Source organism: Flavobacterium columnare NBRC 100251 = ATCC 23463 (assembly GCF_002530675.1).
GTDB classification, from domain to species: domain Bacteria; phylum Bacteroidota; class Bacteroidia; order Flavobacteriales; family Flavobacteriaceae; genus Flavobacterium; species Flavobacterium columnare.
Window position 1 is genome coordinate 1 of sequence record NZ_PCMX01000008.1, and the last position, 53,108, is coordinate 53,108.

General features: G+C 32.3%; 47 protein-coding genes, 7 tRNA genes and 2 pseudogenes. 22 read left to right on the forward strand and 34 right to left on the reverse strand.

Going from position 1 to position 53,108, the window contains the following annotated elements:
- The 7 genes from B0A78_RS01425 to B0A78_RS01455 form a co-directional block, all read right to left on the reverse strand.
- A partial coding sequence (locus B0A78_RS01425; protein ID WP_133065777.1) for a hypothetical protein occupies nt 1–248 on the reverse strand: 248 nt, incomplete at its 3' end.
- 64 nt (nt 249–312) lie between these two features.
- A complete protein-coding gene (locus B0A78_RS01430; RefSeq protein ID WP_231138906.1) occupies nt 313–648 on the reverse strand; it encodes a PAAR-like protein in 336 nt (111 codons plus the stop codon).
- A 577-nt stretch (nt 649–1,225) separates the two neighbouring features.
- Nucleotides 1,226–3,316 carry a peptidylprolyl isomerase gene (locus B0A78_RS01435; RefSeq protein WP_077225656.1) on the reverse strand — a complete coding sequence of 697 codons (2,091 nt, stop codon included), beginning with the start codon at nt 3,314–3,316 and terminating at the stop codon, nt 1,226–1,228.
- Between the two features lie 81 nt (nt 3,317–3,397).
- Nucleotides 3,398–3,607, reverse strand: a complete 210-nt coding sequence (locus tag B0A78_RS01440; protein ID WP_041253187.1) for a hypothetical protein — start codon at nt 3,605–3,607, stop codon at nt 3,398–3,400.
- A gap of 93 nt (nt 3,608–3,700) precedes the next feature.
- Complete coding sequence (gene lptC, locus B0A78_RS01445; protein ID WP_014164990.1) at nt 3,701–4,255, reverse strand: LPS export ABC transporter periplasmic protein LptC; 555 nt, start codon at nt 4,253–4,255, stop codon at nt 3,701–3,703.
- Nucleotides 4,248–5,471, reverse strand: a complete 1,224-nt coding sequence (locus tag B0A78_RS01450) for a hypothetical protein (RefSeq protein ID WP_065212975.1) — start codon at nt 5,469–5,471, stop codon at nt 4,248–4,250. Before B0A78_RS01450 ends, lptC begins: the two co-directional genes overlap by 8 nt.
- Nucleotides 5,456–6,196: a type III pantothenate kinase gene (locus B0A78_RS01455; protein WP_014164992.1), complete on the reverse strand. Its 741-nt coding sequence runs from the start codon at nt 6,194–6,196 to the stop codon at nt 5,456–5,458. Before B0A78_RS01455 ends, B0A78_RS01450 begins: the two co-directional genes overlap by 16 nt.
- A 119-nt stretch (nt 6,197–6,315) precedes the next feature.
- Between B0A78_RS01455 and B0A78_RS01460 the strand changes: the two genes are divergently transcribed.
- The 5 genes and pseudogenes from B0A78_RS01460 (at nt 6,316) to B0A78_RS15050 (ending at nt 7,958) form a co-directional block, all read left to right on the forward strand.
- Nucleotides 6,316–6,388, forward strand: a tRNA-Phe gene (locus tag B0A78_RS01460).
- Between the two features lie 35 nt (nt 6,389–6,423).
- Nucleotides 6,424–6,496 (forward strand) — tRNA-Phe (locus tag B0A78_RS01465).
- A 140-nt stretch (nt 6,497–6,636) separates the two neighbouring features.
- A pseudogene (locus B0A78_RS01470) lies at nt 6,637–6,984 on the forward strand (ISAon1 family transposase N-terminal region protein).
- 145 nt (nt 6,985–7,129) lie between these two features.
- Nucleotides 7,130–7,744: pseudogene (locus B0A78_RS01475) on the forward strand (ISAon1 family transposase).
- An 88-nt stretch (nt 7,745–7,832) separates the two neighbouring features.
- The gene (locus tag B0A78_RS15050; protein ID WP_394798095.1) at nt 7,833–7,958 is read left to right on the forward strand and encodes a transposase; all 126 of its coding nucleotides are present in this window, start codon (nt 7,833–7,835) and stop codon (nt 7,956–7,958) included.
- Between the two features lie 134 nt (nt 7,959–8,092).
- Here the strand turns inward: B0A78_RS15050 and B0A78_RS01480 are convergent.
- The 6 genes from B0A78_RS01480 to mutS all read right to left on the reverse strand — a co-directional run bounded on the left by B0A78_RS01480 (nt 8,093) and on the right by mutS (nt 11,402).
- A tRNA-Leu gene (locus B0A78_RS01480) sits at nt 8,093–8,176 on the reverse strand.
- Between the two features lie 19 nt (nt 8,177–8,195).
- A tRNA-Gly gene (locus tag B0A78_RS01485) sits at nt 8,196–8,268 on the reverse strand.
- Between the two features lie 58 nt (nt 8,269–8,326).
- A tRNA-Leu gene (locus B0A78_RS01490) sits at nt 8,327–8,410 on the reverse strand.
- Between the two features lie 88 nt (nt 8,411–8,498).
- A tRNA-Leu gene (locus B0A78_RS01495) sits at nt 8,499–8,582 on the reverse strand.
- A 19-nt stretch (nt 8,583–8,601) separates the two neighbouring features.
- Nucleotides 8,602–8,674, reverse strand: a tRNA-Gly gene (locus B0A78_RS01500).
- A gap of 142 nt (nt 8,675–8,816) precedes the next feature.
- Nucleotides 8,817–11,402: a DNA mismatch repair protein MutS gene (gene mutS, locus B0A78_RS01505; protein ID WP_097609315.1), complete on the reverse strand. Its 2,586-nt coding sequence runs from the start codon at nt 11,400–11,402 to the stop codon at nt 8,817–8,819.
- Between the two features lie 139 nt (nt 11,403–11,541).
- On the opposite strand from mutS, the gene B0A78_RS01510 reads away from it, so the two are divergent.
- Together B0A78_RS01510 and B0A78_RS01515 are read left to right on the forward strand one after the other, a co-directional pair.
- A complete protein-coding gene (locus tag B0A78_RS01510; RefSeq protein ID WP_014164996.1) occupies nt 11,542–12,060 on the forward strand; it encodes a DUF1573 domain-containing protein in 519 nt (172 codons plus the stop codon).
- A gap of 169 nt (nt 12,061–12,229) precedes the next feature.
- The gene (locus B0A78_RS01515; RefSeq protein WP_014164997.1) at nt 12,230–12,763 is read left to right on the forward strand and encodes an RNA methyltransferase; all 534 of its coding nucleotides are present in this window, start codon (nt 12,230–12,232) and stop codon (nt 12,761–12,763) included.
- Nucleotides 12,764–12,813: 50 nt separating this feature from the next.
- Here the strand turns inward: B0A78_RS01515 and folK are convergent, their stop codons facing one another.
- Complete coding sequence (folK, locus tag B0A78_RS01520; protein ID WP_014164998.1) at nt 12,814–13,950, reverse strand: 2-amino-4-hydroxy-6-hydroxymethyldihydropteridine diphosphokinase; 1,137 nt, start codon at nt 13,948–13,950, stop codon at nt 12,814–12,816.
- A 120-nt stretch (nt 13,951–14,070) separates the two neighbouring features.
- Here folK and sppA point away from each other — a divergent pair, with 120 nt between their 5' ends.
- Nucleotides 14,071–15,840, forward strand: coding sequence for a signal peptide peptidase SppA (sppA, locus tag B0A78_RS01525; protein ID WP_077225657.1), 1,770 nt, complete (start codon nt 14,071–14,073; stop codon nt 15,838–15,840).
- A gap of 106 nt (nt 15,841–15,946) precedes the next feature.
- On the forward strand, nt 15,947–18,574 hold the full coding sequence (locus B0A78_RS01530) for an AsmA-like C-terminal region-containing protein (RefSeq protein WP_065212972.1): 2,628 nt from the start codon (nt 15,947–15,949) through the stop codon (nt 18,572–18,574).
- A gap of 213 nt (nt 18,575–18,787) precedes the next feature.
- Here the strand turns inward: B0A78_RS01530 and B0A78_RS01535 are convergent, their stop codons facing one another.
- On the reverse strand, nt 18,788–19,582 hold the full coding sequence (locus B0A78_RS01535) for a DUF2797 domain-containing protein (protein WP_065212971.1): 795 nt from the start codon (nt 19,580–19,582) through the stop codon (nt 18,788–18,790).
- A gap of 97 nt (nt 19,583–19,679) precedes the next feature.
- Here B0A78_RS01535 and B0A78_RS01540 point away from each other — a divergent pair, with 97 nt between their 5' ends.
- Nucleotides 19,680–21,191, forward strand: coding sequence for a GH3 auxin-responsive promoter family protein (locus B0A78_RS01540; RefSeq protein WP_014165002.1), 1,512 nt, complete (start codon nt 19,680–19,682; stop codon nt 21,189–21,191).
- 243 nt (nt 21,192–21,434) lie between these two features.
- On the opposite strand, the gene clpX is transcribed toward B0A78_RS01540, so the two are convergent.
- The 6 genes from clpX to B0A78_RS01570 form a co-directional block, all read right to left on the reverse strand.
- A complete protein-coding gene (gene clpX, locus B0A78_RS01545) occupies nt 21,435–22,664 on the reverse strand; it encodes an ATP-dependent Clp protease ATP-binding subunit ClpX (protein ID WP_014165003.1) in 1,230 nt (409 codons plus the stop codon).
- Nucleotides 22,665–22,738: 74 nt separating this feature from the next.
- The gene (gene clpP, locus B0A78_RS01550) at nt 22,739–23,395 is read right to left on the reverse strand and encodes an ATP-dependent Clp endopeptidase proteolytic subunit ClpP (RefSeq protein WP_014165004.1); all 657 of its coding nucleotides are present in this window, start codon (nt 23,393–23,395) and stop codon (nt 22,739–22,741) included.
- 262 nt (nt 23,396–23,657) lie between these two features.
- Complete coding sequence (gene tig / locus B0A78_RS01555; protein ID WP_065212970.1) at nt 23,658–24,986, reverse strand: trigger factor; 1,329 nt, start codon at nt 24,984–24,986, stop codon at nt 23,658–23,660.
- Between the two features lie 95 nt (nt 24,987–25,081).
- The gene (locus tag B0A78_RS01560) at nt 25,082–25,420 is read right to left on the reverse strand and encodes a phage holin family protein (RefSeq protein ID WP_014165006.1); all 339 of its coding nucleotides are present in this window, start codon (nt 25,418–25,420) and stop codon (nt 25,082–25,084) included.
- A gap of 35 nt (nt 25,421–25,455) precedes the next feature.
- Entirely contained in the window at nt 25,456–26,241 is a 786-nt protein-coding gene (locus tag B0A78_RS01565) for an alpha/beta fold hydrolase (RefSeq protein WP_014165007.1), read from the reverse strand.
- 345 nt (nt 26,242–26,586) lie between these two features.
- Nucleotides 26,587–27,312 carry a pyridoxine 5'-phosphate synthase gene (locus tag B0A78_RS01570; RefSeq protein ID WP_077225659.1) on the reverse strand — a complete coding sequence of 242 codons (726 nt, stop codon included), beginning with the start codon at nt 27,310–27,312 and terminating at the stop codon, nt 26,587–26,589.
- Nucleotides 27,313–27,434: 122 nt separating this feature from the next.
- Between B0A78_RS01570 and B0A78_RS01575 the strand changes: the two genes are divergently transcribed.
- The 8 genes from B0A78_RS01575 (at nt 27,435) to murI (ending at nt 35,743) form a co-directional block, all read left to right on the forward strand.
- On the forward strand, nt 27,435–28,121 hold the full coding sequence (locus B0A78_RS01575) for a CBS domain-containing protein (RefSeq protein WP_097609313.1): 687 nt from the start codon (nt 27,435–27,437) through the stop codon (nt 28,119–28,121).
- A 50-nt stretch (nt 28,122–28,171) separates the two neighbouring features.
- Nucleotides 28,172–29,056 carry an NAD kinase gene (locus tag B0A78_RS01580; protein WP_014165010.1) on the forward strand — a complete coding sequence of 295 codons (885 nt, stop codon included), beginning with the start codon at nt 28,172–28,174 and terminating at the stop codon, nt 29,054–29,056.
- Nucleotides 29,057–29,183: 127 nt separating this feature from the next.
- Nucleotides 29,184–29,867, forward strand: a complete 684-nt coding sequence (gene porG / locus B0A78_RS01585) for a type IX secretion system protein PorG (protein ID WP_014165011.1) — start codon at nt 29,184–29,186, stop codon at nt 29,865–29,867.
- Nucleotides 29,867–30,607, forward strand: a complete 741-nt coding sequence (locus B0A78_RS01590; RefSeq protein WP_014165012.1) for an isoprenyl transferase — start codon at nt 29,867–29,869, stop codon at nt 30,605–30,607. The genes porG and B0A78_RS01590 overlap by 1 nt, the downstream gene beginning before the upstream one ends.
- Nucleotides 30,540–33,272, forward strand: a complete 2,733-nt coding sequence (bamA, locus tag B0A78_RS01595) for an outer membrane protein assembly factor BamA (protein WP_014165013.1) — start codon at nt 30,540–30,542, stop codon at nt 33,270–33,272. The genes B0A78_RS01590 and bamA overlap by 68 nt, the downstream gene beginning before the upstream one ends.
- Before the next feature lie 69 nt (nt 33,273–33,341).
- The gene (locus tag B0A78_RS01600; protein ID WP_065212969.1) at nt 33,342–34,367 is read left to right on the forward strand and encodes an OmpH family outer membrane protein; all 1,026 of its coding nucleotides are present in this window, start codon (nt 33,342–33,344) and stop codon (nt 34,365–34,367) included.
- A 27-nt stretch (nt 34,368–34,394) separates the two neighbouring features.
- On the forward strand, nt 34,395–34,892 hold the full coding sequence (locus tag B0A78_RS01605) for an OmpH family outer membrane protein (RefSeq protein ID WP_014165015.1): 498 nt from the start codon (nt 34,395–34,397) through the stop codon (nt 34,890–34,892).
- Between the two features lie 71 nt (nt 34,893–34,963).
- Nucleotides 34,964–35,743, forward strand: coding sequence for a glutamate racemase (gene murI / locus B0A78_RS01610; RefSeq protein WP_014165016.1), 780 nt, complete (start codon nt 34,964–34,966; stop codon nt 35,741–35,743).
- A 2-nt stretch (nt 35,744–35,745) separates the two neighbouring features.
- Here the strand turns inward: murI and B0A78_RS01615 are convergent, their stop codons facing one another.
- Both B0A78_RS01615 and B0A78_RS01620 read right to left on the reverse strand, forming a co-directional pair.
- Nucleotides 35,746–36,258 carry a gamma carbonic anhydrase family protein gene (locus B0A78_RS01615; protein WP_065212968.1) on the reverse strand — a complete coding sequence of 171 codons (513 nt, stop codon included), beginning with the start codon at nt 36,256–36,258 and terminating at the stop codon, nt 35,746–35,748.
- Between the two features lie 175 nt (nt 36,259–36,433).
- Nucleotides 36,434–37,420, reverse strand: a complete 987-nt coding sequence (locus tag B0A78_RS01620) for a PorP/SprF family type IX secretion system membrane protein (RefSeq protein ID WP_041253189.1) — start codon at nt 37,418–37,420, stop codon at nt 36,434–36,436.
- A 192-nt stretch (nt 37,421–37,612) separates the two neighbouring features.
- On the opposite strand from B0A78_RS01620, the gene B0A78_RS01625 reads away from it, so the two are divergent.
- Entirely contained in the window at nt 37,613–38,506 is an 894-nt protein-coding gene (locus B0A78_RS01625) for a NifU family protein (RefSeq protein ID WP_014165019.1), read from the forward strand.
- Nucleotides 38,507–38,937: 431 nt separating this feature from the next.
- Nucleotides 38,938–39,690, forward strand: a complete 753-nt coding sequence (locus B0A78_RS01630) for a mechanosensitive ion channel family protein (RefSeq protein ID WP_014165020.1) — start codon at nt 38,938–38,940, stop codon at nt 39,688–39,690.
- An 89-nt stretch (nt 39,691–39,779) separates the two neighbouring features.
- On the opposite strand, the gene tsaB is transcribed toward B0A78_RS01630, so the two are convergent.
- The 3 genes from tsaB to B0A78_RS01645 all read right to left on the reverse strand — a co-directional run bounded on the left by tsaB (nt 39,780) and on the right by B0A78_RS01645 (nt 43,386).
- Nucleotides 39,780–40,442: a tRNA (adenosine(37)-N6)-threonylcarbamoyltransferase complex dimerization subunit type 1 TsaB gene (gene tsaB / locus B0A78_RS01635; RefSeq protein ID WP_014165021.1), complete on the reverse strand. Its 663-nt coding sequence runs from the start codon at nt 40,440–40,442 to the stop codon at nt 39,780–39,782.
- A 125-nt stretch (nt 40,443–40,567) separates the two neighbouring features.
- Nucleotides 40,568–41,872, reverse strand: a complete 1,305-nt coding sequence (locus B0A78_RS01640) for an efflux RND transporter periplasmic adaptor subunit (RefSeq protein ID WP_041253190.1) — start codon at nt 41,870–41,872, stop codon at nt 40,568–40,570.
- 68 nt (nt 41,873–41,940) lie between these two features.
- Nucleotides 41,941–43,386 carry a TolC family protein gene (locus tag B0A78_RS01645; RefSeq protein WP_077225663.1) on the reverse strand — a complete coding sequence of 482 codons (1,446 nt, stop codon included), beginning with the start codon at nt 43,384–43,386 and terminating at the stop codon, nt 41,941–41,943.
- Nucleotides 43,387–43,476: 90 nt separating this feature from the next.
- Here B0A78_RS01645 and B0A78_RS01650 point away from each other — a divergent pair, with 90 nt between their 5' ends.
- Nucleotides 43,477–44,874 carry a DUF4403 family protein gene (locus tag B0A78_RS01650; protein ID WP_014165024.1) on the forward strand — a complete coding sequence of 466 codons (1,398 nt, stop codon included), beginning with the start codon at nt 43,477–43,479 and terminating at the stop codon, nt 44,872–44,874.
- A gap of 31 nt (nt 44,875–44,905) precedes the next feature.
- Here B0A78_RS01650 and B0A78_RS01655 read toward each other — a convergent pair whose 3' ends face one another.
- The 8 genes from B0A78_RS01655 to cyoE form a co-directional block, all read right to left on the reverse strand.
- The gene (locus B0A78_RS01655; RefSeq protein ID WP_162470278.1) at nt 44,906–45,121 is read right to left on the reverse strand and encodes a hypothetical protein; all 216 of its coding nucleotides are present in this window, start codon (nt 45,119–45,121) and stop codon (nt 44,906–44,908) included.
- Nucleotides 45,122–45,143: 22 nt separating this feature from the next.
- Nucleotides 45,144–45,683, reverse strand: coding sequence for a DUF420 domain-containing protein (locus B0A78_RS01660; protein WP_014165026.1), 540 nt, complete (start codon nt 45,681–45,683; stop codon nt 45,144–45,146).
- A 55-nt stretch (nt 45,684–45,738) separates the two neighbouring features.
- Nucleotides 45,739–46,422 carry an SCO family protein gene (locus B0A78_RS01665; protein ID WP_014165027.1) on the reverse strand — a complete coding sequence of 228 codons (684 nt, stop codon included), beginning with the start codon at nt 46,420–46,422 and terminating at the stop codon, nt 45,739–45,741.
- A 20-nt stretch (nt 46,423–46,442) separates the two neighbouring features.
- The gene (locus tag B0A78_RS01670; protein WP_014165028.1) at nt 46,443–47,120 is read right to left on the reverse strand and encodes a hypothetical protein; all 678 of its coding nucleotides are present in this window, start codon (nt 47,118–47,120) and stop codon (nt 46,443–46,445) included.
- 76 nt (nt 47,121–47,196) lie between these two features.
- A complete protein-coding gene (locus B0A78_RS01675) occupies nt 47,197–47,547 on the reverse strand; it encodes a cytochrome C oxidase subunit IV family protein (protein WP_014165029.1) in 351 nt (116 codons plus the stop codon).
- A gap of 16 nt (nt 47,548–47,563) precedes the next feature.
- A complete protein-coding gene (locus B0A78_RS01680) occupies nt 47,564–48,541 on the reverse strand; it encodes a cytochrome c oxidase subunit 3 (RefSeq protein ID WP_014165030.1) in 978 nt (325 codons plus the stop codon).
- 43 nt (nt 48,542–48,584) lie between these two features.
- Entirely contained in the window at nt 48,585–49,163 is a 579-nt protein-coding gene (locus tag B0A78_RS01685) for a cytochrome c oxidase subunit 3 (protein ID WP_014165031.1), read from the reverse strand.
- Complete coding sequence (cyoE, locus tag B0A78_RS01690; RefSeq protein WP_014165032.1) at nt 49,163–50,068, reverse strand: heme o synthase; 906 nt, start codon at nt 50,066–50,068, stop codon at nt 49,163–49,165. Before cyoE ends, B0A78_RS01685 begins: the two co-directional genes overlap by 1 nt.
- A 241-nt stretch (nt 50,069–50,309) precedes the next feature.
- Between cyoE and B0A78_RS01695 the strand changes: the two genes are divergently transcribed.
- Nucleotides 50,310–53,108 (forward strand): beta strand repeat-containing protein (locus B0A78_RS01695; RefSeq protein ID WP_133065778.1); only part of this gene is annotated, 2,799 nt, incomplete at its 3' end.

Here is a 53,108-nt window from a genome sequence, read left to right on the forward strand (position 1 = left end):
TATCCTTCCAATCGGTAGGTTTCTCCTACTGAGGATTCGCCAAAGGTAAAACTGCTGTCTCCTTTTTTCTTAATATGGGTGGTGGTAAATCTACCATCGCTTCTTTTTTTGAATAGTTCCCAGGTAACCTTTGCTTGTTCTCTTTCGGATATCGGGGTATTAGGGTACCATTCGGATATGTGATAGGTGTATTTTTCGCCTACTGTGGGCGAGGTTACTCCTGATATTGCGGATATGCCTTTTTTCATTATATATTTGTGTTTTTATTACCAAGCTTCGTTGTTTTTACTGCTGATTTCTTCTTGAAATTCTTCAAAATTCATAATGGGGTTGTATAAATGTTGTTCTCGTGGATTGGCTTTTACTGCTTTGACTTTGTTGTCCGTGTTTTAAAATCGTTATTTTACCTCCTGTACTGCACATTAATTCGGATATTTCGGTAACGCATTTTTTGTCTAAAATTTTTACTTTGTCGTAGGTTTTACTCCATTTTCCGGCTGCTACTTCTGCCTCTAATAAGTCTTCTAAAGCGCAATATAGGTTGTGAGATGCTCGAAGATGGGCTCCGTCTTTTGTAGCAAATTTTTCAGCTAAGGAGTTTAGGGTGTCTCCTTTTTGTACTACCTGTACAGACCAACTGATGTTCATAAGTTTAAAAACAGAATACAATGACATTTGTTTTTTTTCTATTAGCAAATTTAAAAATTTCGCATTAAATAATATATTTTAATTATTTAACTAAATGTAATTTGTTTTTTATTTTTTTATTTACACATGTGTGTTTTTTGTAAATTTATCCAGCAACACATAACAATTTATGATTTAAAAATTTATATGAAAATAAAAAGTAACCAATAAGCTTTTATGACAATGAAGTTTATTTTTTTTATCGTTTTAGATGTTTTGTATATCTTATAATAAATTTTCCAAAAATCACAACTTATACTATTTAAACTTTAAAAACACTTTGAAAAACATTTGTATAAAATTCATAAGCTATAATTACGGCACAGCTTAATTTTCTGGGTATTAAGCTGTATTAAAGTAATTTTCTATCCGATTTTCAAGCGTTTTATATTCATTTTTATCACAAAGTCTAATGGTTATTCAATTTCTAAAATCGAGGGCATAAAAATCAGTATAGTAGTATGATTTTATGATTTGTAATAATACAAAAGAGGTTACCTAAAGGTAACCTCTTTTATGTATAATAGTTTTAGGACTATTAGTTAAATTGTGCTCTATTATCTTCAATTTTAGCATCACGTTTTAACAAGTAAATTAATCTACTTGCTGAAGACCCTTTAGATTGACTTCCTAAACGTGCTATAACTTCTTTAAAATCTTTAGATGGCGCTGCCTTTTTAGCTGCTTTTACTTTTATTTTAAAAACACCTGAATTACCTGCAATCAAAGGCGATACTACCCCAGTTTTTAATGAAAATGCAGCCCCTACTACTTTCGGCTCAGGCCCTACTGATTCAATGAAAGATCCTGCTGCTGACACGTCTTTTGCTTCTTTTACTGGCGAACCTGTTGCTTTAGCGACAGCTTCTAAAGTAGCTCCTTTCATTTTTTCTTCAATTAATTTGGTTTTTTTCTCATTTCTTAATTTATATCCAAAAGCATTTTTTGCTTCTTCAATAGACATTAAGCCTGAGTCATTAATTGATTTTATTTTTGCAATAACATGTGCATTGGGTGTTTGAAAACGTTTAACATCATCTTTATCTGCTGTAAACGCCCAACGTACTATTTCTCTTTGTAAGCCAACTCCTGGAATATTTTCATCTAAAGCAAACACTCTTGCTGCTGGTGCTACGGTTAGTTTTTCTGTTTTTACTGCTGTGTCAAAACCTTTTTCATTTGCTAATATTTCAAATTTAGAAGCTTTTGCGAATGCAGCATCACTTGTAGCTTCTGAAGGCAGAATTTTTTGAGCAATAGTAGCCAAACGAACTCCATCTTGTTTATCTGTTACTTGAATGATATGGTATCCAAATTCTGTTTCCACTAAACCTATTTTTCCTACGGGGTTTCCAAACACAAAGTTTTCGAAGTTTTTAGTCATTTGTCCCTTAGAAAAATAACCTAAATCACCCCCTTGTTGTTTAGAATTATCATCTGAACTAGTCATTGCTAACATAGGGAAAGAACTTGGATTAGCTTGCGCTTGTGCTAACAAAGCAGTTGCTTTTGCTTTTGCTTCTTCTTTTGTTCTATTTGCTTGTGGACCAGCTGAACCTTTGAATGATAATAGTATATGACTCGCTTTAGCATTAATTCCTGCTTTCTTCCCCATAGATTTAGAAATACAATAGTATTGCCCAAAGATATAAGGACCGTAGGTTGTACCAGGAGCAGTGTTAAATAAAGCTTCTGCGTGATCTACTGGTAAATCTTTTTTAGCAATATAAGTAGAATCATATTTAATATCTGAATTAGCATTTACGAACTCAATTACGTTTGATGTATTACGAAAACCAGCCACAGTATCATTTTTACCTGTCTTAGCATTATAGATTACTGAAGCGTTCATTAAAGCATTTACTTTCTCCTTAACTGCTTTTTCATCAGCTGCTGATGGTTTATCTTCAATTACAACATACTCTAATTCACGAGAAGGTTCTGCCTTATACTTCTTCTCATTTTTCTTCATATATGAAATAATTTCTTCATCTGTTAATTCCACTTTCTTATCTTCTATTGTTGAATAAGGAACAGAAACTAAATCAAATGTAACTTTATTATTTTCTAATTCATAGTTAAACTTACCCTCTGCTTGTGTCGTATAATAAGCCCCTTTAACCATTGAATTATACATTTGCTCTTTTGCAAACTGAGCTACTGATTTTTCATAGTTCAACCACTGATTCCATGATTCAGGCTGCTTTTTCATAGAGTTTAAAAACTCATTGAATTTCGCTTTATCAAATTTGCCTGCTGCATTTAAAAACTGTGGGTTTTGAGAAAATTGTGGATCTTCTTTAATTACATTAATCAATTGATCATCCCCAATTCTTAAACCTGTTTTTTCAAACTGGTCTTCTAATAAAACTCTTCTAATTTCTTGTTCCCAAATACTATTACCCGCTTGTGTAAAAGAAACTCCTTGTTGACTTTTTTGTAAAGCATCTACTTTATTTCTAAAATCTTCAAAAGTAATATCTACACCGTTAATAGTACCTGCATTTCTTGAACTGAACATAGAAGTCCCATTTTCAATTAAGGCACCTATTACGAATGCAAATAATGACAAACCTACAATCCCGGCTACCAATAGAGAACGCTGTCTAATTTTTGATAAAACTGCCATTTTATATCTTAATTTTTTAATTCAGTTGGCGAAAATACAACTATCTATGAAATAATAAAATAAGTTCGCTTTTATTTTAGCTTAAAGTTTGTTTTTTTCTAAATTATTATCTTTTTTTTCAAATTTCTTAGCAAAATTTCTCCTAAAGAAAAACATAGCAACAGCACCCAATCCTAAAAAAAAAGTTAAATAGGGCATATCATTCCCTGAATTTATTTTGATATAGGTATCATAAAACAGAAAAACTGCTGCAACCAAATAGGCGTATTGGGTATATTTCATATATTTCATAAGTTCAGTACTTTTTTATTGTAATCAAGATATTAGATCTTAAGTATTAGTATTTTTTATTCTTTAACCTTGTCTTTTTAAAGATTTTATTAACTACAAACTATACGTTCCTTGTATATTTTGAGTATCTAAGTGACTAAAATCCTTACTAAAATCAATCCCTACCCCATTAATAACGCTTCCATTATTGGTAAATCTAAATGGTTTTTGGGTAAAAAACCATTCATTCTTTTGGTCATAGTACAATTGTTCGGTTTCCAAACGTTTTCCATCATGAGTTGTAATCATTACATTTTGATCTAATTCTATTAGATTCGTTTTGTTGTAAATTATTGCATATTTAGAGGTCACTAAACTCTTATTGCCCATTTCATCATAAACCGACAAATTTAATCCCTCTGGAAATTCATTAAAGGGAAATTCTGCTGTACTATAATCTAGCATTTTAGGTGAAATTAAGACGGCTTTAATCCTGCCTGAATCAGTGTATTTTAGATTGAATTTTTCAATTTCACCTATAGGCTTAATTGATGTAATATTGATTTTCCGAACTTCATTTATACTGTTTTCACAAGACACAAAAAAAAGTGAAGCTATTAAAAATAGCACCACTTTAAAGACTCCTTTTTTTTGAAAAAGATTAATCATATTTACGTTTTACAAACCATCTATCATTAAACGACAATCCTATAGAAAAATTTATATAATTTTCCTTTATAAGGACTGATGCTGTAGTTCCTTTTTGTCCATACTCAAAGCCTATATTTACATTAGAAAAAGTGCCTCCTAATGGTAGGCCTACCCCAAGCGTTATTGCTTTATCTCTTATAGACTCTCCTTTAGCAACAACACCAATATTTTCATAACGAAGTCCTCCACGATATACCACACGATTTAAGTAACCTGAAAAGGCATTGTATTTAGGAATATAATACCCTCCTAAAGCAATTTTGGCTTTTTCTTCTCCTGCTAAAGATTTATTATCATCTAGTTCTAAATCTCCCTTAGTGGCAAATGAAGACTCAAAACCAATGGCCCATTTTTTATCAATTCCAAAAGAAGATCCAAAAGAAAATTGGTTTCGATTATTTCTAAATGAATTTTTTTGTTCTGTACCAAAGTTAAGCTCAGCTCCTGTAACTGTATATATCAAACCTTTATTCTTGGTTTCTAGCACCTTTAATCCTAAGGGCAGATCAACGGTTCCTGAGGTAACAAAATCGTATTGAGAAATTTTTGTTTTATAAAACCCTCCTAACCGAACATTTCCTCCTCTAACTTGATATTCTGAACGCTCAAAAGTTGCATTAGCATTTGAATCGTGAAAAAATATTATATCTTTCTTAATTATCCCAAAATCATAATCAAACTCAGCTCCTAGACTAAATTTGGGACTTATCTTATACCCTAAAGAAATATAGGCTCTATTCATACCTCCTAATCCTTCTAGATTACGGGTGTTAAAACCTTCTTTGGCATTAATTTTATATCCCACATAGGAGTTTGCATATAATCCTATCCCTACTCCTAACTTATTCGTTAAAGGAAAGGCTGCCGTCAGATAATCAAAGGTAACTCGTTGGGCTTTTTCTTCAATAGAAGTATTTCTAAAATTTACTTTTGAAAAAGCACCTCCCATTGATAAGGTCGTTAACTTCATATTAGATAAACTTGCGGGGTTCTGAAAGTTAATATGAATACTATCCATAACAACACCTATTCCTCCCATTGAACGATTTTCAACTGAATTAGCAAACTTAGTCTCACCAAGACCGTAAGATGAATAAAATGAAGCCGAACCTGTCTGTGCGGTATTTTGCAAAGTAAAAAGGAACAAAGTCCCTGAAATTATTTTTCTAAACATTGTATTTGGTATTGGTATATATGATTCAAACTTTCTAATAAAAAATTTGAATTCGCAAATATGGTATTTTTTAATCGTTTAGCCAAAAAATTAGCATCTCCTCCCGTTAAAATTATTATAAATTTTTCTTTATCTTTTTTTAGCTCATCAATGTAACCATCAATTTCAAAACTCAAACCATTAACTACACCTGAGTGCATGGAACTAATGCTTGAGTTGCCAACTAAATCTTCCGGCTCATTTAGTTCTAACAAGGGTAACTGGGCTGTATAATTATGCATAGAAGCATAACGAAGTCGAAAACCTGGAGAAATAGCTCCGCCGTGATAAACATTGTATTCATCTACAAAATCGTATGTCACACAGGTCCCTACGTCAATAATTAATCTATTTTGAAACGGAAATTGCAAAACAGCTCCCGCAGCTAAAACCATACGATCCACTCCGAGTGTATTAGGAGTTGCATATTGATTAAGAAAAGGAAACTTGCTTTCTCTAGAAATCTGCACAACATTCCATTTTTTTTGAAGCCAAACAATTTGCTTTTTTTCTAATTTACCAACAGAAGAGAGTATTAAATCCTTGCATAAAGGATATTTCTCTAAAAAAAATTCCATTTCAGATAAAATTTTTTCAAGTGAAAAAGAAGCTAACTCTAAAAACATATCTTTCTCTATAACAGCTACTTTAACTCTTGTATTTCCAATATCTACCGCTAAAACCATGACTTCTTTTTAATTATTTACAAAGATATAAATAGATTTTTTGAAAAAATGTTTTGCAGAAATGAAAAAAGCTACTATATTTGCATCCGCATTCGAGAAGCATTAACGCTTCAAGAAATGGTACCTTAGCTCAGTTGGTAGAGCAACGGACTGAAAATCCGTGTGTCCCTGGTTCGATTCCTGGAGGTACCACAAATCACAAGATGATTACGTTCAAAAAAGTTATTGGTACCTTAGCTCAGTTGGTAGAGCAACGGACTGAAAATCCGTGTGTCCCTGGTTCGATTCCTGGAGGTACCACATTAAAACCACTATTTTTAGTGGTTTTTTTTTATTTTGACAATGTAGCAAAAAAGGATCAAGTCAAAAATCGGATCAAGAACAAAAGTTGGGGAGAATTTAATTAAAAAAGGAGATTTTTGTCAAATTTAAACACTATTATGGACCCTATAACTCTTTTAAAATTGATGCTTCCTGATTTTCTAGTTGATTATTTTGAAATAATTTCAGTTGATAATTCAGAAGAAAACCTACATCTTTATTTTGAAGAAAAAGCAAAACCTCCAAAAGAGTTTGACAACATAGAGTTAGCCTCCAAAGACTTGACAGACGAAATAACAATTTAAGATTTTCCACTAAGAGGAAAGTTTGTGTATTTACACATAAAACGTCGTCGTTGGACTAATAAAAACACAGGTGAGATAGTTAAAAGAGATTGGAATTTAGTAGCTAAAGAAACACGTATGACGCAAGAATTTGCATCTTTTTTAAAAGAAATCAATCGATAACACAGCTATAGATTCTCAAACTATTGGTAGTTTCTTTGGAGTTAAGGGTAAAAAACTACAAAGACAGCATAAAAAGCATCTGAGTTCCTTTAGTTCTTGGGAACCAAGAGAACACGCGCATCAATGGATTATTTATCCCCAAAATATGGGGACACATCTATCAATTGATGAAGTAGCTTTGTCTCAGGGGAAACTTTACACTATTGTAACCAACAAAAAATTCAAAGGTAAAAAAAGTTCCTTAGTAGCTATTATTGCTGGAACAAAGGATGATCAAGCCATAGAACATATCCGTAAAATTGATCCTGAAAAAAGAAATTGTGTCAAAGAAATAACATTAGATATGGCCAATACTATGAAATTGATAGCTAAAAAATGTTTTCCAAAAGCAATACAAGTAACCGATAGATTCCATGCCCAAAAACGAGCCTTAGAAGCCTTACAAGAAATCAGAATCAAATACCGATGAAAAGCTATAGATATGGAAAATCAAGCCATAATAAAAGCAAAATCAGAAAACAAAACACATATTCCACAAATTTTACCCAATGGTGATTCCCCAAAGCAATTATTAGCTAAACACAGGTATTTACTCTATAAATCTCGCCAAAAATGGACGATAAACCAACAAGAAAGAGCTGAAATTCTATTTGAACTATATCCAGAGATAAAAACAGCATACCATTTATCTCAACAATTAAGAAATATCTACAACACCAATAACGATAAAAATGTTGCAATGTTAAAATTAGCCCATTGATATAGAACAGTAAAAGAATCAGGATTTAAAAACTTCAACATTGTTCTAAATACAATAACACTCAATTATCAATCAATACTAAACTACTTTGATTAGAAGTACTAATGCAGCTGCTGAATCTTTTAATGCTAAAATAAAAGCCTTTAGAAGTCACTTTAGAGGGGTAAGAAAGATAGATTTCTTCTTATTCAGATTATCCAATCTTTTTGCATAATCTCCAACTTTTGTTCTTGATCCACGTCATACTCCATTCTCTAGTAATAACAAAACTACAACTTTTATCTTGATCGCTTTGGGAGAATAAAACTTTAAGACATAAAAAAAGCCCTCTATAAATAGAGGGCTTTGTACTCAAGGCGGGACTTGAACCCGCACGAACTAATGTTCACTGGATTTTAAGTCCAGCGTGTCTACCAATTCCACCACTCGAGCGTTGTTATTCTAGTAACAGAGCGAAAAACGGGGTTCGAACCCGCGACCTCAACCTTGGCAAGGTTGCGCTCTACCAACTGAGCTATTTTCGCAAATTTAATTAGCACTGTAAATTACAAATTGGTTTAAAAAATACTTCTAAAAATTTAGTACTCAAGGCGGGACTTGAACCCGCACGAACTAATGTTCACTGGATTTTAAGTCCAGCGTGTCTACCAATTCCACCACTCGAGCGTATATTTTTTAAAACTTATGCAACCATGAACGTATATAAAGTAATTAAATTACTTTATCCCTTTCCTACTTTTGAAAGGATTTTTTGTACTCAAGGCGGGACTTGAACCCGCACGAACTAATGTTCACTGGATTTTAAGTCCAGCGTGTCTACCAATTCCACCACTCGAGCGTTGCTATTCTAGTAACAGAGCGAAAAACGGGGTTCGAACCCGCGACCTCAACCTTGGCAAGGTTGCGCTCTACCAACTGAGCTATTTTCGCATTTAATTTAAAGAACATTGCCTTACTTCCGTATTGCGAGTGCAAATATACAACAAGAATCAGTATTTACAAATACTTAAATAAAAAAAAATCAAAACTTTTTTTAAATATTTAAGATTCAATTCTTTAAATTTCTAAAAAATTATTTTTTTGCAAGCATACGCTTGATTTCATTTAGTTTCATTAAAGCTTCTACGGGAGTCAAGGTATTAATATCTAAATTCTGAATTTCTTCTTTTATTTCTTGCAACAAAGGATCATCTAAATTAAAAAAACTTAGTTGCATTTCTTCTTCTTCATTGCCTAAGTTCCCTTGTGCTGTTTTACCGTTTAAAACCTCCGAAGAATGATTTTTTTCTAATTTTTTTAGAATCTTACCCGCTCTTTGTATAACTGTTTGCGGCATTCCAGCCATTTTAGCCACGTGAATACCAAAACTATGCGCACTTCCTCCTTTTTCTAATTTACGGATAAATAGCACATTGTCTTTTAATTCTTTTACAGACACATTATAGTTTTGAATTCGAGTTAACGTTTCTGTCATCTCATTAAGTTCATGATAATGAGTAGCAAAAAGTGTTTTGGGTTGTGCTGGATTTTCATGTAAAAACTCTGCAATAGCCCATGCAATAGACACACCATCATACGTACTCGTTCCTCTCCCTATTTCATCCAACAAAACTAAGCTTCTATTGGATATATTATTTAGGATTGATGCGGTTTCATTCATTTCCACCATAAAGGTTGACTCCCCCATAGATATATTGTCACTAGCTCCCACACGCGTAAATATCTTATCAACCACGCCCATAGTTACGGCTTCAGCGGGTACAAAACTCCCCATTTGTGCCAATAAAACAATAAGCGCTGTTTGTCTTAGTATAGCTGATTTTCCTGACATATTAGGCCCTGTAATCATAACCACTTGTTGGAGGTCTCGATCAAGATACACATCATTGGCTATATACGGCACTCCTATAGGCAATTGTTTTTCAATAACTGGATGGCGTCCGTTTTTTATATCTAATACATACGTATCGTTAATTTCTGGACACACGTAATTGTTTTCAATTGCTTGTTGCGCAAACGAAGTCAAACAATCCAACTGAGCAATGAGGTTAGCATTATGCTGAACAGGCTTAATATAGGTTGCAACCCAAGTTACTAACTGTTCAAACAAAGACATTTCTAATTGATGAATTTTTTCTTCGGCTCCTAATATTTTTGATTCGTATTCTTTTAATTCCTCTGTTATATAGCGTTCTGCATTTACCAATGTTTGCTTACGAATCCACTCTGAAGGCACTTTGTCTTTATGTGTATTCCGAACTTCTATATAATATCCAAAAACATTATTAAAAGAAATTTTCAAAGATGGTATACCAGTTTTTTCAGATTCTCTTTTTTCTATTGCTTCCAAAAACTCTTTCCCTGAATTTGAAATATTTCGTAATTCATCTAATTCTTCATTTACTCCTAGCGCAATGGCATTTCCTTTATTAATTGCCACTGGTGCATCTGGATTTAGTGTATTACTAATTTTTTCTCTTAGCAATTCACAAGCATGCAAACTATCCCCTATTACTTTCACCGCCTCCTGAGTGCTTTTTAAAGCAAGTGTCTTAACTGGTTCAATAGCATCTAAAGAATCTTTTAAATACACTAATTCTCTTGGCGAAACTCTTCCAGCTGCCACTTTAGATATCAAACGTTCTAGATCTGATATCTGCTTAATCTGTTGTTGAACTTGACACAATAGATCTTGATTATCTTTAAAATAACCAACTACTTCATGGCGTCCTTTAATCTTATTTATATCTTTTAGCGGAAGAGCTAACCATCGTTTTAACAAGCGTCCTCCCATAGGAGAAAGAGTACGATCTATTACATCTAACAAGGTAACAGCGTTAGGATTATAACTATGATATAACTCTAAATTACGAATAGTAAAACGATCCATCCAAACGTAAGCATCTTCTGCAATGCGGTGAATAGAGGTTATATGCTGAATTTTATTATGTTGGGTTTCGGATAAATAATACAAAATAGCTCCTGAAGCAATAACACCATGCTCTAACTCTTCTATTCCAAAACCTTTTAGAGAATTGGTTTGAAAATGATTAATCAAACTTTCAGTTGCATAGTCTTGTTTGTATACCCAATCTTCAAGATAAAAGGCGTGAAAATTTTCACCAAAAAGTCCTACAAATTCTTTCTTATTCTGCTTAGGAACTAAAATCTCACTTGGATTAAAATTTTGCAATAATTTATCTACATAATCCGCATTTCCTTCAGAAGTTAAAAACTCGCCTGTTGATACATCTAAAAAAGCCACACCTAATTGTTTCTTACCAAAATAAACAGAAGCCAAAAAGTTATTAGATTTAGACATCAACACCTCATCATTCATAGAAACACCAGGAGTAACTAACTCTGTTACTCCGCGTTTTACAATAGTCTTGGTCATTTTGGGATCTTCCAACTGATCACAAATAGCCACACGTAAACCCGCCTTTACCAATTTTGGCAAATACGTATTTAAAGAGTGATGTGGAAACCCCGCCAAGGCCGTTTCACTTTCTGTTCCACTCCCTCTTTTTGTTAAAGTGATTCCTAAAATACGAGCTGTGCGAACAGCATCCTCTCCAAAGGTTTCGTAAAAATCACCCACTCTAAACAACAAACAAGCATCTGGATATTTAGCCTTAATCTCGTTATACTGCTTCATTAGAGGAGTTTCCTTAGGTGTTTTAGCTTTTACTGACAAAACGTTAATTTTTTTGATTAATCGCGACGAATTTACTTATTTTGGCGTAATATTTGATCAAATATTTTTACATTTGTGTATAACTAATTACAAGTCAATTATGAAAAAGGCAATACTAGCAGTAGCAACAATAGTATTTTTAGGAAATTTATCATCTAATGCTCAAGAAAAAGCAAAAAAGGCCGCTTCAAAAGCAAAAATGGAAGTAGCTAAAAAAACAGAAGAAACAAAATTTGAAATTACAAAAGTATCAGGCCCTGGGATGTATGTAGAAAAAGAAACTATAGACTATGGTACAATTGAACAAGGTGCTGACGGAAAAAGAGAATTTGTTATTGTTAACAATGGTAGCGAACCATTGGTTATTTCAAACGCTCAAGGTTCTTGCGGTTGTACTGTTCCTTCTTTTCCTAAAGAGCCAATTGCTCCAGGAGCAAAAGCTGTAATTGGTGTTAAATATGATACAAACCGTGTAGGAGCTATTAACAAATCGGTAACGGTTACTACAAACATGAAAGATAATCCTACCAAAGTATTGCACATTACAGGTAATGTTGTGGCTAAACCAGCACCAACTAGCCCTCTAGATGCTAAACCAACAGGTCCGACTGTACAGTAATTAAAAGCTTTTTTAAAGATTTATAAAGCTCTCCTTGGAGGGCTTTTTTGTTTCATTCTACTAAAACAGCAATTTATACCCCTTCCTTATCATAGATAATACTAACGAATTAACAACAGTATATACAAAACAACATTATTTATTATCGAAAGAAATGTAAATTTGTCCGATGAGAAAAATTGAGAATAGCGAATTAGAACGCAAAACAGTAGAGGAGTTCAAAGAAGCTCAAAAAACACCTCTTATTATCATATTAGACGATATACGAAGCCTTCACAACATTGGTTCTGTATTTAGAACAAGTGATGCTTTTTTAATTGAAAAGATCTATTTATGTGGAATTACCGCCACGCCTCCTAACAAAGAAATTCATAAAACAGCTTTAGGAGCAACTGAAACGGTTTGTTGGGAATACCATAAAGACGTGTTAGAGGTTATTGAAAATCTTAAAAAAGAAGAAGTTGAAGTATATGCTATTGAACAAGTTGAAAACGCAATATTCCTTGATCAATTTCAACCTAAACTTACTAAAAAATATGCTTTGGTTTTTGGAAATGAAGTTTTTGGAGTAAATCAAGAAGCTGTAAAACTTTGCCATGGAGCCATTGAAATACCTCAACTGGGCACTAAACATTCTTTGAATATTTCTGTAAGTACAGGTATTGTTGTCTGGGATTTGTTTTGCAAACTAAACAAAAAATAAAAAGGATTAAAGGTTTTTATATAAAATCCCTTTAATCCTTTTCAGTGTTTCTAGCAATTTAATTTTTCTTGTATTTTTTGCAAGATAATTACATAATCCTCCTGTCGTTTTACAAAATCCAAATCAGAAACATCTATTACTAATACATTTAATCCTAATTGCGTTTTAATATAATCTAAATACCCTTTATTAATTTTATCTAAATATTCTGCAGGTATTTCTTGTTCATAACTACGCCCTCTCTTTTTTATATTTTTGAGTAATCTATCGGTGTTCTGATATAAGTATACGTATAAATCAGGTTTGGGCATTTCTTTATAAATAATATCAAATAGGGTTTTATAAAGGCGAAACTCATCACCTTGTAACGTAACCTTTGCAAAAATCAAGGATTTAAAAATATGATAATCTGCCACTACAAAATCTGCAAAAAGATCAAATTGCGACAGATCGTCAGCTAACTGTTGGTAACGATCCGCCAAAAATGACATTTCTAATGGGAAAGCATAACGTCCTTGGTCTTTGTAAAATTTAGGCAAAAAAGGATTATCTGCAAAACGTTCTAAAACTAATTTAGCATTAAAATCTGCTGCTATTTTGGAAGCTAAAGTAGTCTTACCTGCTCCAATATTTCCTTCTATAGCTATGTAATTTAGTTTATCTACATCAAACTGTTTAATAGGAGCCGTTAGTTCAGCAACTACTTCACAAGAGCTAGTATCTGGACAGTCTAACAACAAACGATCTATATTTTTGCACAAAACAGGATGCACCCATTCTACCCCAAGATCCTTCATAGGGTACAACACAAAACGTCTGTTTTGCATGTGAAGATGCGGAATTATTAAATTTTCAGTATTTAATACCTGATCATCAAACGCTACAATATCTATATCAATAATACGGGATTCATAGCCTACTTCTTTCTTCCTTTGACGACCCATTTCTTTTTCTATACCTCCTATTTTCCTTAAAACTTGTTCAGGCGTAAAAGAGGTATGAATAAGTATTGCACAATTATAAAAAGCATCGCTTTCAAACCCCCAAGCAGGTGTTTCATACAACTTTGACACTTGTAGAACCAATCCAATTTTATTATGAATCAACTGTATACAAGTCATTATATGATCAAGTTTCTCCCCTTGATTACTCCCTAAAGATAATATAACTTTTTTTTGTATTCCCATGCTTGGCAAAGTAACTAAAAAGAATTGGAGAATAGAAGTATATTTGCATCTGTGTTAATAACTTATTTTTTCATGTAACTTTTTTAATTTTTTAAACACTAATCTGTAAAAAACAAAACAATGAATTTTTTAAAAAATGTATTAGCAAGCATAATTGGTCTTTTCATATTCTGCATGATCTGCTTTTTTAGCATTATTATACTAGGCACTTTACTAGCTGGCGGAAAAGAAAAAATAGAAATTAAAGACAATTCCGTACTGATATTAAATTTAGAAAAAATAACGGAAGATTATGCTGGAAAGTTTAATTATGAAGATATGCCTTTTTTAAACGAGAAAGGAAAAGGGGAAGGCTTAACAGATATATTAAAAGCAATCCAACAGGCTAAAGAAGACACCAAAATAAAAGGAATTTCTATTTTAAACAACACGCTCAATCTGGGTATTGCTCAAACCAAAGCTCTTAGAGATCAACTAGAAGACTTTAAAAAATCAGGAAAATTTATATTAGCGTACGGCAATACCTATTCACAAAAAGAATACTATCTAAACTCTGTTGCCAATACAATTTATTTAAATCCTGTTGGCGAATTAGAGTTTAAAGGCTTATCTAGCGAAGTAATGTATTTTAAAGATTTTCAAGATAAAACAGGCATCAAAATGGAGGTAATCCGACATGGAAAATACAAGAGTGCTGTTGAACCTTTCTTGACGAACACTATGAGTTCTGAAAATCGTGAACAAATTAGTACTTTTTTAAATTCTATTTGGAAGGCTGTAGTTGAGGATATAGCTCAATCAAGAAACGTATCTGTAATGGATTTGAATGCAATAGCAACTGATTTGTTAGCCCGTACACCTGAGTTAGCAAAACGTCATAAGCTAGTAGATATAGTAGCATACGAAGACATTTATCATCAAGACATCAAAAAAAGATTAAAAGTAGCTAATAACGAAGATTATAACACTGTAACAATCCTTGATTATTCCAAAGAATTAGCTAGTAATGAAGAATTTAGTTTAGGTGAAAAAATTGCTGTTATTTATGCACAAGGTGAGATAGGTTCGGGAGAAGGGGATCTAAATACTGTGGGAGAAGGCTCTATGAAAAGATCATTAAAAGAAGCTCGTGAAGACCAAGACATCAAGGCTATTGTATTACGCATTAATAGTCCTGGAGGAAACGCCCTAACCTCTGATTTAATTTGGAGAGAAATAGAACTAACCAAAAAAACAAAACCAGTAATTGTATCTATGGGCAATCTGGCTGCATCTGGAGGTTATTACATAGCTTGTAATGCCAACAAAATCTTTGCGGAATCAAGTACAATAACTGGTTCTATTGGAGTTTTTGGTATGCTACCAAACTTATCCGAAATCAGCAAACGATATGGTATCAATACAGAAACGGTAGAAACTCATAAAAACGCATCGGGATATAGTGTTTTTGAACCAATAGACACTGATTTTAGGAACTTTACACAAGAGGGTGTTGAAAATATTTATAAAACATTTGTAAACCGTGTGGCTAAAGGGCGTAAAATGACTTTTGAACAAGTAGATGCTATAGCACAAGGCCGTGTTTGGAGTGGCTCTGATGCCCTTAGAATTGGATTAGTAGACCAAATTGGAGGACTAGACGATGCCATAGCTTACGCAGCTACTATTTCGAAAGCAAAAGATTATAACACAATATCGTATCCTGAATTTGAAAAAAATTTCTTTGATGAATTTGAAAAGAGCGGATTTATAAGTTTCTTTAAAACTCGCGAAAATCTCTTAAAAGAACAAATTGGCGAAGAAGGTTTAGAAATGATTCATCAAATAAAACGAATGAATAATCGAAAGGGGATGCAATTAATACTTCCTTATGAGTTAAAAATAAATTAACGTATAATACAAAAATCCGTTTTCATATTAAAGCGGATTTTTTTTATGTATTTTTGTGTGTAAGCTAAAAAGCTTTACAAGATACAATTTCAAAAAAGATTATAAAATGAAAAAGAAAATTTTTATAGGTATTGGAGCCTCTCTATTAATGATAATTGGGGTTTTAGCCTGCATTCCATTATTTTTTAAAGATACAATAAAAGCCAAAATTCAAGAAACCATTAATGAAAATCTAAATGCCAAAGTTGCATTTGCTGATGCTGATATAAGCTTATTTAAAAGTTTCCCAAAAGCTACTATTTCCTTACAAAAATTTATCATCATAAATCATGCGCCTTTTGAAGGGGATACCCTTGTTGCTTTTGACGAACTAAATCTAAAAATGTCTGTAACTGAACTTTGGAAAGACAAAAAAGACCCCATGTCCCTAGAGTCAATCAGCATTAAAAACGGGTTAGCCAATATCCTTTTCAATAAAGAAGGCAAAGGAAATTTTGATATTGCTAAAAAAACGAATGACCCTTCTACTACTAATGAAAAAAGCGAACCATTTTCAATGAACATACAAAATTATGCTGTTGAAAATTTTCGTTTTAAATTCTATGATGAGCGTTCCAAAATTAAAATGGTTTTAGACAGTATACAACATAGCGGAAAAGGAGACTTTGGCTCTCAAAAATTAGATTTAGAAACTCAATCTGTTGCTAAAGTTTCTCTTGACATGGATAAAATGAACTATATGAAAAATGTAGTCATTACATTAGATGCCGTATTAGGAATAGACTTATCTGCTAATAAGTATACCTTTAAGGAAAATAAGGCAAAAATCAACGAACTTCCTCTAGAGTTCAATGGGTTTATACAAATGCTACAAGGGGAACAACTTTATGACTTAACTTTTAAAACACCTACCTCTTCTTTTAAAAACTTCTTAGGTCTTGTCCCTGCGCAATATGCAGGCAATTTAGAAACCGTAAAAACATCAGGCGATTTTACAATAAATGGTAAGGTAAAAGGAAAACTAAAAGAAAATATAATCCCTACATTTAATATTGCTATAGCATCTAATAATGCTTCTTTTCAATATCCCCAACTTCCAAAATCAGTCCGAAACATTGTAATTGACACTAAAATAATTAACGATAGCGGCGCTTTAAATGATACGTATGTAAATCTAGACCAGTTATCTTTTCAAATAGATCAAGACATTTTTAACGCAAAAGCGTCTATCAAAAATGTAGCTACGAATCCACATGTTAACGCAGCTCTAAAAGGAACTATTAATCTAGGCAATTTCACAAAAGCGTACCCTATAAAAATAGACAAACCCCTTTCTGGAATTCTAAAAGCAGACATAACAACAGAATTTAACATGCAGGCTGTTGAAAAGAATGAATATGAAAAAATTAAAAATGCTGGTACCTTGCATTTAACTGGATTTAATTATACCGGTCCTGAGATGGCTAAACCAGTTCAAATAAAACTAGCTCAGGTTAGTTTTACGAATAGCCAGATTAAACTGAATCAATTAGATATGAAAACAGGGAGTTCGGACTTAAAGATAAATGGTATACTAGAAAATTTCTATGGCTTTTTCTTCAGAAAACAAACCTTAAAAGGTAATTTTAATATGGGCTCAAACCAGTTATATGTTGCCGATTTTATGGCTCCTGCTCCAGTAAACTCAACAAACAATCCTAATTCAAACACCTCTAACAGCGGAGCAAACTCTTCTGTTAAAAAAGGAAAAAAAGAAGCCGTTAAAATACCCGCTTTTCTTGATTGTACAATTAGCGCAAAAGCAAACACAGTTGTATATGATAATTTAACACTTAAAAATGTATCAGGTAAAATGATGATTAAAAATGAAACTGTTTCGTTACAAAACGTAAAAACAGACATCTTTAACGGCACTATTGGTTTTAATGGACTTGTATCTACAAAAGGCAATATTCCAACATTTAATATGAATTTAAACCTCGACAAGGTGGATATTACCCAATCTTTTACTCAATTAAATCTACTAAAAAATATTGCACCTATAGCAGGAGCTATCACTGGAAAGCTTAATTCTACTATTAAGCTAAATGGTAATTTAGATGCTGTTGAATTAACTCCAGATATTAAGACTTTAACAGGGGACTTATTAGGACAATTACTTTCTGCTTCAATAAATGCTAATAATTCACAAATGCTTAGTGCATTAGGATCTCAATTAAAGTTTTTAGACATCAAAAAAATCAATTTAAATGATATTAAAGCCAATTTAGCATTTGATAAAGGACGTGTAATTGTTAAACCATTTAAAATAAAATATCAGGACATCGTAGCTGAAGTAGGTGGCACACATGGTTTTGATCAAAACATGAATTACAATATCAAATTAGATGTACCAGCTAAATATCTAGGAGGTGATGTAAATAAGTTATTAGCAAAACTGAGTCCTAACGAAGCATCAAGAATTGAAAGTGTTCCTATTAACGCGTTGATGACAGGTAATTTTAAATCACCAAAAGTAACTACAGACCTAAAACAAGCAAGCTCCAACTTAGCCTTACAAATTGCGAAGTCACAAAAAGACAAATATCTTAATCAGGGAGTTGATGCTCTTAGCAACATTCTAGGAGGAAATAAAAAAGGAAAAGATTCAACATCTACAAAAGATCCTAAAAAAGAAGCTATTAAAAATACAGCTAACCAAGTTCTTGAGGGTCTTTTTGGTAGAAAAAAATAATTAATTATTAAAAACAAAGAGCTGTGGATGTCTAAAAAGGGATCTATTAATCTCTAGTTTATCTTTTACACAACAGGAAAAATCAGATTATCAACACCATAATTTGACTTTTCCTGTTCACTTTATTCAAACCTCTCTTTGGTTTAAAGAAGTAGGATTGTACCCGTTTGGACACTCTCAGTTTTTGTATTTTTTTATATTGTATAAAAAATATTATAGATCAATCTTTACTACGTAACCTTCATAGGTTCTAATATTAAAAACAGTATTGTCTTCAAATATTAAGTATTGCCCTTTAATTCCTTTTAAAATTCCTGTATAATGTGGTGTTTTTTCTAAATTCAAACTCACTACTTTTTTAGGATATTCTAAAACGGGATACTGAATTTTATATAAATCATCTGCAATAGGATGATAATACTCATGTACCTCTTGAGGCAAAATAAATTGTAAATTATTACGCTCTGCTATCAAATCTACTTCAGGCACTTCATTTTTTAACATACGTTGCCAGTTTGTTTTGTCAGCATATCTTTTTTTTAATGCCACCTCAGTTATACCTGCCAAATAACGATTTGGAACTTCAACAACCGGAATAGCCTGTACAGCTCCCTGATCTATCCATCGAGTAGGTACTTGCGTTTTTCTTGTTACCCCTACTTTCACTTCACTTGATAGAGCCAAATATACTATATGAGGTTGTAATTGTACTTTTTTTTCATATTCTAAATCGCGATCTTCAATATCTAAATGCGCTTTACTTAATTCAGGCTTCATAATCCAATCACCCGCTGATGCACTTGCCATAAAACAATCATAACAAAAACCTTGTCTGAAAATTTTTTTTTCTTTCCCACATTCTAAACACTGATAACCAACATGAAGAAACTCAATTGATTTACCTAATAACTGATTAAGATTTAAAAAAGAATTTTCAAAGACTAGATAGTATTCAATGGGATTAACAAACTCCGTTTGCATTTTGGTAAGTACGCCTTGAAAAGTCATAATAGATTTTTGATTTTAAATGTTAGGTAATCAATTTATTTTTTATTTTAGCGTAAAGTTATGATTCAAAAATCAAAATTCAAAATTCACGATTATAATGCCTTTACCAATTATAAATTCTATTGCCTCTTGGGTTTTAAAACAACGCATTCACCAAATAGAACTTTTTTTAAAATACCCAAATGAAGTACAAGAAGAGCTACTGATGAACCTAATTCGTCAGTCAGAAAATACGGTACTAGGTAAAACTTATCATTTTCAATCAATAAAAACATATCATACTTTTCAGGAAAGGGTACCTATTTCTGACTATGAAGATTTAGAACCTTTAATTGAGCGTACTCGCAAAGGAGAACAAAATGTCTTTTGGCATCAACCGATTAAATGGTTTGCTAAATCAAGTGGAACAACTAATGCTAAAAGCAAATTTATACCTGTAAGTAATGAGGCTCTTGAAAATTGTCATTACAAAGGCAGTAAAGATTTGCTTTGTATGTATCTTAACAACAATGAAAACTCTCAGCTTTTCACTGGAAAAAGCCTACGCTTAGGAGGTAGCAAACAACTATACGAAGACAACAATACCTTTTTTGGAGACTTATCTGCTATACTTATTGATAATATGCCTTTTTGGGCTGAATTAAGCAGTACTCCTTCTAACAAAACTTCTTTAATGAGCGAGTGGGAAACAAAACTTTTAGCAATCGTCAATGAAACTAAAATAGAAAATGTAACTAGTTTTGCTGGGGTTCCTTCTTGGATGATGGTATTGCTTAACAAGCTTATGGAAGAAACTGGAAAAACAAACCTGTTTTCCATTTGGCCTAACTTAGAGGTCTATTTTCACGGCGGTGTAAGTTTTGAGCCGTATCGTGAACAGTACAAAAAAATACTTCCTAAATCAGACTTTAAATACTACGAAATATACAATGCCTCTGAAGGTTTTTTTGCCATACAAGATCTTAATAATTCAAGCGACTTATTACTCATGTTAGATTATGGCATTTTTTATGAATTTATACCCATGGATACATACGGCACCTCAGATCAAAAAGTAGTCCGTCTAGCAGAAGTTGAACTTTACAAAAACTATGCGGTCATAATTACTACTAACGCTGGTTTATGGCGTTATCTAATTGGTGATACCGTTCGTTTTACATCATTATCCCCTTATCGGATTCGCATTACAGGACGAACAAAACATCATATCAATGTCTTTGGAGAAGAACTAATGGTTGAAAACACAGATAAAGCACTCGCAAAAACCTGTTCAGTAACCAATTGCGAAGTAAAAGATTACACCGTTGCCCCCATTTTTATGGATGGAAAAGAAAAGGGAGCTCACGAATGGATTATTGAGTTTAAAACACATCCAGAGTGTATGGAACGGTTTGGTAAAATTTTAGACGAAACTATACAATCACTAAATTCTGACTACGAAGCGAAACGATATAATAACATGACTCTAAATTCTTTAAAAATAAACGTTGCACGTGAAAATCTGTTTTATGATTGGCTGAAAGAAAAAGGGAAATTAGGTGGTCAAAACAAAGTGCCTCGCTTATCAAACTCTCGTGAATATTTAAACAGTCTTTTGGAAATGCAGTAAACTCATATCCTTCTAAAAAAATCATATTTGATCAAAGAGAGAGATTGTTCTTCTTTTGAAGAGGTAGCCCTATAAGAACAAACCATACCGTTTAGGTTATAGGATAATAAATACAAAAAAGCTGCCTAAAAAGGTCTTACTTATCATTCAAACAAAGAAGAATCACTTCTCTGATTTGTAAAAAGTTTTCTATTAAAATGATAAACAAGCATCATTTTTAAAATTTTAGACAGCCTATTTTGCTTACGATGCTATTTCTAAACGTTTAAGTAAATTTTTATTAAGAGTAACTTCCACATACTCTTTATCTACATTTAATTGTTTTTCATCTGAACTTGGTATTTCATACATTGCATCTGTTAGAACAGCCTCACATAACGAGCGCAAACCACGAGCCCCTAACTTATACTCTAACGCTTTATCTACAATAAAATCCAATGCTTCATCAGTAATAGTAAACTCGATTTCATCCATAGCAAACAATTTTTTATATTGTTTGATGAGTGCATTTTTAGGTTCTGTTAAAATAGCACGCAAAGTAGCTTTATCTAAGGGATCCATATACGTTAATACAGGCAAACGACCAATGATTTCTGGAATTAACCCAAAATCTTTAATATCTTTTGGAATTACATATTGCAACAGATTGGTTTCATCTATCTTATCCGTTTCTTTAGATGCTCCAAAGCCCATTGCTTGACGATTTAAACGTTTCGAAATGATACGTTCTATTCCATCAAAAGCACCTCCCGCAATAAATAATATATCCTTAGTATTAACTTCTACAAATTTTTGATCAGGATGTTTACGTCCTCCTTTAGGAGGAACATTAACAACAGTTCCTTCTAACAACTTCAACATAGCTTGTTGCACTCCTTCACCTGAAACATCACGTGTAATAGATGGATTATCACTCTTACGCGCGATTTTATCAATTTCATCAATAAATACAATACCGCGTTCTGCCCTCGTCACATCATAATCCGCTGCTTGCAACAAACGAGTTAAAATACTTTCGACGTCTTCTCCCACATAACCTGCTTCAGTTAACACTGTTGCATCTACTATTGCTAACGGAACGTCTAACATTTTAGCAATTGTTTTAGCTACTAAGGTTTTTCCTGTACCTGTTTGCCCCACCATAATAATGTTTGACTTTTCAATTTCAACATCATCTCCGTGATCCAACTGCATTAAACGCTTGTAATGATTATATACTGCAACTGAAATAACCTTTTTGGTTTGTTCCTGTCCTATGACATACTTATCTAAAAAAGCTCTAATTTCTTTTGGCTTTTGCAAAACTAAATCAGTTACTTTAGATAATCCACTTGCTTTTAATTCTTCTAAAACAATTCCGTGTGCTTGCTCGATACAATGATCACATATATGTGCATCAATACCTGCAATTAATAAATTGGTTTCAGGTTTTCTCCTTCCACAGAAGGAACATTCTAAAATTTCTTTTGCCATTATTCAAGTCAAATGTCGTAAAGTTCAAAGCTAAAAGTCTTCTGGCTTTCTACTTTGAACTTTAGACGAAAAAATTATCTTCTTAAAACTTCATCAATCATTCCGTATTCTTTTGCTTCATCGGCTTTCATCCAATAATCGCGTTCGGAATCTTTATATACTTTTTCAAAAGGTTGTTTTGAATGATGAGAAATAATTTGGTATAACTCATCTTTCAATTTCAACATTTCTTTTAAGTTTATTTCCATATCGGTTGCTACTCCTTGTGCCCCCCCTGAAGGTTGATGAATCATCACCCTTGAATGTGGTAAAGCAGAACGTTTTCCTTCTGCTCCTGCACATAAAAGCACTGCCCCCATAGAAGCTGCCATACCTGTACAAATAGTTGCCACATCAGGTTTTACAAACTGCATTGTATCATAAATACCCAAACCTGCATATACACTACCCCCTGGAGAATTAATATATATTTGAATGTCTTTAGACGCATCTACACTTTCTAAGAACAATAACTGTGCTTGAATGATATTAGCCATATAGTCATCGACTCCTGTGCCCATAAAAATGATTCGATCCATCATTAAACGTGAAAAAACATCTAATTGCGAAATATTCAATTGACGTTCTTCAATTACATAAGGAGTCATACTACTAACAATTTTGTCATAGTACATACTATTTACACCATGATGCTTGGTAGCATATTTTTTAAATTCTTTACCGTAATTCATTTACTATTAGTTTAAAAGTTTAGAGGTTTAAAAGTTTAAAATTATTAATCAAACGTTTTAAACTCGTTACAATTTTTAGACCTTTTTATTTTTAATGACAGTTTGTCAACAAAAAAGCGTCAAACAAAACATTTGACGCTCAAACTTACGTATTTTTTTTATGATTTCTTTCGAAGAAAGTCTAAAAGTTTACAAAAGCAAATTATTTCTTTGATAATTTTAAAATATAAAATTCAAGAAAAAACATACAAATTCTCACATATTAGATTTCACCATACATAGCTTTGATGAATTCATCATAAGTTACTTCTTTAGTAGGTGCGTTTAATTTTTCTTTAAACACATTTAATAATCTTTCGCTCATTACTTGCTCAGACAAACGACGAACTTCTTCTTGATTAGTCATTACACGGCTTACGATATTATCTACATCTTCTTGTGAAGGATCTAACTGACCAAATTGTGCCATTTGTTTTTTGATAATATCACTAGCATATCCTTTTAGATCATCAAAGGTAACTTGTAAATTATTAGATGCGATGATCTTGCTTTCGATTAGCTGGTAACGCAATCCGTTTTCAGAACGTGCGTATTCTACTTCTGCTTGCTCAGGTGTTAAGGGAGTTTCTCCAACTGTTTGAATCCATCTTTTCAAGAATTCGGCTGGCAACTCAACTTGGTGGTTATTAATTAAATATTCTGTTGCATCGTTATAGAACTTTTGATCGGCTTGTTGAGCAAAAGTTTTTTCTGCATCTTCTTTGATTTTAGCCTTTAAATCTTCCACGGAAGCCACATTTCCTTCACCAAATAATTTATCAAATAATTCTTGATTTAATTCAGCGGGTTCAGTTGTAGTAACCTCTTCTATTTTAAAATCAACAGTAATATCTAAACCGTGAACATCATCATGACCTAGGCCTAAATAATCCATTAATTTATGATCATCATTAAACAAGCCTTTTGTTGGAACAGCTACTACATCTCCTGCTTTTTTACCTATAAAAGAGTCTGCTACGGCTTTGTTTTCAAAAATATCTAAAGTAATTTGAGCGGGTTTGTTGATTCCTTTTTCTTCATTTACAAAAGTACCACGAATATCATCTTCTTGAGCAATTATGTCCTTAGAAGACATTTTTCCAAATTGTTTTTGAATTCTAACAACTTGCTCATCTAATAATTTATCATCTGCAACAATATTATAGTATGTTAAATCTTTAGATCCTTCTAATTTTATATCAAATTCAGGAGCTAAACCTAATTCAAATTCAAATTTAAAATCATCAGCATCCCAATTAAAATCTTCCGTAAATTTAGGAAGTGGATTTCCTAAGATATCTAATTTTTCTTCTACTAAAAACTTATTTAAACTTTCTTGAATTAGCTTATTTACCTCCTCAGCTAAAACCGCTTTACCGTATTGTTTTTGCACTAAAGACATTGGTACTTGACCTTTACGGAAACCTGGTATATTCGCGTTTTTACGGTAGTTTTGCAAAACTTTCTCTACCTTTTCAGCATAATCATTCTTTGCAACTTCTACAGTTACCACTGCGTTTAACGCATCAATATTGGTTTTTGTAATATTCATTATATATGTTTTTTACGTACTAAATTTGGGTCGCAAAATTACATAATTTATACCACCCAACAAATTTTATTTTATCAAAATCAACTTACTAATTTTTAGTCTTTTATAAACTTATACAATACCCATTGTGAAACAGACATCAAGACACTAAAAATAAGGGCTGTAACAAACGATTCTACAACAAATCCATCTACCAATTTAGCACACAAAAGAACCATTCCTGCATTAATAACTAGCAAAAAAATACCCAATGTAAAAAACGTAATAGGCAAAGTAAAGAAAACTAATATTGGCTTTAAAAAGGTATTTAAAACCCCTAAAACAAAGGCTACAACAAAAGCTGTTGTAATATCTTTAAAATGTACTTCTTTCATAAAATAAGAAAGCACTATTACAATTAGCGTTGATATTAAGAATTTTTGCAATAATTTCATTTTTATATATGGTTTAAAATATTATTTTTTTATTCCTAAAACGTATTTGAAGAAAAACGCTCCAAAAAACACAACGTTTTTTCTAAAAAATCTTTTGGGTTTTCCGCATGCAACCAATGCCCTGCATTAGCTACGCTGAGTATTTCTGCTTTTGGAAAATGATGGTAAATCGTTTCAAAATCACTATCTGATATATAGTCTGATTTATCGCCTCGCAAAAATAAAGTTTTTTTATCGAAGTGGTTTTCAAATGGCAAAGCTTCGCCAATTACAGAAGTTTTTTCTGTAAATACTTTTAGATTAAATCGAAAACCCAATTGTCCTGGCTCAACCCAATACAAATTCTTTAATAAAAATTGTCTGGTTCCCAAATCCGTTATATATTTTGAAATTACATCTTCTACATCCGAACGTGAGGGTTTGACCGAAAAATCAACAGCATTTAACGCTTGTAAAATAGTTTGATGATGTGGCGCATAATATTTAGGTCCTATATCTGCTACAATTAGTTTATCTACTAAATCGGGATAAGTTGTAGCCAAGAGCATAGCTACCTTCCCTCCCATTGAATGCCCAATTACAGATATATCAAATAAATTATTTTGTTTGCAATAATTCACAACATCATGAACCATAAAATTATATCCCCAATCAGACGTATGAAAACTTTTTCCATGATTACGCATATCTAGAGTATGCACTTCAAAACCTTGTTCTGCATATTGAGAGGCTAAGGTTTTCCAGTTATCTGACATTCCTAAAAAGCCATGAATAATAACTAAACTCTTTCCTTCTCCATGTATATTACTATGTAATTTCATATTTAATTTCTTTGTTTTTACAGGCTCACTTCAAAAGCGACTAAAAACAAATCTAATATTTTTATTTTTTTAACATTCCGAATTCAACGCCTCAATTAATAATTAGGAAACAACCAGTTAGAAATCAATTCATCACTATTACTAGTTTTACACTAGAAATTTCTTTTACCTTTTGTATTGAAGCTATTTTTATTTAAGATTGAATTTAGAATTTTAGTCTCTTTTTAACATTTACTCTGTAACGTTCCAACAATCCACACTTACTCACCAAGTAAATTAATAAGATTGTACGCTATATTTTCCCAAGCCTCTTGAATCAAAAAACTATTACTATTCAATCATTAATTATTTCAACTTTCTCAAATACATATTTACTACATTTTCCAATCCTAAATACAGTGATTCGGAGATCAACGCATGACCAATAGATACTTCTAATAAACCTGGGATGTTTTGATTAAAAAACTGAATATTCTCCAAACTTAAATCATGACCTGCATTAATACCCAAATCTAATTCATTGGCCAATTTAGCTGATGCTGCATAAGGCGCAATACCCTCTTTATTTCCCAGATTGTATTGATGCGCAAATGTTTCAGTATACAACTCAATTCTATCAGCCCCTGTTTCTTTGGCTCCTTCTATCATTTTTAATATTGGATCTACAAAAATAGAAGTTCTAATACCATTGCGTTTAAACTCCTCAATAACTTCTTTTAAATATCTTTGATGCAAAATAGTATCCCATCCTGCATTGGATGTCAAAGCCCCTATAGCATCAGGAACTAGAGTAACTTGAGTAGGCTTACATTCTAACACTAAATCAATAAAGTTATGTTGTGGATTTCCTTCAATATTATATTCCGTGTAGACTATCTCTTTCAAATCACGCGCATCTTGATAACGGATATGACGCTCGTCTGGACGAGGATGTATTGTGATCCCTTGTGCACCAAATTCCTGAATGCGCTTAGCCGCTTCTACTACATTAGGTGTATTTGCTCCACGAGAGTTACGCAACGTGGCAATTTTATTTATGTTTACACTAAGTTTACAATTATTTTGAATCATTTAAAACGATATTTTAATAAAACGGAACAAAAATACAAACTTACTCATGCTCTTATCTATTTTTTTAATTATTTTGCAATTAAATAACAACTCAAAACGTTTTCAAACGATATTCTTAACCCATGAATACACTTATTGACTATATCAATCAAGACTTTACACCATTAGACATTAATGAGGAGGTAGCAACTGCACAAGACTTTTTTACCGATTATCCATTTTCGCATTTTCCAGTAACTGAAAACGGTGTTTTTGTTGGCAATGTAGCCGCAGAAGATGTAGACGGGTTTGATTTTAGCAAAAATCTAGCCGAATACCGATATACCTTTGATCCCTTTTTCACTAGAAGCAACTCTGTTTTACTAGATGTATTAGATGATTTTGCCAAAAACGAAACCAATATCATACCTGTATTAGACCTAAACAATCAATATATCGGGTATTACGAATTAGAAGATGTAATACGTGTTTTTAACGAAACGCCTTTTCTACGTGAATTAGGAGGTATTATAATTATTGAAAAAGGAATAAATGATTATTCTTTTAGTCAAATAGCACAAATAGTAGAAGGCAATAATGCCAAATTACTTGGTGCTTTTATTTCCAATTCTAGTACAGAAAAAATTCAAATTACATTAAAATTAGGAGAAGGGAGTCTGAATGAGATCATTCAAACATTCCGACGCTATGATTACGAAATCATATCCGAACATCAAGAAGATGAACATTTAAGAACACTTAAGGAACGTTCTGATTATTTAGATAAATATTTAAACCTAATATATAATATACACAAAGAACCTTTTTAAAGTTAATGATATACTAACACTCCTTACTTCTTCATCGAAATAGAACAACCATGAAAGTAGCCATCTACGGTCAATATTACCAAAACACAACTGCTCCTATTATAGAGCGGTTAATCCGTTTTCTAAAAACAAATGCTATAGCATTTACCATTGAGGCTAACTTCTTAAAAATCCTTCAGGATAATCAAGTCATTGCCAATACAGTAGAAACTTTTAGCACTCATAATGATTTAGACAGTACTTACCAGATGGTATTGAGTGTGGGGGGAGACGGAACTTTTCTCAGAGCGGCTACATTTGTTAGAGACTCTGGAATCCCTATATTAGGAATAAATGCAGGTAGACTAGGCTTTTTAGCCAATGTACAACAAGAAAACATTGAAAAATTCTTAACCCTTGTACTGGAAAAAAAATACACCATTTCAGAACGCACACTTCTTAGTGTAACTTGTTCTCCCAAATTGAGTTCGCTAGACGACATACATTTTGCCATGAACGAGATTACTGTAAGCCGTAAAGATACTACTTCTATGATAACCATAGAAACGTATTTGAACGATGAATATTTAACCTCTTACTGGGCTGATGGATTAATCATATCTACTCCCACAGGCTCTACTGGTTACTCATTAAGTTGTGGAGGCCCTATTTTAACTCCAGAAACAGAAAGTTTTGTAATCACTCCTATTGCCCCACATAATTTAAATGCCCGTCCTATGGTCATTCCTGACTGTACAATTTTAAAATTAAAAGTAACAGGACGAGAAGAGAACTATCTAGTTTCCTTAGATTCAAGAATTAACTCTGTTAAAAATGAAAGCATTTTAACTATTAAAAAAACACCCTTTAAAATTAAAATGGTGGAAATAACAGAGGAAACCTTTTTAAAAACCTTACGAAACAAATTACTTTTTGGTGAAGACAGAAGAAATTAACAGATAAAATACTAGCCAGCAAACTTTTTCGTTTAGGAATAAATAAGTTTACAAATTAAAAACCAACAAATCAACAATTCACTTTGTAGAGTGTTCATAATTACTATATTTGCAACCTATTATAAAAATGAAAAAGTTAGCACACATTCTCCTGTTTATTTTGGCGATCAGCCAAAACTACGCTCAATTACACGAAATCGGTGTTTTTGGAGGGGGTAGTAACTATATGGGTGATATTGGAAGCACTCAATTTGTATCACCTAAAGAAGCGGCTTTTGGTTTTATCTACAGATGGAATAAAAGCAAAAGACATGCTTGGCGTTTTTCTGCCATGACCAGTACAATTAGTGGCAATGACACTCATTCAAACAATATAGCAAGAAATGAGCGCGGCTATTCTTTTCAAAACAAACTTTCAGAATTATCTGCTGGCTTAGAATTTAATTTTTTTGATTTTAACCTACATGAGAACAACTTTATTATCACCCCTTATATTCATTCTGGCTTAACTTATTTCAATTATAGAAATCTATATTTCAAAAATAGCAATAGTACCTCAAAACAAAGTTCTTGGGCATTTGCAATCCCTATGACAGCAGGTATAAAAATGAAGTTAACCGACAAGGTAATCTTAGGTTTAGAAACCAGTTTTCACTATACTTTCATTGATGATTTAGACGGTAGTTCACCAAAAGACAGTGCTCTGAAAAATCTTTCTTTTGGAAATACAAACAGTAATGATTGGTATACTTTTACTGGCATAACGTTAACCTATACTTTCGGACAAAATCCTTGTTATTGTAAAAATTAATGAATTTAATAGACAAAATAAACAAAGACAATTTACCCCAACACCTTGCCATTATCATGGACGGAAATGGCCGTTGGGCAAAACAAAAAGGAATGCTTCGCGTTTTTGGTCACGAAAACGGCACAAAGTCTGTACGTGTTACAGTAGAAACTTGTGTTAAATTAGGTATTAAAAACCTAACTCTATATACTTTTTCTACTGAAAATTGGAATCGACCAAAAATAGAAGTAGAAACCTTAATGAAAATACTCATTTCTTCCTTAAAAAAAGAATTAGATACTTTTATTAAACACAAGATTAAACTAAACAGTATAGGCAATTTAGATTTGCTCCCTAATAACGTACAAAAAGAATTATTAGAGGTAATAGAAAAGACTAAAAACAACGATCAGATGACACTAACTTTAGCATTAAGCTATGGTTCACGTGAGGAAATCTTAAATGCTGTTAAAAAAATATCCGATAAAGTTAAAAATAATATAATTTCAATTGAGAGTATTGACGAATCAATTTTTAATAATCATCTTTACACACATGATTTACCAGAAGTAGATTTAGTCATACGAACAAGTGGCGAACATAGAATCAGTAATTTTTTACTTTGGCAAATAGCCTATGCTGAATTTTACTTTACTGATGTTTTATGGCCTGATTTTAGTGAAAAAGATTTATATGAAGCCCTCATTAGCTATCAAAAAAGAGAACGTAGATTTGGAAAAACAAGTGAGCAAGTTAAATAATTTTACACAAGTTAAAAGCAGCATAAAATTCATGCTGCTAATTGCATTTACAAGTATTGCAATAAACGCACAAGCACAAGAAAGATTAACCATCGAAAATGGCAAATCCTATGTACTTAAAAAAGTAAATGTAACTGGTAAAGTTACCTACAACGAACAAACAATTGTTACGTTTGCAGGTCTATCAAAAGGACAAACCATAACAGTTCCAGGAGAAGAAATTAGTAATTCCATAAAAAAACTATGGAAGCTAGGACTGTATAACAATGTCAACTTCTATGTAGATAAAATAGAAGGCGATAGCATATCTTTAGAATTAAATCTAAATGAATTGCCTAAACTCAATGAAATTAAAGTCGTTGGTGTTAAAAAAAGTGCACGCGAGTCTTTAATCAAAGACAATGAGCTTACTGCTGAAAAAATTGTAAATGAAAACCTTTTAACAACAACCAAATATTACATTGAAAACAAATACAAAAAAGAAGGGTATTTCAACACAAAAGTAAATATAACCACTATTGAAGATACTGCTACCGTAAACCATGTAAATATGGTAATAAATATAGATAGGGGAAAAAAAGTACGAATAAAGGACATTGAACTAATTGGCAACAATGAACTTAAAAAAGGCGTTCTACTTCGTTCAATGAAAGACACTCGTCATTTAAGCTTAATGAATTTCTTAAAATTCAAATCAATGAAATTCAAAAAAGACAAATACAAAGATGATTTAAGTTTATTAATAGATAAATACAAAGAAAACGGTTATCGTGATGCAAGAATAAAATCGGATACTGTTGTCTATGATTCAAAAACAAATAAAGTTAAAATTAAAATTAACCTAGAAGAAGGTAAAAAATATTATTTTGGCGATATCAACTTTACTGGGAATACTATCTATAATGACCAACTCCTATCTAAATACCTAGGAATTAAAAAAGGCGATGTATACAATAGCATTTTACTAGACAAAAGAATTGCGGACAAAACACAACCTGATGGAGAGGATATAACCAATTTATATCAAAACAATGGCTATCTGTTCTCTAATATCAATCCTGTAGAAGTTAGAACAGATAATAATCAAATTGATCTTGACATTAGAATTGTTGAAGGTCCTTTGGCTCATTTTAATAAAATATCAGTCGTAGGCAATGACAAAACCAACGATAAAGTAATTTATCGTGAGTTACGAACAAAACCAGGAGAAGTTTATAGCAAAGAAAATTTAGTACGAACCATTCGTGAAATTGGACAATTAGGATTTTTTGACGCAGAAGCTATAAAACCTGATTTTGAAAATGTAGATCCAGCGGGTGGTACTGTAGACATTAAGTATCACGTTGCTGAAAAAGGAGCCAGCCAGATTGAACTACAAGGAGGTTATGGTGGAGGTGGCTTTATTGGTACACTGGGCCTATCGTTTAACAATTTTGCTTTAAGTAACATTTTTAAGAAAAATGCCTACAAACCACTTCCTATGGGAGATGGACAAAAGTTATCTTTACGTTTACAGGCTAGTTCTTATTTTCAAACTTATAGTTTTTCATTTGCAGAACCTTGGTTTGGTGGTAAAAAACCTATTCAATTTTCTGGTTCATTATCGTACAGCAAACAGTTTTCAAACAATTTTACAAACAATAGTGTAGACAGATCAAAAAACTTTAACATCTTCACAGTATCTTTAGGAATAGCCAAAAGATTACAGTTCCCTGATGATTATTTTGTACTTTCTCAATCTGTTAGTTACCAACATTACGACCTAAACAATTACAATATTGGATTATTTACATTTGGTAATGGTACATCCAGAAACCTTTCGTACACTATCGGACTAACACGTAATAACAAAGGTGTTAACCCTATATTTCCTACTTATGGTTCTGAATTTAGCATCATTGCTAAACTGACACCTCCTTATTCCTATTTTAACGGGGTAGATTATCAAAATCTTGGAAATTTAGCAGAAAATAAATTGTATGCAACAAACTCAACTGAAACGTACAATGTAGGCGATCCACTCATAAACAATAACGGTGTATTATCTAAAGCTAACTCTATAGAAGAGGCATCGCCTGACCCTGCTAAAATAGATCAAAAGAAGTTCAACTGGCTTGAATACTATAAAATAAAAGTTAAGGCAGAATGGTTTTCTAAAATATACGAAAAGCTAACATTACGCACATTAGGCGAATTTGGCTTCATGGGAGCCTATGACAACAAGCGCGGTTTAGTTCCTTTTGAACGTTTTTATCTAGGTGGAGATGGTTTGGCTAATTTTGCTATGGATGGTAGAGAAACCATTCAATTAAGAGGCTATCCTAATAATTCCTTGACGCCTACTATCACACAAGGAGAAAGAGCAGGTCAACAAATAGGAGGTACTGCTTTTAATAAATTTTCACTAGAATTACGTTACCCTATAACTTTAAAACAAACAGCATCTATATACATGATGGCTTTTGTAGAAGGAGGAGCTGCTTTTGAAGGTTTCAAATCATACAACCCATTTGCCATAAAACGTTCTGCGGGTGTTGGTCTACGAGTTTTCATGCCTGCTTTTGGTCTTTTAGGAATTGATTTTGCTCATGGATTTGACTCTATTAATCCAGGTGGTCCAAAATCAGGTTGGCAAACACATTTTATCATAGGACAACAATTTTAATTATATTTGACGTTATATTTGATATAACGTCAAATATATAAGCTCACAGCTTGTCAAAATTTAAAAAATATGAAAAGATTCTTATTAATCTTAAGTCTATTTACCATAACCAATACAATAGGACAGTCCAAAACGGGTCTTAAAATTGGTTATATAGATATGGAATACATCCTAGAAAACACTCCTGATTATAAAGAAGCTTCTTCCCAATTAGAAGAAAAAGCACAGAAATGGAAACAAGATATTGAGACTAAAAAAAACACGATTAACAAACTTAAAGAAACATTAAAAAGCGAAAGTGCTTTATTAACAAGAGAGTTAATTAAAGAACGAGAAGAAGAAATAAAGTTCCAAGAAAACCAATTATTAGACTATCAACAAAAACGATTTGGATCAAGAGGTGACTTAGCATTACAAAAAGAAGCCATCTTAAAACCTGTACAAGACCAAGTTTTCAATGCTGTTCAAGATCTAGCAGAAAAAAAACAATACGACTATATTTTTGACAAGTCTTCAGCACAAATGACAATGCTGTTTTCTGCCAAAAGATTTGACATTAGTGATCTAATAGTTAGAGTCATTACTAGAGCCGAAAAAAGAGAAGAACTAAGTAAAAAACAACAAAAAGCTTTAGAAGCAAAAGAAGCAAAAGAAGATGAAGTTGCTGAAAACGTAAATTTAGCGGAACGTAAAAAAATACTTGATGAAAAAAAATCACGTCGTGAACAAATATTAGAAACGAAACGTCTGGAAACAGAAAAAAAACGAAAAGATTACGAAGAAAAAAGAAAAAAACAATTAGAAGAACAAGAAGCTAAAAAAAATGGCACAACTATTGATTCTAGCCCAAGTAATAGTCTTTCCCAAAAAAGTACAACAAACCCTCAATCAGTTAACTTTAACAAAAGAGAAGACAAAAAAATAAATCAAGATTCCATACGGATTGTACGTGAAGCAGCAAGACAAGAATTAATAGAAAAAAACAAAAAAAACCTTGAAGAAAGAAAAAAAGCTTTAGAAGAAAAAAAGAAAAAAATCCTTGAAGAAAAAGAAGCTCAACGCAAAGCTCAAGAAGACAAAAAGAGTACTAATTAATTTTTAACTATACTAAACACTTAGATGATGAAACAATTGAAATCTTTATTAATTGCGACTGTAATGTTTTTAGGAATCAGCGGAATGAATGCGCAATCAAAAACAGCTCATATTGATGTTCAGCAATTACTTTCAAAAATGCCGGAAATGACTACTGCTAAAGCGCAGCTAGAAACGTTAAGCAAAACTTTAGATGCCGAGTATTCAAAAATGGTAACTGAATACCAAACTAAAATGAAAAAATACGAAAGTGAAGCTCAAACGGCTGGTGATGCTGAAAATGAAAAAAGAGCTAAAGAAATGCAAGATATGGGACAAAGAATCCAACAATATCGTGATAATGCACAAAAACAAATTTCTGACAAAGAAACTGAAGTTGTAAAACCTATTATGGAAAAAGCTAAAACTGCTGTAATTAAAGTAGCTCGCGCTAAAGGTTTTCAATACGTAATGGATTCTTCTGCTTTAATTTTAGCCGATGGACCAAACTTATTTGAAGATGTAAAAAAAGAATTAAAATTCTAATTTTATCAAAATAAATCCTTAAAGACTGTCTTGTTATTTTCCTCAAGGCAGTTTTTTTTTATTTTTGTTTTATGAGTAATACAAAACCTATAGGCCTTTTTGATTCTGGAATCGGTGGCACTTCAATATGGAAAGAAGTACATTCTTTATTACCTAACGAGAATACAATTTATCTAGCGGATAGCAAGAATGCCCCCTATGGTAAAAAAACAAAAGAAGAAATCATTGATCTATGTTTTAAAAATGTTGATTTTTTACTGCAAAAAAACTGCAAACTGATTGTTGTCGCTTGCAATACAGCCACCACTAATGCTATAAAAGAAATGAGAGCTAAATACCATATCCCTTTTATAGGCATTGAACCGGCCATAAAACCTGCTGCTACTCTTAGTGAAACAAAAACTATTGGTATTCTAGCAACAAAAGGCACCTTAACTAGTGAGCTTTTTAATCGTCAGTTGGAAAACTATAGAAATGTAAGGATCATGGAACAAATCGGACATGGTTTAGTTGAACTCATAGAGGATGGCAAAATCCAATCTGGAGAAATGAGAAAATTACTAATTTCTTATTTAAACCCAATGATTGAAGCAGGAATAGACTACTTGGTATTAGGATGTAGTCACTACCCCTATTTAATTCCTGAAATAAAAAAAATAATTCCAGATTCAATAAAAATTATTGATTCGGGATTGGCTGTTGCTAAACAAACCAAATCTATCTTAGAACAACATCAGATAGTTAATACTCAAAACACAAAAGGCACCACTGTCTTTTACTCAAACAGTGATGCTGCCGTTCTAAAGTCAATTCTAGGGTTTAATAAAAATGTTTTAGAATTAGACTTTTGATATTATTCCTTAAACCAACTCGAATACATTACATAATTATTAGAAATACGTTCAATCTCACCAGCAAAATCACTCTGATTAATATCTTTTACTTTTTTAGCTGGAATTCCAGCATAAATGGTTCCTGATTCTACAACTGTATTTTGTGTTACTACAGACCCTGCTGCTACAATTGAATTACTTTCTATAACACAACCATCCATTACAATAGCACCCATACCGATTAACACATTATCTTTTACAGTACAGCCATGTACAATGGCTTTATGCCCTATTGAAACATTGTTTCCGATTTCTGTGGAATGTTTTAAATAAGTACAGTGTATTACTGCACCATCCTGAATATTTACCTTATTCCCTATTCGAATTGAATGTACATCTCCTCTAATTACCGCATTAAACCATACACTACATTCCGTTCCAAAAGTTACATCACCTACAATAGTAGCATTTTCTGCAACATAACAATCTTCAGGAATCAAAGGACTTTTACCATTAACTGATTTTACTAACATATTTATAAAGATAAAAGAGGGTGTCCTTAGAGGTCGCAACCTTATCCTTTCGACCCAAGGGAGACTCGAACGAAGTGAACGGACGAACAAATTACATCGTACTAATGATGTGACTCCTCCTGTTGCCGAAGTGACAAACTAAACGTTAAGCTACTACTTTTTTAGACCCCACATATTAATTTACTGAAGGACAATTACAATCGTATTTTTCACGCTTACAACCAAAATTATAACCTAACGTTAACTGATGAAAACCACCTGCATCAAACTTTATATTGCCTATAATATAGCTATACGTATAAGCTAATATAAATTTCTTATAATTAACTCCTACAATAGGTGTAATATATTGTAACCGTTGTTTTTCTATGACTTCATTTTTTATATATTGTGCACCATCAAAACTATTTCTATAAGACAAACCTGCCCAAAGCTTTCCAAAGTCCATATTTTTGTAAGCTTTTATATTTACGTCTAAACTTTTTTCTTTTGTTAATTCAGCAAATAAAAACATGATAGAAGGTTCGTATAATATTCTATCACGATTACCAAAAATATAACCTGAATTAACGATATATTTTCTTAAATTACTTGATTCGACATCAGTATAGATATTTCTACTTTTAAAAACTGTATTTTTTACGGTAGCATGGACATAGAAATCAAGAAAATTATAAGAGGCACCAAAATCAATATTATAATAACTTGCACTTTGTACTCCTCCTCCAATAATAGGATCGAAGGTAGTTCCAAATTTTGTTTCGTCTAATTGTAGCTGATTTACCCCTACATTTACCCCAAAAGACAAACGATTTAAATCTATATCATTTCTAGAAAATAAAATATGATGCGCATAAGTAGCCTTAAATCCCCTATTAGAATGATTCCCATTACGATCATTAAAAAAAATAACCCCTACACCTGATTTACCCTCTTGGTCGACACTTCCATTAACACTCAAAGTCTGCAAAGCAGGTGCTTTATCATTACCAAACCATTGCTGTCTCCCAGTAACTCTAATTTTCGCACAATTGGCAGCTCCAGCCATTGAAGGGTGTAATAAATAATAATTATCCGTTAAATAATCGGAATACACAGGGATCTCTACCTGACCATACAAAGACAGGCTCATGAACGCCAATACAAGTAATAGGTACTTCATCTTATTTTCAATATGAATCTCCAAAGTTAAACTATTTTAACCTACTGAAAATAATCCCGCACTACAATTCGATACATTTTCGTTAAAATTCTTATAAGTTTCAACAATCCCTTCTATTATCCTAAACTTCTTTAGTAAATTTGCGTATAAAAAAATCTTCCTTTATTGGAAAACAAATCACACTTTATACACATGAAACTAATTACCATAAAAGAAACTTCAAACCCTTCTATCTTAAAATTTGAATTCTCTTATTTTATCTGTCCCAATCAAAGTTTTGAATTTAAAAATGTAGACGAATGCGCTGATTCCCCCTTAGCCAAACAATTATTTTATTTACCTTTTGTAAAAACTGTTTATATCTCAGGAAACTTTATTGCCATAGAAAAATTCAGTATAGTCGAATGGAATGATGTAAAACATGATGTAGCAGAACAACTTGAAAATTATGTTAATGCGGGTGGTTCTGTTATCATAGAAAAAGAAATTAAAAAAATTGCAGTAACTGTTTACGCTGAAAGCACACCTAATCCTTCCGTAATGAAATTTGTAGCAAGTAGAATGCTTACAAAACAAATCGTGGAGTGCAAAAACATAGACGAAACAACTGCTTCACCACTGGCAAAGGCTTTATTTAGTTTCCCTTATGTAAAGGAAGTATTTATTGATGAAAACTATGTTTCTATTACCAAATATACGGTAAGTGAATGGCAAGAAGTAACCAATGAATTACGAACTTTCATTAAAGAATTTATAGAAAAAGGAAATATAGCCGTAGACGAGACGAAGATTACTGTTTTACAACAACAAGAAAAACAACAAATCTCAAATTTTGACAACTTAGATAGTACTTCTCAAAAAATCATTAACATTATTGAAGAATATATAAAACCCGCTGTAGCTTCTGATGGAGGAAATATACTATTTGACTCCTATACCGAAGAAGATAAAAAAGTAAAAGTAGTTCTTCAGGGAGCTTGTAGTGGTTGTCCTTCTTCTACTTTTACTCTAAAAAACGGTATTGAAAATATGCTAAAAGAAATGCTTCATGATCAAGAAATAACCGTTGAAGCTCTTAACGGATAACTCTTTTTTAGTTCTATGAGATTGCCTATAAAAACTACGTTAATTAGATTTTTCATTATCCGTTTCTAATTTGCAACAAGTATTTTAAAGGAACAATACAAAAATCATCTTGCTTATACTCAAAACAAAACATGAATGAGCGTGTCGAAAAAGATTGCAATGGCGCATTTTTATTAAGTATAAAAATCACATTACCTACTTTTATCATTGAAGCAACAAAGCAAATATTGAATTAACTTTTTTTAGACCACTTCTACTCATTCTACTTTAGAACAAAACATCTTTAAAACAAAACACTTCTTTCGAGGTGTTTTTTTTTATTTTTAACCCAAATAGATGCTAATGATTTTTAGTATTTTCGCAAATATTTTTTAGTTTTTCTTTCTTATCTTTTATGTAAAAAAATAAATTTGTTATCAAATACGCTTACAATGATTAATATAAACACTTTAGAAACTGTAAAAGAACACGCTATTACCTACGCAATTAACATATTAACGGCTGCCTTAATTTTTATTGTTGGGATATGGCTTTCTAAGTTTATTACAAAAACGACAAAAAAAATACTGATTAACCGTAATATAGAAATCACATTAGTTGAATTCTTAGAAGATTTAATTTATTGGACTATAAGAGGTCTCGTTTTTATAGCTGTTATCTCAAAACTAGGTGTAGAAACTTCTTCTTTTGTTGCTATTTTAGGAGCTGCCGGATTAGCTATAGGCTTATCACTGCAAGGATCTCTTGCTAATTTTTCCGGTGGTATTTTAATTATCTTGTTCAAACCTTTTAAAGTTGGAGACAAAATAGAAGTTCAAGGAGAAATTGGCAAAGTAGAAGATATTCATATTTTTTCTACTAAATTAACAACGGGAAATAATCAAGTAGTTTATATCCCAAATGGTATGCTTTCGAATGGTAAAATAAAAAATCATTCGCAAAAAAACACATTAAGAAATGATTTTACTTTTAACTTTTCAATAGATAAAAACATTAAAAATACAAAATCTAAATTAGACACATTGGTTCAAAATCATCCCTTAATTTTAAAAGATCCAAAACCAGAGATTTTCATTGCTACGATAGAACCCGAAACATTTAGTCTTTTAATTCGTGTTTGGACACAAAATAGCGATGCTGTAGCTGTAAAATCAGATTTACTAAATTCACTTTATAATCAATAATTTTGAATAACTTATAGCAACCGTAAAATTCATACAAGTTTAGACTTTCTAAAATAAACACACAAAGGTCTAAACTTTATGGATTCTTATTATTTTGTATTTAACATAAATTCTTTTAGATAAAAAGGTTCAAAATAGGCTACATCTACAAAATCCTTTTTTAAGAACTTTTGATGAGCAATTTCTATCATCTCTTTAGAAGAGGGGAAAATGGCCTGATCATGGTAAACAAATTGGGTTGTATTGAGTACCTCTTTACACTTAGAAGCACCGTCTCCTAACAAATGTATCTTTTCCTGAAACTCAAAAAATGTATTCGCCTCAATAATTTGAGATTCAACTTTTCGTTGTAGTGTATAATCTACAGAAAAAATAGCTGTATAACATTCCATACGCCTAGCATCTATCATAGGAATAATAAATCCTTCGGATACTTTTATTTGTCTAGCTAGAACCTCTAAAGTATCCACCGCAATTAGCGGAATACTTAAAGCATAGCACAAGCCTTTAGCAGCAGACACTCCAATTCTTAAACCTGTATACGAACCAGGTCCTTGGCTAACGGCTATTGCCCCCAAATCCTTGGGTTCTATCTGAGCTTCATTTAAAACCTCTTTTATAAAGATATGCAATTTTTCCGCGTGGGTATATCCCAATTCTGCTATTTCACGAACTGCAACCAGGCCTCCCTCTTTAGCTAAGGCTACGGAACAATTACGAGTAGCCGTTTCTAAATGTAAAATATAAGTCATAGATAATTATATATACCACAAAAGTACAATAATCATAAAAAACAGGATTGATTCATTTAAAAAAATGACTCAACCCTGTCAAACAACAAACTTTTTTATGATTTTTTTATTCTTCTTTATCCAATTTATTTAGGTTCTTTATCTTTAGAACGTTTTTTTACTTTATCCCCTGGATTTAATTCTTTTGTCACTGTCGTATAAGGCCCTGTAATGATTGTTTCTCCTTTTTTTAATCCAGAAAGGACTTCTATATAGTTATCATCTTGAACTCCTGTAGTTATTACTTTCAAACGCACTTTATCCTCTTTTTTAACAAACACACACTCATATCGTTTTCCTTCTTTAATTGGTTCATTTTCTTTTGAATCAAACTCTCCTTCATCATTTTCTAAATATACTTTTCTTGAAGATGTTGTATCTGTACGCATAACTACAGCACTGATGGGAACTGCCACGACTTTTTCTTTTTGAGTCGTAATAATATCCACTGTAGCTGTCATACCTGGTCGAAAAGGAGCATAATTTGTAGGTTTCCCTTTTGTTAATTCTGCATACGATTCTTTTAGTATTCTAACTTTCACCTTAAAATTAGTTACTTGATCTGCTGAAGTGGTTAAGTTAGCGGAGTTAGAAATACTTGTTACAATTCCTTTAAACATTTTTTTAAGGTAGGCATCCACTTGAACATTCGCCTGATCTCCTATTTCAATTTTTACTATATCGTTTTCATTAACATCTACTTCTACCTCCATATTATCGAGATTAGCCACACGCATTAATTCTGTCCCTGTCATTTGTTGTGTTCCTAATACGCGTTCACCTAGCTCAACAGCTAGTTTAGATACAGTACCAGACATAGGGGCATAAATGGTTGATTTTCGTAAACTTTCACGCGATTCATTAACAGTGGCTGTAGCACTTTCTACATTAAAATAAGCAGCTTGTCTTGCTGCTTTTGCACTTTCAAAAACGGCCAAAGATTTATCCCACTCAGCACCTGAGATAATTCCTTTATCATATAATTTTTTATTCCGTTCATAACTTGCTTTAGCTTCTTTGTATTGTGCCTCTACCTGTGATAAATTAGCTTTGGTATTAGAAAGTCCTGCTTGTGTACGATTTACTCCTTGTAAATACAATTGCGGATTAACCTTAGCCAACAAATCACCTTTTCGAACCATTTGTCCTTCTTGAACAGGTAGTTCTATAATTTCGCCTGAAATTTCAGATGAAATTTTCACTTCCGTTTCGGGCTGAATTTTACCTGTAGCTGAAACGGTTTCTATAATAGTTCGTTGCCTAACTTCTTGCCAGTCTACTTCAACAACAGAGGTAGTATTCCCTAATATTCCTTTTTTTTTCAAGCCTATTAATCCTATTATTAGAAATATAACGCAAGTAATGAGTATGTATTTAGTTTTTGTTTTCATTGGTTTAGTATTTAACATCAAAGAAAAAAATCTTTATATAAGTATATTTAATTCTTAATTTATAGAATTTAAAAAATTGGGATTCCAAAATAAAATTCTAAAATCTTGGTTCTAAAAATATAATCATATTTTGTACGCAATACCTCGGATTCTGCATTGCTTAATTGGGTTTGCGATTGGTTGTAATCAAAAACGTTCATCAATCCTACCTCATATCGTTCTTTTGCATAATCAACTGCTTTTTGCCTTGCTTGTAAAACAACCAACGCTGCTTCATACGCTTTTTGGGCTCCTCTCGTATCTGTATAAGCGGTATAAACTGTACGCTCAAGATCCAACATTTGTTGTTCTAGGGCTAATTTAGATTTTTGAAAAATAATTTTAGAGCGATTTACATTATTTTTTACAGCAAAACCGTTAAAAATTGGAATACTTAATTGCAATCCAAAACTGTGTCCTTTGTTGTCATTTATTTGTTGAAAAAAGGGGCTAGCTTCTCCCAATACAGGAACTGTATTAACAGAGGAAACTAAATCACCTGTTGATTGTACAAAACCTATTTTTTTAATTGGATTTTGTGAATCTATTTCAAATCCTTTAATCATTTTTGCATAAGAAACCCGCGTATTTAAATTATAATACCCTTGTAGGTTGGGTTGATAGGCTCCTTTTGCTATATCAATATCTTTTTGAGCAATTTCTAAATTTGTTTGTGCCAATTTTAGTTCTACACGAGTCTGTTTTGCTTTATTAACAATAACATTGGGCGTTTCTGCCAAGACTGCACTTAATTTGGCTTCAACTTCAGTATCGGCAATATCAAAAGTATCGTATTCTTTCAATTGTAGTAACTGAGCCAAACTTAATTTTGAAATTAATACCGCATTTTCTGCACTAACGACCCTTTGAGTATTTGTTGCAATTGTAGCATTTATATCTAATAGATCGCCTTTAGGAACTACACCAGCGTTTACTAACTCCGTTGTTTTCTTTTTTTGTTCTGTGCTAAATATCAACTGTTCTTGTTGTACTTTTAAACTTTCTTTATTAAATAAAACTTGCAAATAGGCATTTATAACATTTAGAGAAATATCTTCTTTTATCTTAGTCAACTGATATTCTGATGCTATTTTTGAGAGATTTGCCTTTCTTAATTGATTTTGATTTTGTAATCCTTTGTAAATATCTATACCAAATGTTATCCCCGCGGAGGTAAATTGTGTGGTTTGATTTTCTAACAAACCTGTAGTTATATTCTGATTCAAGCCAATATTCCAAGAATGGGATACAGTTCCACTAATAGAAGGTAAAAACCTAGCAAATGCCATTTTTTTATTTACTACTGCTATCTCTGCATCTAGAGAAGATTGTTGTATAACTATATTGTTTACCAATGCGTGGTTAACACATTCCTTTAAAGTCCACTTCTTCTCTTGTCCCTTAGTTCCAAACCCTATGAATATTAAAAAGATAAGTATGTGGGATGTCTTTTTCATTGTTTTAGTTTCTTCCATTTTTTAGTATAAAAGATTAGACTATCAAACAAGGTCTTTGTTACAATCAGTTTAAAAATAATTTTACTTTTGTGACAAAATCATTATCACATGAAAAAACTATACTATTCCTTTTTTATTATAACTACCAGTATCGTATTAAATAGCTGTTCCTCAACCCAAAAAATAGAATTGATGCAACCCGAACCAGACAAAGCTTTACCTGTAAGTTATCCTACTCATTTATCCTACATAAATTTTCCCATACAACTAACAGTAAAAGATATAGAAAATCAAACCAACAAAGCCTTAACTGGTTTAATTTATGAAGATAATAATTTAGAAGATGATAAAATCATGGTTAAAATCTGGAAGAATACACCACTTACCATGAATGAAAAGGATCAAAAATTACAAACTATTGTTCCTCTAAAAATTTGGGCAAAAGTAAAATACGGAACTTCTTTATTAGGAATTGATCTTTATGATACGCGCGAATTTAATCTAAATGCAACGGTACGTTTACTCAGCAACGTTAATCTAGAAAATTGGCAAGTAATTACCGAAACACAACTACAAAATATTGAGTGGAATGAAAGCCCAACAGTAAGTATAGCAGGCAAAGATGTAAAAATAACCTACTTAATTAATCCTACATTAAAGTATTTTAAGAACAAAATAGAAAAAAGTTTAGATGATGCTATTAGCAAATCATTAAATTTTAAAAAACAAATTACAGAACTAATGCAAAAAGCAAGTGAACCTCTAGAAATGAACAAAAACTATGAAACATGGTTGCGTATCAATCCACAAGAAATTCACTCCACTCAAGCTCTACTAAAAGAAAACAAAATCAACCTGAATGTGGGGCTAAAATGTCAAATAGAATCTTTGGTTGGACAAAAACCTCAAAATACATTTGAAAAAAACAAACTCGTATTTAAAACCACACAAGAATTACCTAATAAAATAACAGCATCTCTGGTTGTGCAATCTACCTATCATGATGCTTCTAGATTAATAAACACTAATTTTAGAGGAAAAGAATTTAGTTCTGGAAATCGAAAAATTAGCATTCAAAATGTTGCCATTTGGCATAAACAAGGGAAAATGATTATTGCTCTTGATCTTTTAGGCAGTCTAAATGGTCGTATCTATTTATCTGGCTTTCCTAAATATGACACGGAAAAAAAAGAATTTTATTTTGACGATTTAGATTACGCTTTAGAAACTAAAAATAAATTGATAAAAACAGCTAATTGGCTCTTTCAAAGTGCTATTCTTCAGAAACTAAAAACCAATTGTAGATATTCTATTGCTACCAATTTAGAAGAAGGCAAAAAAAATATCATTCAATATATGAATAACTATTCTCCTATACAAGGTGTCTACATCAACGGAAAACTAACACACATTGATTTTGACAAAGTACAACTTACTAACGAATCTATTTTAGGATTTTTAACCATTACAGGTAATTTGAAGGTGGAAGTAAATGGTTTACAGTAAATAGTTTTTTAAAAGGAGAGTTAGTTTTCAACTAACTCTCCTTTTTTTTATACATTTTATAAACATAATAACCTGCCAAACCAACCAAAATATAAGGAATTGCCATTAGGTAAACAATACCGTCATTTATTGCTTCTCCTTGTGCCACATCTCCTGTACTTTCTAAGGATGCACGACACATTGCGCATTGTGCTTTAAAGGTTATAGGAAATAAAACATGAGCTATAAAGAATAAAATATTTTTCATTCTTATATTTCTACTTTTTGTTCTAACTAACATAATATGGAGAAATCATTAAATATACGATAACACCTGTTACTGCGACATAAAGCCATAAAGGAAATGCCCACTTAGCAATTAGTTTATGACGATCAAAACTTCCAGTTAATGCCCTTACGTATGTTATCAAAACAATTGGAATAATCGCTATTGAAAGCGCAATATGCGTAATTAAAATAAAAAAGTAGATTGATCTCATGATTCCAACTCCTCCATAGGGTGTTGACTCCGCAGTCATGTGATAGGCTACATACATTCCTAAAAAAGCTACAGAACAAGCTATTGCTAATTTTATTAATCGCTCATGTAAACTTATATTCCCTTTTTTAATAGATACTACAGCCCAAACCAAAAGAATAGCTGTTAAACCGTTTATTGTTGCATAAATAGGAGGCAAAAAGGTTAAAGGTTCTACATGAAACCCAAAATCTTTCAATTTAACTTTAAACAACAAGGCGACTACTAGAGGAATAGCAACCGACAAAATGGCAATCCCTACACTATACTTTTTTTCTAGATTATTTCCCATACTATTTTTCTATTGAAATTAAAAACTATTACTGCTATTAAAAACTATTCAATATTTATTCTGCTAATAATTTTGATATATCTTGCTTGATTTGTTTGATTCCTTCGGGTTTTAATCCATCATAGTATACTATCGGATTGCCATAGTTATCTTTACGACAGCGTATATTTCCTTCCTTATCTATTAAAGCAAACATACCTGAATGTTCAAAACCTCCACTTACTTTCTTATTTTGCCCTACATATAAATTAAATCCTTTTTGAGCTAAATTGTATATCTTTTCTTGATTCCCTGTTAAAAAATGCCAATTCATTCCTTTTAAGTTCATACTTTCCGCATGATCTTTCAAAACTTTTTGGGTATCTGTATCAGGATTAATGGTAATAGATGCAATGCCAAAATTAGCATTGGAAGCAAAACTATCCTGTATCAATTTCATATTACGATTCATAATAGGACAAATAGTAGGACAAGTAGTAAAGAAAAATTCTACAACAAAAACTTTCTTTTTATAGGTTTCGTTTGAAATTGTTTTTCCTTCTTGATTAACCAAAGAAAACTTAGGTGCAGAACCTACGGTAAACAAATCACTTTTACCAACTCCTTGATCAACTATCGTACTCAAGCGATCACTTTTTACAATTTCTCCTTCTTTAATTCGCTTAATAATTTTTGGAATAAAAATAATCCCAAAAACTAAAACAACAAAACTAACTCCTATGTATGATTTGTTTTTCATAGTTAACTGATGTTATAATATTATTTTTTATCATGTAAACGAAAATTTTCTTTATTCTTATTTCGTTTTAAAGCCAAACGATATTCTCTCAAAAGTATTTTTATATCATCTGTCATTTCGTTATGCAAATCAGCAGCTGAAGTAGTGTTATAACTTTCTTTATATTCTTCTACCCCTTCTTTATTCTTACCTATACGTCCTCTATGATTAATATCTTTATCTAAAATAAACACTTCGGAAGTAGCACAATCATCTGAAAGTTTTCCTTTTAGTTTGAAAGAATCATAATAAGTTTGAATTTCAGGCTTAGAAGCAAAAACGATATGATAACCGGACATATTTTCGGTAAATCCTTTTAATTTTTCAAGCAATTCTTTTATTTGATTTTGGTTCCCATCAACCACCAAAAAAACAACTTGAAAGTCTTTAAATCCAACGTATTTATCATAAATTTTTTGGTTAAAATTAAATACATTGCCTTGAATGCTCTTAATATCGCTTCCTAAAAATCCCATAACTGTTATTTTATCTCTTAATGTTACAGGTTCTTTATCTAAAGATTTCCATTGTTTAGGCAAATCAAGATTACGCTTTGAGATAGTAGGTAAAAACAGTTGGTTATGAGTAGCCGAGGCAAAAATCAAATAAATAACAATTGGCAAAACCAACAAGATTATAAGTATTATTTTTTTCTTCATAATAAAGAATTTTGTGAGGATACAAAAATAAAAAAATCCCGATCTAAATCGGGATTCTTTATGAATTAATATGTTGTTAAAAATTCCACTTTATAGTTGAATTTTTGAACACCTCAAATACATAATCAGCCTCAACTAATAAGATAAAAACTAAATATATTATTAAGAATACTAATGGCGCTACTATAGACCATCGTAAAGAAGAAACTTCTCCTTCAAGGTGCATAAACGACCACATAATCCCGTATGCTTTAGCTACAGTTAAGATAATGAAGATCCAATTAAGTAAATTCGTACCTAAAACATTTGTAAAATAAAGTGAATCAGGCTTATAAATACCCAAAACAACTTCTATGATTGTTATAACAGAAAGTATTCCAAAAACTTTCCAAATTTTTCCCGCGTTCGATTCGTGTGCGTGTCCCATAATCTTACTTTTTTTATTATACTAAGTAGAAGAATGTAAATACAAACACCCAAACTAAATCTACAAAGTGCCAGTATAAACCTACTTTTTCAACCATTTCATAAGTCCCTCTTCTTTCATAAGTACCTAAAAGAACATTAAAGAAGATGATAATATTAATAACAACACCTGAAAGTACGTGAAAACCGTGAAATCCTGTAATGAAGAAAAAGAAATCAGCAAATAGTTTATTTCCATACTCATTTTGCTTTAAATTAGCTCCTTCAACTACTGATTTAGCTCCTTCCAATCTTTTTAAAGATTCCTCACGAGTTAAAACGATTTTTTGTTTTGTTTCTGGATTAACCTTTTCAGAACGGATTAATAAATCAGGATTTGCCTTAAACCCCTCTACCACTTCTGCAACTGATACAGAAGGCAATGCTGACTCATCGACAAACCACAACCCTTGATTACTTGTATGTTGTGTTCTTTCTTCTGGCAACTGTAACGCAAACTCATGCAAAGCTACACGTTTACCATTCTTATCAACAAATTGTAAAATTGACCCTCCTTTGGTTTCTACAGCACCATACTCGCCTTTGATAAAATTCTTCCATTCCCAAGCTTGAGAACCAACGAAGATTAAACCTCCGATAATAGTAAGGAACATATAGATTGCTACTTTATCTTTTTTCATTTGGTGCCCTGCATCAACAGCTAACACCATAGTTACAGATGAAAAAATTAAGATAAAAGTCATCAATGCTACATAATACATGGGAGCAGGTACTCCATGCATGAATGGGAAGTGAGTAAACACTTCATCGGCCAAAGGCCAAGTTTCAATAAATTTAAATCTTGAAAAACCGTAAGAAGCAAGGAATCCAGAGAAAGTTAAAGCATCCGAAACGATGAAGAACCACATCATCATTTTACCATAGCTTGCTTTCATAGGCTCGTTTCCGCCGCCCCAAACTTTACCTTCAGTACTTGTAGTAACTGTCGTTGCCATAGAATTCATTTTAAAAAGTTGTCAAATTTACATTTTTTATTTTTTATACGAAATACAAAAATAGAAACAAATATACCCAAAGAAAATCTAAAAAGTGCCAAAACATCGCACCTAGCTCTATTCCAGAGGTTTGAGTAGAATTATACTTTTGTTTATAATGATTATAAATTATAATTAACAAAGAAATCATCCCTGCAAAAAGGTGAACTAAATGCAACAAAGTCAACATATATAAGAATGAAGTTGTCACTGTACTTTCGCTTCCTGTAAAGTAATAACCCATTGCAATAATTTGACTAAATCCTGTAAATTGCAAAAAAACAAAGATCAAACCCAAAACAAAAGTTAACCCTAAGTACAGTGAAGTCTTAGAACGATTATCTTTACGTATCGCCAACTTAGCCAAATGAATTGTTATACTACTCAAAACAATTACAATTGTGCTAATTACAAACGCAGGAGGCAAAACCATATCATGCACCCAGTCTTTACGAGAAGCACTAACTAAATAAGCACTAGTAAGCCCCGCAAACATCATAAACATACTTAACATCCCGAATAACAAGATTAACTTGTATGAACGAACTTGTTTTTGCCTTTCTTCTTGTATAGTAATTTCCATTATCTTAAAAATTTATCTAAAACATACACTATTTGTAATAGCGATATGTAAGTTACACTCACTAACATTAAACTCTTGGCTGCTTTTGGTGTTTGTTGTTGATACAACTTAACCGCATACAATAACATCCAAATCCCCATACCTAAAACCAATACGGCTGACAAACTAGATAAATACAACTGTCCTGTATAACCAAAACTTGGCAAAACAGAAGCCACCACCAACCAAATTGTATACAAAATAGTTTGCATAGCCGTTGATTTATCTCGATTACCCGTTGGTAACATAAAAAAACCTCCCTTTTTATAATCATCAAACAAAAACCAGCCTATAGACCAAAAATGAGGGAACTGCCAAAAAAACTGAATCAAAAACAATGTACCCGCCTCAATTCCAAACTCATTAGTAGCAGCAACCCACCCTAACATAAAAGGAATTGCTCCAGGAAAAGCACCTACAAAAACAGATAAAGGCGTTTTAGTCTTCATAGGTGTATATACACTCGTATACAAAAAAATAGAAATAGCCCCGAACATGGCCGATTTCTCATTGATATTATACAATACAACAACCCCTAAAACAGCTAAAACAGTTGCTATAAAAAAAGCTCTATTTACTGTCATTCTTCCCGACGGAATAGGTCTATTTTTAGTACGATCCATCAAAGCATCCAAATCTTTCTCAATAATCTGATTATACGCATTTGAAGCACCCACCATACAATACCCACCAATGGTTAACATAATAAGGGTAATTACTGTATTCTGATTAATTTCATCAACTCCTAACATAAAACCAGCCAGAGAAGAAAAAACAACACTAACAGCTAAACCTGCTTTTGTTATTTCTTTGAAATCAAACAAAAAAGTTTTTAACGATAAAGATATTTTATGAGTAGCACTCAAAATAAAAATTTTAAAAATTGCGACAAAGATACATTTTAGTTTAAAAGTATAAAAATCTAAATTAACTTTAATTATATAGAAAGTCTTTTCTCATTAATGAGAAAAGATACAATTAACTCTAATTCTATTAAAATCAAAAAAATAGGATTTCATCTTTATGAAAAATGTTATAAACTAGAATTATTTCTACAAAATAAGCTAAAAAAAACTATTAACTTTACGCTATAAAATATTAAAAAAAATGAAAGCCCCCAATCTTCGAATACAAATAATTTTTTTATACCTATTTTTAAGCTATCTCTTCGCGGATGTAGCATCTGCACAAGTTGCAGATGCAGGTAAAGCTACAACAGGTAGTGGACTTTATAAAGATCGTATCTTTTGGTTAAATTGGGATCTTAATAAAGACGGCGCTGGAGGTGATTTAATTACTAACGGATCCTCAAGAACTTTCACTTCTCCCGCGGGTGTCCTTTATCAAGCCACAATATCAAACGTTACAGGCACTCCCAAATCCAGTAATTCTTATGATTATTCTGGAAACAACTTTCCTAGTGGTTATGGAAATATTGGAGGAAATACTGGAGCTGGTAACATTGTGGGTATAAACAACGGGTGCAATGCTTGTACTTCTACTTTCAGAATTACCATAACAGCCAATTATCCAAATGGCATATCGGGTAATGTGGCCGCCTTTGTCATAGGAGGAACAGAAACACTAGCTAGTACTAGCGAATTCTATCAAATTACAGTCCCATCAGGAACCGTAAGATACTTAGATAAGTATATAAAAAATGATAATTGGACTAACTCATCCATCCGACTAGACGTATCAAATGCAGGACGAACCATTAAAGTTACCAATCCTGGAACTGGAGATAGTAGAGGTGATGCCTTATTAATTGCTGAAGATGTTCCCTATATAGACGCTCAAGTAAAAGGAGGTGGCGGACAACATTTTGGTATTGGTTTTATAGAGGATCTAGATTACTCTGATGCTCCTAACTCATACGGAAAAGCTACTCATATAGTAAACAATTCTATCCAAGGAGGAACTTTTACCTCACCTAGTCTAAATACCTTAAGCACAACAACCAACGTATCAGACACACAAAAAGGTTCTTTTGTAAGCCCAAACTTGATTCTTGGTACTAATATAGATGTTGAAAGCAACTATAATCCCGTAACTAATGGCACGACACCTAATACAGATGACATTACTGGAATTGATGATGAAGATGGCATACAAGATATTAACTGGTCTACGTGTACAGGAACCGTATTTGTAAAAAACACCACTGCCAGTTTAGCTTATTTAAATTTATGGATAGATGCTAATTCAAATGGTATTTTTGACAACAATGAAAACACGAATGTTACAATTCCTTCGGGCACAAATGGAAACATAAATGTCCCTTTAAATCCAATTAGTGGCCTCACTTCTGGCAACAGTTATTATGCTAGATTAAGATTATCCACTACTCAAAATCTTCCTCCTTCTGGTTTTGCTGCTGATGGAGAAGCTGAAGATCACTGGGTAAATATTACAAAAACAACATTAACTACTAATCCTCTTACTTCCTGCGTTGGTTCTCCTATAATCTTCACTTCTATTTCAGGGATGCTTAATTATAACTGGACGGGACCAAATGGTTTTACATCGAATCAACAAAACCCAATAATAGCAAATAGTAATACTAGCCATAATGGTGTCTACACACTGGTTGTTACAACACCTGGAGGCTGTACTATATCAGATTCAACAAATGTAATAGTCAACCCATTACCAACAGCTCCTATTATATCAAGTATAACACAACCTAGCTGCAATGTTTCTACAGGAAGTGTTAGTTTTAATAATTTACCTTCATCGGGCACATGGACTGTTACAGCTTCACCTAGTGGCACTAGCATAACAGGTTCTGGAACTAATGCAATTTTTAATGGACTAACAGGAAATAACACCTATACTTTTACTGTCACTAATTCTAATGGATGTACTTCTGCTGTAAGTGCACAGGTTCTTATCAATGCGCAACCTGCAACGCCTAATGCGCCATTAGCGGGGGCTGTTACCCATCCTACTTGTGCTACTGCTACGGGTAGTTTTCAAATTATGGGGTATAATTCCAATAGTGTTTATAATTTCAATCCTGCGGTTTTAAATATCTCGGCAACGGGAGTAGTTACTGCTAATGCGGGTACTTATACTTTTACGGAAACCAATGCGGCGGGATGTACTTCTGCTGTAAGTGCACAGGTTCTTATCAATGCGCAACCTGCAACGCCTACACCCCCTACAGCTACAACATTACAACCTACTTGTACACTATCAACAGGTACCATTACCTTTACTACACAAACGGATGTAGAATACAGTATTAATAACGGAACAAGTTATCAAGCCAGCAACGTATTTAGCGGATTAAATCCTGCTACCTATACCTTACGAGTACGAAGTACTACTGATAACACCTGTACTGCACAAGCTGCTACAACTATTACTATTAATACACAACCAGTAACACCATCAGCCCCTATAACAGGAGCTATTACACAACCAAACTGTATCACTTCAACAGGAAGTGTTATTTTAAATGGTTTACCAACATCAGATCCATGGACTATTATAACATCGCCAAGTGGTCTCACTTTAAATGGCTTTGGAACTAGTGTAAATTTTACAGGACTAAATCCAGGTAATACTTATACCTTCACAGTTACTAATTCTAATGGTTGTACTTCACCTCCATCATCTGCTATAACAGTATATAATCAAATATGTGCAGTAAATGGAACAACAGCGCCACTAACGGCCAATGATACACTTAATGGAGCATTGGTAACAGTAGGAACAGCCCCTGGTAATGTTCAAATTACAGCAAGTACAGTTCCTGTAGGTTCTGGGCTAATCGTAAATCCAAACGGAACAGTATCCGTACCAGCTAATACCCCTGCCGGAACATACACCGTTAACTACACCATTTGTGAAGTGAACAACCCTAAAAACTGCAGCAATGTTAATTCAATTGTAGTAGTA

What these genes read in the sequence shown, in the direction of transcription:
- B0A78_RS01430 (WP_231138906.1), bottom strand. Translation starts at nt 648, where the DNA reads ATGAACATCAGTTGGTCTGTACAGGTAGTACAAAAAGGAGACACCCTA.
- B0A78_RS01435 (WP_077225656.1), bottom strand. Translation starts at nt 3,316, where the DNA reads ATGGCAGTTTTATCAAAAATTAGACAGCGTTCTCTATTGGTAGCCGGG.
- B0A78_RS01440 (WP_041253187.1), bottom strand. Translation starts at nt 3,607, where the DNA reads ATGAAATATATGAAATATACCCAATACGCCTATTTGGTTGCAGCAGTT.
- lptC (WP_014164990.1), bottom strand. Translation starts at nt 4,255, where the DNA reads ATGATTAATCTTTTTCAAAAAAAAGGAGTCTTTAAAGTGGTGCTATTT.
- B0A78_RS01450 (WP_065212975.1), bottom strand. Translation starts at nt 5,471, where the DNA reads ATGTTTAGAAAAATAATTTCAGGGACTTTGTTCCTTTTTACTTTGCAA.
- B0A78_RS01455 (WP_014164992.1), bottom strand. Translation starts at nt 6,196, where the DNA reads ATGGTTTTAGCGGTAGATATTGGAAATACAAGAGTTAAAGTAGCTGTT.
- mutS (WP_097609315.1), bottom strand. Translation starts at nt 11,402, where the DNA reads ATGAAGCAGTATAACGAGATTAAGGCTAAATATCCAGATGCTTGTTTG.
- B0A78_RS01510 (WP_014164996.1), top strand. Translation starts at nt 11,542, where the DNA reads ATGAAAAAGGCAATACTAGCAGTAGCAACAATAGTATTTTTAGGAAAT.
- B0A78_RS01515 (WP_014164997.1), top strand. Translation starts at nt 12,230, where the DNA reads ATGAGAAAAATTGAGAATAGCGAATTAGAACGCAAAACAGTAGAGGAG.
- folK (WP_014164998.1), bottom strand. Translation starts at nt 13,950, where the DNA reads ATGGGAATACAAAAAAAAGTTATATTATCTTTAGGGAGTAATCAAGGG.
- sppA (WP_077225657.1), top strand. Translation starts at nt 14,071, where the DNA reads ATGAATTTTTTAAAAAATGTATTAGCAAGCATAATTGGTCTTTTCATA.
- B0A78_RS01530 (WP_065212972.1), top strand. Translation starts at nt 15,947, where the DNA reads ATGAAAAAGAAAATTTTTATAGGTATTGGAGCCTCTCTATTAATGATA.
- B0A78_RS01535 (WP_065212971.1), bottom strand. Translation starts at nt 19,582, where the DNA reads ATGACTTTTCAAGGCGTACTTACCAAAATGCAAACGGAGTTTGTTAAT.
- B0A78_RS01540 (WP_014165002.1), top strand. Translation starts at nt 19,680, where the DNA reads ATGCCTTTACCAATTATAAATTCTATTGCCTCTTGGGTTTTAAAACAA.
- clpX (WP_014165003.1), bottom strand. Translation starts at nt 22,664, where the DNA reads ATGGCAAAAGAAATTTTAGAATGTTCCTTCTGTGGAAGGAGAAAACCT.
- clpP (WP_014165004.1), bottom strand. Translation starts at nt 23,395, where the DNA reads ATGAATTACGGTAAAGAATTTAAAAAATATGCTACCAAGCATCATGGT.
- tig (WP_065212970.1), bottom strand. Translation starts at nt 24,986, where the DNA reads ATGAATATTACAAAAACCAATATTGATGCGTTAAACGCAGTGGTAACT.
- B0A78_RS01560 (WP_014165006.1), bottom strand. Translation starts at nt 25,420, where the DNA reads ATGAAATTATTGCAAAAATTCTTAATATCAACGCTAATTGTAATAGTG.
- B0A78_RS01565 (WP_014165007.1), bottom strand. Translation starts at nt 26,241, where the DNA reads ATGAAATTACATAGTAATATACATGGAGAAGGAAAGAGTTTAGTTATT.
- B0A78_RS01570 (WP_077225659.1), bottom strand. Translation starts at nt 27,312, where the DNA reads ATGATTCAAAATAATTGTAAACTTAGTGTAAACATAAATAAAATTGCC.
- B0A78_RS01575 (WP_097609313.1), top strand. Translation starts at nt 27,435, where the DNA reads ATGAATACACTTATTGACTATATCAATCAAGACTTTACACCATTAGAC.
- B0A78_RS01580 (WP_014165010.1), top strand. Translation starts at nt 28,172, where the DNA reads ATGAAAGTAGCCATCTACGGTCAATATTACCAAAACACAACTGCTCCT.
- porG (WP_014165011.1), top strand. Translation starts at nt 29,184, where the DNA reads ATGAAAAAGTTAGCACACATTCTCCTGTTTATTTTGGCGATCAGCCAA.
- B0A78_RS01590 (WP_014165012.1), top strand. Translation starts at nt 29,867, where the DNA reads ATGAATTTAATAGACAAAATAAACAAAGACAATTTACCCCAACACCTT.
- bamA (WP_014165013.1), top strand. Translation starts at nt 30,540, where the DNA reads ATGAAGCCCTCATTAGCTATCAAAAAAGAGAACGTAGATTTGGAAAAA.
- B0A78_RS01600 (WP_065212969.1), top strand. Translation starts at nt 33,342, where the DNA reads ATGAAAAGATTCTTATTAATCTTAAGTCTATTTACCATAACCAATACA.
- B0A78_RS01605 (WP_014165015.1), top strand. Translation starts at nt 34,395, where the DNA reads ATGAAACAATTGAAATCTTTATTAATTGCGACTGTAATGTTTTTAGGA.
- murI (WP_014165016.1), top strand. Translation starts at nt 34,964, where the DNA reads ATGAGTAATACAAAACCTATAGGCCTTTTTGATTCTGGAATCGGTGGC.
- B0A78_RS01615 (WP_065212968.1), bottom strand. Translation starts at nt 36,258, where the DNA reads ATGTTAGTAAAATCAGTTAATGGTAAAAGTCCTTTGATTCCTGAAGAT.
- B0A78_RS01620 (WP_041253189.1), bottom strand. Translation starts at nt 37,420, where the DNA reads ATGAAGTACCTATTACTTGTATTGGCGTTCATGAGCCTGTCTTTGTAT.
- B0A78_RS01625 (WP_014165019.1), top strand. Translation starts at nt 37,613, where the DNA reads ATGAAACTAATTACCATAAAAGAAACTTCAAACCCTTCTATCTTAAAA.
- B0A78_RS01630 (WP_014165020.1), top strand. Translation starts at nt 38,938, where the DNA reads ATGATTAATATAAACACTTTAGAAACTGTAAAAGAACACGCTATTACC.
- tsaB (WP_014165021.1), bottom strand. Translation starts at nt 40,442, where the DNA reads ATGACTTATATTTTACATTTAGAAACGGCTACTCGTAATTGTTCCGTA.
- B0A78_RS01640 (WP_041253190.1), bottom strand. Translation starts at nt 41,872, where the DNA reads ATGAAAACAAAAACTAAATACATACTCATTACTTGCGTTATATTTCTA.
- B0A78_RS01645 (WP_077225663.1), bottom strand. Translation starts at nt 43,386, where the DNA reads ATGGAAGAAACTAAAACAATGAAAAAGACATCCCACATACTTATCTTT.
- B0A78_RS01650 (WP_014165024.1), top strand. Translation starts at nt 43,477, where the DNA reads ATGAAAAAACTATACTATTCCTTTTTTATTATAACTACCAGTATCGTA.
- B0A78_RS01655 (WP_162470278.1), bottom strand. Translation starts at nt 45,121, where the DNA reads ATGAAAAATATTTTATTCTTTATAGCTCATGTTTTATTTCCTATAACC.
- B0A78_RS01660 (WP_014165026.1), bottom strand. Translation starts at nt 45,683, where the DNA reads ATGGGAAATAATCTAGAAAAAAAGTATAGTGTAGGGATTGCCATTTTG.
- B0A78_RS01665 (WP_014165027.1), bottom strand. Translation starts at nt 46,422, where the DNA reads ATGAAAAACAAATCATACATAGGAGTTAGTTTTGTTGTTTTAGTTTTT.
- B0A78_RS01670 (WP_014165028.1), bottom strand. Translation starts at nt 47,120, where the DNA reads ATGAAGAAAAAAATAATACTTATAATCTTGTTGGTTTTGCCAATTGTT.
- B0A78_RS01675 (WP_014165029.1), bottom strand. Translation starts at nt 47,547, where the DNA reads ATGGGACACGCACACGAATCGAACGCGGGAAAAATTTGGAAAGTTTTT.
- B0A78_RS01680 (WP_014165030.1), bottom strand. Translation starts at nt 48,541, where the DNA reads ATGGCAACGACAGTTACTACAAGTACTGAAGGTAAAGTTTGGGGCGGC.
- B0A78_RS01685 (WP_014165031.1), bottom strand. Translation starts at nt 49,163, where the DNA reads ATGGAAATTACTATACAAGAAGAAAGGCAAAAACAAGTTCGTTCATAC.